Genomic DNA, 55,901 nt, shown 5'->3' on the forward strand with positions numbered 1-55,901 from the left:
CCGCATCTGGAATGATACGCGACCGGGCCCCGTCCGGCGCGGCTAGCGGCCCCGCAACGCCTGCCCGCGGGCCTGCACCATCAGGGCCTTCATGTCGCGCACGGCTTTTTCCCAGCCGTCGAACACGGCCTGGGCCACGATGGCATGGCCGATGTTGAGTTCGGCGATGCCGTCGAGCGCCGCGATGGGCGCCACGTTGCCGTAATGCAGGCCGTGGCCGGCATTGACCCGCATGCCGTGGCGCAGGCCCTCGGCCAGCGCCGCGCGCAAGCGGTCGAGTTCGGGCCCGGCCTGGCCTTCGGGGGCCTCGGCGTAGGCGCCGGTGTGCAGTTCGATGACCGTGGCGCCCGCCTGGGCGGCGGCCTGGATCTGGGCCGGCTCGGGGTCGATGAACAGCGACACCCGGATGCCGGCGTCGTGCAGGCGCGCCACGGCGTCGCGCACGCTGTCCAGCGCGCCGGCGACTTCCAGCCCGCCCTCGGTGGTGAGCTCGGTGCGCTTTTCGGGCACCAGGCACACGTCGCTGGGGCGCACGGCGCAGGCGATATCGAGCATTTCCGGCGTGATGGCGCACTCGAGGTTCATGCGGGTGCGCAGCAGCGGCCGCATGGCGTGCACGTCGGCATCCTGGATATGGCGGCGGTCTTCGCGCAGATGCAGGGTGATCAGGTCGGCGCCCGCGTCTTCGGCGCGCAGCGCCGCCGCCACCGGATCGGGATAGGCCGTGTGGCGCTGCTGCCGCAGCGTCGCCACGTGATCGATGTTGACGCCCAGTTCTATCATGGTGCTTTCGCGGAAGATACCTGCGTGGCTTCGTTCCAGCCGCCGCCCAGCGCCTTGTACAGTTCGACGCGGTTGTTCAGGGCCTCCAGGCCGGCCTGCACCAGGCCCAGCTGCGCGCTGAAGAAATCGACCTGTGCGGTCTGCACCTGCAGGTAGTTGTCGATGCCGTTGGTATAGCGCAGGTTCGACAATTCCAGCGTGCGGGCGGTGGACGTCTGCAGCGAGCGCAGCGCGTCGAGCTGCGCGCTGTACGTGGCTTCGCCGGCCAGCGCGTCCGAGACTTCCTGGAACGCCTGCTGGATGGTCTGCTCGTACTGCGCCACCGCGATGTTGTCGCGCGCCTTGGCCACGTTCAGCCCTTCGCGGATGCTGCCGCCGGCGAAGATGGGCGTGGTGATGGACGGCGTGAAATTCCAGGCCCGTTGCCCGCCCTCGAACAGCGAGCCCATCGAGGTGCTGGCAAAGCCCAGCATGCCCGTCAGCGAAATGGTGGGAAAGAACGCCGCGCGGGCCGCGCCGATGTTGGCATTGGCGGCCTTGAGCTGGTTCTCGGCCGCCATGATGTCGGGACGGCGCTCGAGCAGGTCGGACGGCAGGCCGGCCGGCACGGTGGCCAGCAGCTGGTCGCGGCCGAACTCGGCGGGCGCCGGCAGGTCGGCCGGCAGCGGCGTGCCCACCAGCACGGTCAGCGCGTTGATGGACTGCGCCCGCACCCGCGCCAGCTGCGCCAGGTCGGCCGAGGCCGAATCGAGCAGGCCCCTGGACTGGTTCAGCTCGAGCTCGGACGCCACACCGCCGTCGAAGCGGCGCTTGACCAGGTTGTAGGACTCCTGGCGCGAGGCCAGCGTCTTGCGGGTCAGGTCGAGCTGGACCTCGGCGGCGCGCTGCGTGAAATACGCCTGCGCCACCGCGCCCACCAGGGTGATGTGCACGCTGCGCTGCGCCTGCTCGGTGGCCAGGTACTGCTGGTAGGCCGCTTCGGACAGGTTGCGCAACCGGCCGAACAGGTCGATTTCGAAAGTGGTAAGGCCGATGCCCGCCTGGAAGGTGTTGCCCACCGTGTCGGTGCCCGTCGGGCTCATGTTGGCCGGCACGCGCTGGCGCGTGCCGTCGGTGCCGGCGCCGATGCTGGGCCACTGGGCGCCGCGCTGCACGCCGTACTGGGCGCGCGCTTCTTCGACGCGCTGCACCGCCACGCGCAGGTCGCGGTTATTGACCAGCGACAGCTCGATCAGCGCCTGCAGGCGCGGGTCGCGGAAGAAGTCGCGCCAGCCGATGTCGGCCGCCGGCACGCTGCCCTGCGGCGCCACCGCCTGGGCGGGCTGTTCGGACAGCGACGTGGGCTGGTCGTAGCCGCCGTACTGCACCTTGGGCTGCGCCGGCCAGTCGCCCGGCACGGGCGATTCGGGGCGCTGGTAATCGGGGGCCAGCGAGCAGCCGGCCAGCACCGCTGCCAGGCATGCCGACAGCGCGGTTCGTTTGTACATCAGGGCTGTCATTCCTTGCCCTCCTGGCCGGGCGCCGCGGACGGCCCGCTGCCGGATTGGTCGGACTCGGCCTCGCGGGCGCGCTTGGCGGCCTGCTCGGCTTCGAATTCCTTCAGTTCATTACCCAGCAGGCGCGGCTTGGTCTTGAAGAAGCTGAGCACCACCACGAAGAACGTCGGCACGAAAATCACGGCGAACGGCGTGGCCGCCAGCATGCCGCCCAGCACGCCGATGCCCACCGCGCGCTGGCTGGCCGCGCCCGCGCCGGTGGCGATGGCCAGCGGGATCACGCCCAGGATGAAGGCCAGCGAGGTCATCAGGATGGGGCGGAAGCGCAGGCGCGCCGCCTCGACCGTGGCCTCGTACAGCCCCATGCCGCGAGCGTACTGGTCTTTGGCGAATTCGACGATTAGGATGGCGTTCTTGGCGGCCAGGCCGATAACAGTGACCATGCCCACCTGGAAGTACACGTCGTTGGACATGCCCAGAACGGACACCAGCGCCACCGCGCCCAGCATGCCCAGCGGCACCACCAGCATCACCGACAGCGGGATGGCCCAGCTTTCGTACAGGGCTGCCAGCACCAGGAACACCACCAGCAGCGACAGGCCCATCAGGATGGGAGCCTGGCTGCCCGCCTGGCGCTCTTGGTACGACAGGCCGTTCCACTCGTAGCCGAAGCCCGACGGCAGCTGGCCCACCAGGCGTTCCATTTCGGCCATGGCCTCGCCCGTGGTGTAGCCGGGCGCCGCGTCGCCGCCGATACGCATCGACTCGTAGCTGTTGTAGCGCACCACCTGCACCGGGCCCTGGGTCCACTTGGCCGACACGAAGCTCGACAGGGGCACCATGCCGCCCTGGGTATTGTTGACGTTCATCTTGAGGATGTCGTCGACCTGCATGCGATGGCGCGCCTCGGCCTGCACCCAGATGTTCTGCATGCGGCCCATGTTGGGGAACTTGTCGATGTAGGCCGAGCCCAGCGCCGTGGAAAGCAGCGTGGCGGCCGCGTCGAAGTCCACGCCCAGGGCGGCGGCCTTGTCGCGGTCGATGGTCAGGTTCAGCTGCGGCCCCTCGCCCAGGCCCGTGATGCGCACCTGCGACAGCACGGGGCTCTTCATGGCCATGCCCATCAGCTGGGCGGTGGCCTGGGCCAGCGCCGCGGTGCCCGCGTTGGCGCGGTCCTGCAGGCGGAAGTCGAAGCCGCTGGCGTTGCCCAGCGAAGAAATGGCGGGCGGCACCAGCGTGAACACCTGTGCGTCGTGGATACCCATCAATTGCTTCTGGAAGGCGGCGAACGCGATCGCGCCGGCCGAATCCTTGGGGTCCTTGCGCTCCGAGAAGTCTTTCAGGGTCGAGAACGCGATGGCCGCGTTCAGGCCGTTGCCGTTGAAGCTGTAGCCCTGCACCGTGATGATGTTCTCCACCGCGGGCAGCGACATGAAATAGCTTTCGACCTGCTCGAGCACCTCGACCGTGCGGTTGGCGCTGGCGCCGGTGGGCAGCTCGATGTTGCTGACCACGTAGCCCTGGTCTTCCTCGGGCAGGAACGACGACGGCAGGCGCAAGTACAGCCAGCCCAGCAGCACCACCAGCAACAGGAAGAACAGCATCATGCGCCCCCCCTTGTGCAGGATGCGCGCCACCCAGTTCTGGTAGTGGTGCGTGGTGGCGTCGAAGCGGCGGTTGAACCAGCCGAAAAAGCCCTTCTTGTCGACGTGGTGACCCTTCGGGATGGGCTTCAGGATGGTGGCGCACAGCGCCGGCGTGAAGGTCAGCGCCAGGAAGGCCGAGAAGAAGATCGAGACGGCCATGGCCACCGAGAACTGGCGGTAGATGACGCCCACCGAGCCGCTCATGAAGGCCAGCGGCAGGAACACCGTGACCAGCACCAGCGTGATGCCCACGATGGCGCCGCTGATCTGCGGCATGGCCTTCTTGGTGGCCTCTTTGGGCGGCAGCCCTTCGGCGGCCATGATGCGCTCGACGTTCTCGACCACCACGATGGCGTCGTCCACCAGGATGCCGATGGCCAGCACCATGGCGAACATGGTCAGCACGTTGATGGAAAAGCCCAGCGCCAGCATCACCGCGAAGGCGCCCAGCATGGCCACCGGCACCACCAGGGCCGGGATCAGCGTATAGCGCACGTTCTGCAGGAACAGGAACATCACCAGGAACACCAGCACCATGGCTTCGCCCAGCGTGTGCACCACCTGTTCGATGGAGATCTTGACGTAAGGCGCGGTGTCGTACGGGATGTCGTACTTGATGTTGCCCGGGAAATACTGGGACAGCGATTCCATCTGCGCCCGCACGCCCTCGGCCGTGGCCAGGGCGTTGGCATCGGGCGACAGCACGATGGCGAAGGCGGCGGTGGGCTTGCCGTTCAGGCGCGCGCCGAACTGGTAGTTGTCGGCACCGACCTCGATGCGCGCCACATCGCGCAGCCGCACCGACGAGCCGTCGGTATTGGCGCGCAGCACGATGTTGCCGAAGGCCTCTACCGACGACAGCTGCCCGTTGACGATGACCGTGGCGGTGGAGCGCTGGCTGTCGGGGTTGGGCGGCGCGCCCATGCTGCCGGCCGAGATCAGCACGTTCTGCCGGCTGATGGCGGCGTTGACCTCGGCCGCGCTCAGATTGAAGCCCACCAGCTTGTCGGGGTCGATCCAGACGCGCATGGCGCGCGGCGCGGCGAACAGCTGGAACTGCCCCACGCCGGGCACGCGCGAGACCGGGTTCTGGACGTTGCGGGTGATGTAGTCCGCCAGCGCGGTCTGGTCCAGCGTGCCGTCGGTGGACGACAGCGTGACGATCATCAGGAAGCCGGCGCTGGTCTGTTCGTACTGGATGCCCTGCTGGTTCACGGCCACCGGCAGCTGCGCGGACACGTTGGACACGCGGTTCTGCACGTCGACCTGCGCCAGATCGGGGTCGGTGCCCGGCGCGAAGGTGGCGGTAATTTGCGACTGGCCGTACGAGTCACTGACCGACTCGTAGTACAGCAGGCCCTTGGCGCCGTTGAGCTGGTCTTCGATGATGCTGGTGACCGACTCGGCCACTTCTTTGGCCGAGGCGCCGGGATAGGTGGCCGTGATGGTGATGGCCGGCGGCGCCACGTCGGGATACTGCGCGACCGGCATATTGGGGATCGCCAACAGCCCGGCCAGCAGGATGAACAGGGCGACTACCCAGGCGAAGATTGGTCGATCGATAAAAAATTGCGGCATGTGGGCTGACTCTGGAAGTGCTCACGAAAACAGGAACGCGGCGCCAGGCGCCGCGTGCCGTTCAGGACTGCTGCCCCGAGGCCGGTTGTTCGGGCTTGGCGCCGCCGGCCGGTTTGTCGGCGGGCTGGCCGGCTGGCTTGTCTTCCGGCTTGCCGGCCTGGGGAGCCGCCTTGCCGGCGCCCCCCGGCTGCCATGGCGAGGCCTGCACCGGAACGCCCGGGCGGATCTTCTGGAAGCCTTCGACCACCACCACGTCGCCCGCCTTCAGGCCGCTGGTAATGAGCCACTGGTTGTCGATCACGGAACCGGTGGTGACCGGCACCTGCTCGATCTTTTTGTCTTTCACCAGCATCAGGCTCTGCATGCCGTCGGCAGTGCGCTGCAGGGACTGCTGGGGCACCATCAGCGCCTGCTGGTCGGTGCCTTCGTCGACACGCACGCGCACATACATGCCCGGCAGCAGGATGTTGTCGGGATTGGGCACTTCGGCCCGCAGGTTCACCTGGCCGGTGGTCGGGTCGACCGTGATGCCGGTGAACAGCAGCTTGCCGGGATGCGGGTAGATCGAACCGTCTTCCAGCACGACATCGACCTTGGCGGCATCCTTGCCCACGCGCTCCATCTGGCCGCTGGCAAAGGCCTTGCGCAGCTTGGCCAGGTCGACGGTGCTTTGCGTGAAATCGATGTAGATCGGGTCGAGCTGCTGCACCAGCGCCATCTGCGTGGCCGAGGTCCCCTCGACCAGCGCGCCTTCGGTGACCAGCGGCTTGCCGATGCGGCCCGTGATGGGCGACGTGACATCGGTGTAGCCCAGGTTGATCAGGGCGTTGTCCAGGTTGGCCTTGGCCGCGGCTACCGAGGCCTCGGCCTGGCGGTAGCTGGCGACGGCGTTGTCGTATTCCTGCTTGCTGACCGCATTGGCCTTCACCAGCGGCGCGTAGCGGTTGGCCAACGCCTTGGCGCTGTACAGGTCGGCCTGGGCCTGCTTGAGCTGGGCGGCGGCCTGGTTGCGCGCGGCGACGTACGGCGCCGGATCGATCTTGAACAGCAACTGCCCGTCTTTGACGTCGCCGCCCTGTTCGAACTCGATTTTCTGCACAATGCCGGTCACGCGCGCGCGGATCTGGGCATCGCGCACGGCATCCACGCGGCCCGGCAGGTCGGACACGATGGAAGCGGGCTTGGGCTGAACCGTAATGACGCTGACCTGCGGCATGCCCGGATTCATTTGCGGATGTTCTTTGCAGCCCGCCAGAGCCAGGGCGACAAGCGCGGCGGCACCGAATCCCGAGACACGATGAGGCGAAAAACGCATGGATTCCTCACGGAGTAGAACCGTTGCGCGCAAGCCCGCGCACACGGGACCGAACGCATGGGGATGCGTTCGGGAAGCCCGTTAATGTACCGTATTTTTGTCTTAAAACTACAGCTTTTCGCGCATTCTTACTGTATTGCGCACTGTATGCTGGCTATGACGGCGCGTCCTCGCCGGCCAAATGGCCCAGGAACACGTAGCCCATGCCGTGCACGGTATGCAGTGGCAGGGTTGCGCCGGTGGCCTGCACTTTTTTGCGCAGCCGGCTGATCGACACATTGATGGTGCGCAGGCTGGTCTGCGGCAGCAGATGCGCCAAGGCCTCACGCGTGAGCTCGCGCCGCGGGCTGGACAGCAGGCACAGGAAGCAGGCCCGCTCGGTGGCGGTCAGGTTCAGGCGCTGGCCCTGCGGCGTGGCCAGCACCCAGCCCTGGTACAGCAGGCCCCACCAGCCATCGCGGCCGCTATGGTGGGCACGGAGAACAGGCCCGGCGGACTCGGGCGCGACAGGGGCAGACAGGGAAATGGCCATGACAAATGCAGGAAACGTGACGCGTTGCAAGGTAGAGATATAGGAACAACCAGACCGGCACACTGGATTGCCGGTCCGTGCCAAAGGCTACTCGGCATGGAACGTTTGCTGCGCGTCGTGGCACGGTGTCGGGCCAGAAATCAGACGAGTCTTACCCCACAACCCGGATCCAGGCGCCATGCCTGGCCAGGCCGGCCCTGGATCAGGAGGCCGTGCGATGGATGTCGTGCGCCACGAAGCTCTGGTCGGCGGGCGGCCGCTCGAGCACGGCCGGATCGGCCAGCGTGCGCCGGATGTCGGTCAGCCCGCTGTCCCAGTGGTCGCGCATGGCTTCCGAGCCGAACTCGTAGTCTTTCGAGTTGCGCTCGTAGTGCTTGGCTTCGTAGATCAGGTTGATGACATTGACCGCCGGCGTGCAGGCCTGGGCGCGGATGTCGGCGAATTCGGGGCTGTTGCGCTCGTGCTCGGGCAGCCGCTCGAGCAGGCGCTGCAGGCCGCGGCGCAGCTTCAGCACCCGCTGGTAGGTATTCGTGACGGTGCGGGTGCGGCTGGAATACTGGATGTCTTTCTGCCGTTCGGCCACTTCTTCCAGGTTGGTGGGCAGCGGCCCGCGCGCCGGCCACAGGTCGACCTGGAACGCCAGCGTGTCGCGCATGGGGTGCGCCGACAGCACCTGCGCCAGCGGCGTGTTCGAGACCACGCCGCCGTCCCAGTAGTATTCGCCGTCGATTTCCACGGCCGGGAAACCGGGCGGCAGCGCCCCCGAGGCCATGATGTGCTCGGCCCGCAACTGGGTGCGGGTGCTGTCGAAATAGGCGAAATTGCCGGTGCGGACGTTGACCGCGCCGAAGCTGGCCCGTACCTCGCCCCGGTTGAGCAGGTCGAAATCCACGTACTGGCGCAGCGTGGCGGCCAGCGGGGTGGTGTCGTAGAAGCTGGTGGCTGCCGGCCCGCCGCCGTGCAGCCAGTATGGCGGCGGAAAGCGCGGCTTGAAGAACCCGGGCTGTCCGGACATCAGGGCCTGGAAGGCGGCCAACTGCCCGTTCATGGCCGGCGAGCCGAAACCGAACGGCACGCCCTGGAACATGCGGGCCAGGGCGTCGCCCCACGGCAGCGCCGTGAAGCCGGTGGGGCGGCAGATGCTTTCCCAGAAGCCGCGCAGGCGTTCGACGCGTTCATCGGGCGGCGAGCCGGCGATGATGGCGGCGTTGATGGCTCCGATCGAGATCCCGGCGATCCAGTTCGGGCGGATGCCGGCCTCGTGCAGGCCCTGGTAGACCCCGGCCTGGTATGAGCCCAGCGCCCCGCCCCCCTGCAGGACCAGCGCCACGGTGTCGTAGGCCGGCGGCCGGCGCCGGCCGCGTCGGGGCGCCGCGGCGGTCATTTGGCCGGAGCGGGCACTTGCGGCGTGCCGTTGCCCGCGCGGAACGGATAGCGGCTGAAGATCTGCGCCACGCTGGCGTCGACATTCTGCGGCGACGCAACCTTGGCCACGTCGTCGACAATGCCCTGGCTGACGCCTTCCCAGACCAGCTGCTTGCGGCGGGCGTCGATGAGGTCGATGTTCAGCGTGCCCTGGTTGTACTGGTAGACATCGTCACCCCAGCCGTAGCCGGGCCAGCCGCCGTAAAAACCCATGCGATAGCCGTAGTACGGGCCGGGCGCCGGCGTAACCTGGGTTTTCTGTTGCAGCCTGGCATTGAAATTGACCAGCAGATCGGGCGACTGCGCATCGTAGGTATAGCCGCGCATTTCCATCTGGCCGCGCGTGGCGGTCTTCAGGCGTTCGGTAAGCAGCGAGCTGTAGCCCGCCTTGTCGGTGCCCAGGGGCGACATGAATCCGAAGCTGCGGTAGCGGGCAAAATCGGCGTCATGGTCGTAATCGCTGCGGATATCGGGCCCCGAAGCGCAGGCCGACAACAGGGTGGCCACGGCCAGGGCGGGCAAAAGCGCGATGCGTTTCATCAGAGTCTCCGCGAGAGGGTGCGCACGCATCATGCCGTGAAGCCCGCAAACTTGCAATACAGTCTCATTCGCATTGTGGCCCGGCGAGCCCCGCCGCTACACTATGCACTGCCTTTTTTCTCCATTGCCATGGCCCCTGCTCCGCTTGAACTCGACGGCTCGATCTGGCTGCGCGCCGGCGCCCAGACCTGGGGCGGCAAAAGCCGCATCGACCTGCTGACGCAGATCGACGCCACCGGCTCGATCAGCGCCGCGGCGCGCGCGGTGGGCATGAGCTACAAAGGCGCGTGGGACGCCATCGACGCCATGAACAACCTGGCCGGCGAACCTCTGGTGCTGCGCGCCACCGGCGGCAGGGGCGGCGGCGGCGCCCGGCTGACCGAGCGCGCGCACAAGCTGGTGGCCACCTTCCAGGCCCTGGAAGCCGAGCACCGGCGCGTCATGACGCACCTGGCGCAAGCCGGCCTGGACGCCGCCGGCGACCTGAACCTGATGAGGCGCATCATGCTGAAAACCAGCGCCCGCAACAAGCTGCTGGGCACCGTCAGCGCCATTCGCGCCGGCGCGGTGAACGACGAAATCTGCCTGCGCATCGCCGGCGGCCACCAGGTGGTGGCCACCATCACGCGCGAAAGCACCGCCGAACTGGCCCTGGAAGTGGGCGCGGAAGCCATCGCCCTGATAAAGGCGCCGTCGGTGCTGATCGCCCTGCCCGGCGACGGCCTGCGCCTGTCGGCCAGCAACCAGTTGCCCGGCACGGTGGCCCAGGTGCGCGCCGGGGCGGTCAACAGCGAAGTGATCCTGGACCTGGACGGCGGCGGCGCCATCGCCGCCATCGTCACCCAGGACAGCGTCCGCGCGCTGGGACTGGCGCCCGGCGTGCCGGCGCTGGCGGTGTTCAGCGCCTCGAGCGTGATCCTGGGCGTGGTGGCTTAGCGTCTAGCCAGGTGTCAGGCTCCGCAAGGTGCCTGACACCTGGTACAGAATCTGCGCCGCTACCCCAGCAGCAGCGCGTCGTCCGACAGTTTTTCGCCGCGCACGCGCTCGAACATGGCCAGCAGGTCGGGCACGTCCATGCCCTTGCGCTGGTCGCCCGAGACGTCCAGCACCACCTGCCCCTGGTGCAGCATGACGGTGCGTTCGCCGACGTCCAGCGCCTGGCGCATGCTGTGGGTGACCATCATGGTGGTCAGCCCGGCTTCGGCCACGATGCGCGCGGTGAGCTGCAGCACGAAGTCGGCCGTGCGGGGGTCGAGCGCCGCCGTGTGCTCGTCGAGCAGCAGGATGCGCGAAGGCTGCAGGGCCGCCATCAGCAGGCTGACCGCCTGCCGCTGCCCGCCGGACAGCAGGCCGATGCGGTCGGTCAGGCGGTTTTCCAGCCCCAGGCCCAGCGTGGCCAGGCGTTCGCGGAACCCTTCGCGCATGGACGCCTTGACCGCGCGGCTGAAACCGCGCCGCGCGCCGCGCAACTGGGCCAGCGCCATGTTTTCTTCGATGGTGAGATCTTCGCAGGTGCCCGCCATCGGGTCCTGGAACACCCGCGCCACGCGGCCGGCGCGCTGCCAGACCGGTTCGCGGGTAACGTCGGCGCCTTCGATCTCGATGCGCCCCGCATCGACCGGCAGGTCGCCCGACACCGCGTTCAGGAAGGTGGACTTGCCGGCGCCGTTGGAGCCGATCACGGTGACGAACTGCCCGCTGGGGATGTCCAGCGACAGGCCGCGCAGGGCCCGGGTTTCGATGGGCGTGCCGGCGTTGAAGGTGATTTTCAGGTCTTGTGCGCGCAGCATGGTCAGGCTCCTTTCTTGCCGAGCAGGCGGCGCTTCATCATGGGAATGACCAGGGCGATGGTGACCAGCACCGCGGTTACCAGGTTCAGGTCCTGGGCCTGCAGGCCGATGAAGTCGCTGTTGAGCGCCAGCGCAATGAAGAAGCGGTACACGATCGCGCCCAGGATGACGGCCAGCGTGGCCAGTACCATTTTGCGCGACGGCAGGATGCTTTCGCCCACGATGACGGCGGCCAGGCCGATGACGATGGTGCCGATGCCCATCGAGATGTCGGCCCCGCCCTGGGTCTGCGCGAACAGCGCTCCGGCCAGGCCCACCAGCGCGTTCGACAGGGCCATGCCGGCCAGGATCATGCCGCCGGTATTGACGCCCTGGGCGCGCGCCATGCGGCCGTTGGACCCGGTGGCGCGCATGGCCAGGCCGGCCTGGGTGGCCAGGAACCAGTCGAGCAGCAGCTTCACCAGTACCACCACGCCCAGCAGGATCAGGGGCCGCGCCACGTAGTCGCTGAGCCACTCGGGCTGCAGGATGGTGAATACCGTGGGCTCGGTGATCAGGGGCACGTTGGGCTTGCCCATGATGCGCAGGTTGACGGAATACAGCGCGATCATCATCAGAATGCTGGCCAGCAGGTCCATGATGCGCAGCTTGACGTTCAGCCAGCCGGTGATCAGGCCCGCCACGGCGCCCGCGGCGGTGGCGGCCACGGTGGCCGAAAATGGGTCCATGCCGCCCGAGATGAGCGTGGCGGCCACGGCGCCGCCCAGGGGAAAGCTGCCGTCGACGGTCAGGTCGGGAAAACGCAGCAAGCGAAAGGAAATCAGCACGCCCAGCGCAACCAGGCTGAAAATCAGGCCGATTTCCAGGGCGCCGAGCAAAGAGAACAGGGACATGAATCGAGTCGGGCCGGCCGCGTCTTGTGAACCCGGCCGGCGCTGCCTTGGATGTATTCAGAGAATGAAAGCACGCGCCGCCGGCCCGGGCCGGCGGCCGCGGACTACTTGACGACTTCGGCGGCCGACTTCAACAGCGCGTCGGACAGGGTGACGCCCTGCTTGGCGGCGGCGCCCGGATTGACGAACAGCCGCAGGTTGGAGCTGGTTTCCGACGCAATGGCGCCGGGCTTCTCGCCCTTCAGGATGCGCACCACGATCTTGCCGGTCTGCACGCCCAGATCGTGGTAGTCGATGCCCAGCGCCGCGATGGCGCCGCGCTTGACGCTGTCGGTGTCGGACGCGACCAGCGGAATCTTGGCGTCGTTGCCGACCTTGACCAGCGATTCGTAGGCCGACACGACGTTGTTGTCGGTATTGGTGTAGATGACGTCGACCTTGCCGATCAGGCTGCGGGCGGCCGAGGCCACGTCCACCGTGCGCGGCGCGGCCGCTTCAACCAGGGTCATGCCGGCCTTGGGCAGCAGCTCTTGCAGCTGCTTGACCACCACCACCGAGTTGGCCTCGCCGGGGTTGTACACCATGCCCACGCGCTTGGCGCCGGGCACGACCTTCTTGATCAGCTCGATCTGCTTGTCGAGCGCCAGCAGGTCGGACACCCCGGTAACGTTGGTGCCCGAAGCCGCCATGCTGGGCACCAGCTGCGCCGCCACCGGGTCGGTAACGGCCGAATACACCACCGGGACATCTTTGGTGGCCGCCACCACCGACTGCGCCGAGGGCGTGGCGATGGCCACGATGGCGTCGGGGCGGTCGCCCACGAACTTGCGGGCGATCTGCGCGGCCGTGCCGGTATTGCCCTGGGCGCTCTGGTATTGCCACTTGAGGTTCTTGCCGGACTCGTAGCCGGCCTGCTTCAGGGCGTCTTGCACGCCGTCGCGCACGGCATCGAGGGCGGGGTGTTCGACGATGGCCGTGACGGCCACCGATTTTTGCTGCGCCGCGGCAGGATCAGCGTGGATAGCCAGCGCCGCCGCCAGTGCGCCCACCGTCAGAAAATGTTTTTTTCCGATCAGCATAGGGGTAACTCCTTGCACCGTTTGGGTATTGTTTATTGTCACACGGCCGGCGCCGGCGGCTTCCCGCCGGCCGGCCGGCCCGTGAAACCGCTAAGTCTAACGTGTCGGGCCAGGCTTTGCGGCGCGGGAAATCCCTAGAATGGTGCACGAATCTCCGCACTAGGTCGCCGGACCCATGATGAGGTCGGGCAGCCAGGTAACGATCTGGGGAAACAGGCACAGCAGCACAATGCCCCCCAGCATGACCAGCACATAGGGCAATGACCCCCATAACACCTCTTTGGTGGGCACCTGTGGCGCGATGGAATTCAGCACGAACAGGTTCAGGCCGATGGGCGGGGTGATCAGGCCGATTTCCATGTTGATGGTCAGCACCACGGCGAACCAGTACGGGTCGAAACCGGCCTGGACCACGATGGGATACAGCAGCGGCGCGGCCATGACGATGACGGCCACCGGCGGCAGGAACATGCCCGCCACCAGCAGGAAGACGTTGATCATGCCCATCAGCACCCAGCGGTTGACCTCCAGCGCGGCAATGCCCTGCGCCACGGTCTGGGTGATGAACATCGACGACAGGGCGAAGGCGAACAGTTCCGCCGAGGCCATGATCATCATGATCATGACGCTTTCGCGCATGGCCGAGCCGAAAATGCCGGTGTAGGTCTTCATCTTCACCAGCCGGTAGACCACCGCGACGACCAGCAGGGTCAGCATGGCGCCGGCGCCGGCCGCCTCGGACGGCGTGGCCACGCCGCCATACAGCACGAACAGCAGGCCCACCACGATCATCAGCAGCGGCAGCACGCGCGGCAGCGTCAACAGCTTGTCGCGCAGCGAGTACGAAACCTTGCCCACGTCGAAGCTGAAGCCTTTGCGGCGCGCGTCCAGCAGCGCCCAGGCCATGAACATGGCGGTCAGCATCAGGCCGGGCAGCACGCCCGCCAGGAACAGCCGGCCGATCGAGGTCTGTGTGGAGATCCCGTAGACGATCATGGTGACCGAAGGCGGAATCAGGATGCCCAGCGTGCCGCCGGCCGCGATGGAGCCGGTGGCGACCGAGGCCGGATAGCCGCGGTTCATCATCTCGGGGATGCCCATCTTGCCGATGGCGGCGCAGGTGGCCGGGCTGGAGCCCGTCATGCCGGCGAAAATGGCGCAGGCGCCGATGTTGGACAGCACGAGCCCGCCCGGCACTTTGTACAGCCAGCGGTCCAGCGCCTTGTACAGGTCGCCCCCCGCCGGCGTGCCGGCCACGATGGCGCCCATGAGCACGAACATGGGAATCGAGACATAGGCCAGGTTGGCGATGCCGGCGAACATGGTCTCGGCCAGCACCTCGACCACGGACGGCCCCATGTCGAGGAACAGCCCGCCCACGGCGGCCAAGCCCAGCGCGAACGCAATGGGCATGCCGGTGCCCAGGAAGACGAACAGCGCGGCAATGATAGTAATAGCGGCCCAGGTCGGACTCATGCGTATTCTCCCGGCGAGCATATCTTGAGAATCTCAACCAGGTATTGCAGGCTGAGCAGGATGAATCCCAGCACCATCGGGGCCAGGGGTATCCATAATGAAATGGCGTCGATGGTGGGCGTGGTCCAGCCGCCGTCCCAGGCGGCGTACCAGTACATGGCGCTGGCCACGGCCATGATCACGCAGAATGCCAGGCCCAGAACAGAGGCCATCAGGTTCAGGCGCCGCAGGGCTTTGCCGCGCAGCAGCAGCTCGATCACCTCGACCCCGACGTGCCCGCGCGTCAGCAGTACGTAGGGCGCGCCGATGAAAATCGCGGCGGTCGCCGAAAACACCACTACCTCTGTCTGCCAGCTGGTGGGCGCGCGGAACACGTAGCGCATGAAGATCATCTGGCAGACCACCACCATGGCCACTATCAGCAAAAGCGCGGCCAGCACGCCGGCAGCGCGCGACAGGCGCTCGATCGCCGCAACAAAACCTCGAAGCATGGCTTCCCCTTCTTGTGAAATGGGCGGCGGGTTTTCCCCGCCGCCCTGTCCCTGCGCGGTTATTGCACCGCCAGCGCTTTCTGCAGCAGCTCTTCGCCGCCCTTGACCTTGTCGGCGAAATGTTTATAGGAAGACTTCTTGGCCACCTCCATCCAGGCATCGAAGTCGGCCTTGCTCATGGTGACGACTTCCACGCCGGCCTTGGTAAAGGCGTCGATCATCTTCTTCTCGCCCTTGCGCGCTTCTTCGGTGAAGTAGTCCTGGGCCTTCTGCGCGGCGGCCATGATGGCCTTCTGCTGTTCGGGCTTGAGCTTGTCATAGGTGCGCTTGGACATCACCACCGGCTCGTACATGAACCACAGCGCGTTCTCGCCCGGCGCGGTCAGGCACTTGGCCTGCTCGTACAGCCGGTACGACACGAAGCTGTCGTTGGACGTATTGGCCGCGTCCAGCACGCCGGTCTGCATGCCGGTGTAGACCTCGGACGAAGGCATCGAGGCGATCGAGGCGCCCGCCGCCGCCAGCATCTGCTCGAAGGCGGGGCCCGCGGCGCGAATGACCTGGCCCTTGATGGTATCGGGCGAGGTGATGCAGTGCTTCTTGGACGCGAAGCCGCCGGCCAGCCAGGCATCGGCGATCACGATCACGCCGTTTTTCTCCGTCAGGGCATGGATTTCTTTCATGAAATCCGACTTGTTCAGGCGCAGCGCATGGTCGAAGTTGCGCACCAGGCCAGGCATCAGCGTGGCCGAGAACTGCGGGACGCGGCCCGAGGCGTAATCCAGCGGGAATGCCGACATATCGAGCTGGCCGCGCGTCAGCGCTCCCCACTGCTCGGTGGCCTTGTACAGCGACGAGCCGGGAAAGACCTGGATTTTCAGGCCGACATTGGCGGCCGCCACTTCGCGGGCAATGATCTGCACCATTTCGTCGCGCGGATCGCCCTGCCCTCCCGGGAACTGGTGCGAGGCGCGCAGCGTGACTTCCTGCGCCATGGCCACCCCCGCGGCGGCCAGCGCCGCCCCGAGGACGGCGATGCGAATTGCGTTCTTCATGATCGTCTCCGTGTTCAGATAATTCTTTCGTGAAGGAACTGCAGCTGCGAATGGGCGCCAGTGCTTGGCCGGCGCCTTGCGTATGGGATGTGTGCGGGTGCGGATCTCCTGATTCGGCGAAAAGGGAATCGGCGCGCGGTCAGCGGCCGGCGTATTCGGTGCGCAACACGTTTTTCTGCACCTTGCCCATGGTGTTGCGCGGCAGCTGCTCGATCAGGTGGATCTGCTTGGGCACCTTGAAATTGGCGATGCGCGCCTTCAGCTCGGCCTGCATGGCGGCGGTATCCACCGCTGCGCCCGCGCGCGGCACCACCACCGCCACCACGGCCTCGCCGAAATCCGGATGCGGCACGCCGATCACGGCCGATTCCGACACGCCCGGCATCTCGTCGATGAGCAGCTCGATTTCCTTGGGGTAGACGTTGTAGCCGCCCGAAATGATCAGGTCTTTGCTGCGGCCGACGATGGACAGGTAGTCGCCGGGCACCTCGCGCCCGCCCGAGTCGCCGCCCCAGCGGCCCACGTCGCCGGTGCGGAACCAGCCGTCGGCCGTGAATTCTTCGCGGGTCTTCTCGGGCATGCGCCAGTAGCCGGCGAACACATTGGGCCCGCGCACCTGCACGTTGCCGATTTCGCCCGCGCCGAGCGTGGCGCCGGCGTCGTCGACCACCCGCACCTGCACGCCGGGTAGCGCCTTGCCCACGGTGCCGCCCAGGCGTTCGCCCGCGGCGGGATCGTACGGGTTCGACGTCAGCATGACGGTTTCGCTCATGCCGTAGCGTTCGAGAATGGTGTGGCCGGTGCGCTGCTGGAATTCGCTGAAGGTTTCCATCAGCAGCGGCGCCGAGCCGGAAATGAACAGGCGCATGCGCGCGCAGGCCGCGCGGTTGAAGCGCGCGTCGGCCAGCAGGCGCACGTAATAAGTGGGCACGCCCATCATCACCGTGCAGCGCGGCAGGTAGCGCAAGGCCTGCTCGACGTCCAGCCTGGGCAGCCAGATCATGCGCGCGCCGGCCAGCAACGCGCCGTGCGAGGCCACGAACAGGCCGTGCACGTGAAAAATCGGCAGCATGTGCAGCAGCACGTCGTCGCCGCGCCAGCCCCAGTAGCGGTGCAGCACCTGGGCGTTCGAGGCCAGGTTGCCGTGCGTCAGCATCGCGCCCTTGCTGCGCCCGGTCGTGCCCGAGGTGTACAGGATCGCCGCCAGGTCGTCGGCCCGGCGCGGCACGGCGTCGAACGACTGGCTCATGCCGCCGGCGGCGTCCAGCAGCGTGCCGCTGCGGTCTTCGTCGAGCGTATATACATGGCGGGTGCCGGCCTGGTCGGCCACGCGGCGCACCCAGTCCAGGTTCTTGCTGGCGCACACCACCACCGCGGGCTCGGCGTCGCCCAGGAAGTACGCTACTTCGTTCTCGCGATAGGCCGTGTTCAAGGGCAGGTAGACAAAGCCCGCGCGCAGCGTGGCCAGGTACAGCAACAGCGCCTCGGGCGACTTCTCGACCTGCACCGCCACGCGCGCGCCCTCGGGCAGGCCCAGCGAAGCGAGCAGGTTGGCCAGGCAGGCGCTGGCGCGGTCGATGTCGTCCCAGGTGTACAGCAGATCGGGCGTCTCCAGCGCGATCTTGCCGCGGTCGGCGGGAAAACCGCCTGCCAGGATGGTGTACAGATTGGCGTTGCTCACCTTGTCTAGTCTCCAGTGAATACGGGCGCCCGGCCCGCCAGGAAAGCGCCCACGCCTTCACGGTGGTCGCGGCTCTCGGCATAAGAAAAGAAGTCTTGATAATCGGCTTCGTCCAGCGGCGCGCCCTGCAGCAGCCGGCGCGCCTGGCGCTTGTTGATGCGGGCCGCCAGCGGCGCGCCCCGCATGATGCGGTCGGCGCTGGCGCGGGCCTGCGCGGCCACCTCGGCGTCCGGCACGACGCGGGTCAACAGGCCCAGCGCCTGCGCCTCGGCGCTGTCGAACACGCGGCCTTCGAGCAGGATGGCCAGCGTGGCGGCCCGGCCGGCCAGCGCCAGCAGGCCGCGCATTTCGTCGGGCGCCATGGGAAATCCCAGCCGGTTGATGGGCACGCCGAAGCGCGACGACGCGCCGGCGATGCGCAGGTCGCACTGGCAGGCGATTTCCAGGCCGCCGCCCACGCACACGCCGTCGATCTGCGCCACCACCGGATGCGGGCATTCGGCCACGGCGGCTAGCGCCGGCGCCAGCACCTGCTGGTGATAGCGGCGCACCCGCTGCAGGTCGCCGCGCACCATGGGAAACTCACGGATGTCGGCCCCGGCCGCGAACTGGCCGCCGGCGCCGCGCACGATCACGCAGCGCACGGCCCGGTCGGCGGCCAGCGCCTCGAAGACGCCGCGCAGCTGTTCCCACATGGCGACGGTAATGGCGTTCAGGCGCCCGGGATGCGACAGCGTGACCACGGCCAGCGCGTCTTCCCGTTCCAGCAGCACCTGCCCCGTTGACGGCGTTTCGTACATGGCCCGCCCCTACCCGATGCGCGCAATGCCGCGGCTGACGCGCGGCTTGCCCTCACCCAGCTGCGCCAGATTGGCGTCCAGGTCGTCCAGGTCGTACAGGTAATTGACCATCATCCCGCACGACTGGGCCAGGCCCTTGGGCGAGGTGTCGGCCGCCCAGTTCAGGCGCTCGATGCGCGCGCCGTTGCCCAGGTGAAAGCGCGCCACGGGATCCAGCGGCTGGCCGTTCTTCATCGACAGCAGGTAGTGCGCCGCCAGCTTCATGCCGGCGCGCTGCACCACTTCGGACGGCTTGCCGGCCGCGGCCTTGGCCAGCCGGGCCACCCAGCGCGCGCCATCGGGCGCGCCCGCGCGGGCGCGGGCCTTGTCGCGCACGATGCCTTCGACTTCCTGCGCGCTCAGGCGCGACAGCCAGTCGGCCAGGCCGGGAATGGGCGACAGCGTGGCGAACGAGCGCAGCTTGGGCACTTCTTCGAGCAGGCGCTCGATGACGCGCTTGAGCAGGAAGTTGCCGAAGCTGATACCGCGCAGGCCTGGCTGCGTATTCGAGATGGAATAGAAAATGGCCCAGCGCGCCTTGTCCAGGTCTTGCGGCGGCGCGCCCATGTCGAGCAGCGCCTGCACGTTGTCGGCCATCTGCGTGGAAAAGGCGACTTCGACGAAGATCAGCGGCACGTCGGGCATCTGCGGATGGAAATACGCGTAGCAGCGGCGGTCGGACGCCACCCGGTGGCGCAGGTCGTCCCATGAACGGATTTCGTGCACGGCCTCGTAGATGATCAGTTTTTCCAGCAGCGAGGCCGGCGAATCCCAGGTCAGCGGCCGCAGTTCCAGCAGGCCCACGTCGAACCAGGCCGACAGCAGGCTTTCCAGGTCTTTGTCCAGGGCCTGCAGGCCGGCCACCTGCTTGCGCCAGCGCAGCATGTCGGCCCGCAGGGCCACCAGGAAGCGCAGGCCGTCGGGCAGGCCGTTGAAGCGCTTGAACAGCCGCTGGCCCTGGTCGCCGCGCGGCTCCAGGCCGGCGCCGACCTGCGCCAGGCCGGCCAGCAGTTCGCGGCGGCGCTTGCTGTCGGCCGCGGCGTAGGCGCCGCACCAGCTGCGCGCCAGCTTGTTGGCGGCCACGTCGGTCAGGCGGGCCTGGAACAGCGGCAGGATCTCGGCGTCGCCGGGCAGCCGGCCGCGGTCCCACAGGCGGCTGAGCCGGGCCATCAGGCCGGCGTGTTCGGCGGCCTCGCCTTCCGGCGCGGCATCGCCCTCAGGCGGCCGTGCGCCGCGCGCGAGCGGACTGGAGTCTAGGGCGGTCATGGGCAGGCTCCTGGGTAAGGGACGGGGAAGAATCGGGTGGCGCGTCGGCCTCGCCGGCCAGCAGGCGCAGGGCGTCGAGCTGGCGCAGCAGGTGTTTGCGCGCCAGGGCCTCGGCGGCATCCGGATCGCGCGCCCTGAGCGCGGCGTAGATCGCCAGGTGCTCGGCGCAGGATTCGCCGATGCGGCCCGGCACGGTCAGGCTTTTATGGCGGAACAGGCTGAGCACCTTGCGCAGGTTGCCCACCATGTCCGACAGCCAGCGGTTGTCGGCCAGGGCCTGCACGGCTTCATGGATGAGGAAATTCGTGTCGTAGTAGGCGTCGATGCGGCCGGCGGCGGCATGGTCCGCCAGCGCCTGGTGCAGCGGCTCGAGCGCCGCCAGGTCGGCGTCGGACGCCTTCAGGGCGGCCTCGTGGGCGCAGCGCCCTTCCAGCATGGCCATCAGCGGGAAGATGTCTTCCAGGTCGCGCAGCGACAGCTCGTTGACGAAGCAGCCGCGGCGCGGTTCGAGCCGGACCAGGCCTTCGGTGGCCAGCACTTTCAGCGCTTCGCGCAGCGGCGTGCGCGAAATGCCCAGCAGGCCGGTCAGGCGGGTTTCGTCGATCCATTCGCCGCCGGCCAGCGCGTGCGAGCGGATCATGGCGCGCAGGCGGTCGGCCACTTCGAGATACAGCGCTTGCCGGACGATGGGAGCGGTCATGGACGGTCCGCGAGCGGTTCCTGTAATTCATAATTATAGGAAAACCCATCATACCTGCCGCTCCCTGGCGAGGGAAGCCCCGGCAGGGTTGGGGGAATCCCGCAGGCGCGGGCGCCCGGCGCTTCAGAGGTGCAGCACGCCCGCCACGGCGTGGCGCGTCAGGGCACGCGCCCAACGCCTGGCGGGCAGCCCGTAGCGGCTTTCGACCTGCTCGGCGCGGGCCAGCAACTGCGCCAGCGTGACGGCCAGGGGCGGGCCGCTGAAGGCCAGCACGATCTGGTTGCCCGCGTCGATCTCGGGCAACAGCAGGATGCGGTCGTCGAAGGCGCGCCGCAGGTTCTCGATGTTGCGCTCGAAGCTTTCATGCTGGCCGAACAGGTTGACCGACAGCACCCCCACTTCGCCCAGCACCCGCCGGCAGCCGCGGTAGAAGTCTTCCGAGTCGCGCACCGGGCCGCGCGCCGTAGCGTCGTACAGGTCGACCATCAGCACCGGGCAGCGGCCCGCATGGCCCGGATCGGCCACCCATGCGGCGGCGTCGTCGTGGTCGATGGACAGGCGCGGCACGGCCGGCAGGCGAAAGAACATCTGGCATGCCGCCGTGACCCGCGGGTTCCATTCCACCACCGCCACCGGACTGCGGGTGTGCTTCAGGCAGAACCGGGCCAGCGAACCCGCCCCCAGCCCGAGCAGGCCGATGGGCTCGTCTTTGGGCGGGTCGAGGAACAGCAGCCAGGCCATCATCTGGGCGGTGTATTCCAGCACCAGTTCGGCCGGCGCCTTGATGCGCATGGCGCCCTGGATCCATTCGGTGCCGAAATGCAGGTAGCGGATGCCGTCGGCTTCGGAAAGCGTGGGCTGGTCGGAAGTGGAGGCGGTGGTTCGGGCAGGCATCGCGCGATTGTAGCCGGCGCGGTACCCTGTGGCCTGCGCCTGCCACGAAGGAACGCCGATGCCTGACCAGTTCTCTACCACGCAAGTCGTACGCAAGACTGTCATCCGCACCGCCGGCGGGCTGGTGGCGTCCCAGCACCGCAGGGCGGCCGAAGCCGGCGCCGAGGTGCTGGCCGCCGGCGGCGACGCCGTGGACGCCGCGGTGGCCGTATCGTTTGCCGCGGGCGTGGTCGAGCCGTGGATGAGCGGCCCCATGGGCGGCGGCGCCATGACCCTGTACCGGGCGGCCGAAGACCAGGCCAGGGTGGTGTATTTCGGCATGCGCTCGCCCGCGAAGCTGGATCCGGCGCACTATCCCCTGGCCGGCGGCGGCGCCGTGTCGCCCGACCTGTTCCCCTGGCCGGCCGTGCAAGACGACCGCAATGCGCGCGGCGCCACGGCGGTGGCCGTGCCGGGCACGGTGGCGGGCATGGAGCTGGCTCATGCCACCTATGGCCGCCTGCCCTGGCGCGACCTGCTGCAGCCCGCCGTGTCGCTGGCCCGCGAGGGTCTGCTGGTCGACTGGTACACCACCCTGATGATCGCCGGCTCGGCGCGCTGGCTGGCGCGCGATCCCGACGCCGCGCAGATGTTCCTGGACGACGGCGCCTGGCCCAAGGCCGGCGGCTGGGCGGCGGCGGCCGGGCTGCGCATTGCGCTGCCGCGCGCCGCCGACATGCTGGCCTGCCTGGCCGAACAGGGCCCGCGCGCGTTCTACGACGGCGACATCGGCGCCGAACTGGCGCGCGACGTGCAGGCCAAGGGCGGCTGTCTCAGCCACCAGGACCTGCGCGACTATCGCGCTCTGCTGCAAGAGCCGCTGTCGATTCCCTATCGGGGCGGACGCATCCATGCCACGCCGGAAATGACGGCGGGCCCCAGCCTGGCGCGCTGCCTGCAGCGCCTGCAGGCCAGGCTGGAACCCGGCTCCGCGCCCGGCGCGGATGCCTTCACGGCCTACGCCGACGTGCTGCGCGAGGAATACCGCTGGCGCCTGTCGAACATGGGCGACAACGAAGACCCGCGCACCCCCGCCTGCACCACGCACTTCAGCGTGGTCGACCGCCATGGCAACCAGTGCGCGGTCACGCAGACCCTGCTGTCGGCCTTCGGCTCGCACGTGGTGTCGCCATCGACCGGCATGCTGCTCAACAACGGGATCATGTGGTTCGACCCCGAACCCGGCAAGGCGAATTCGCTGGCGCCGGCGCGCCGCTGCCTGATGAACATCTGCCCGGTGGTGGGCGAGGCCCATGGACGCCGCTTTGCGCTGGGCGCCTCGGGCGGGCGCAAGATCCTGCCCGCGGTCATGCAGCTGATCTCATTCCTGGCCGATTACGGCATGAGCCTGGAAGACGCGTTCCATCACGCCCGGCTCGATGCCAGCACCGACGTGCTGACGCTCGATCCGAAGCTGCCGCCCGAGGCCTACCAGGCCGTCGCGGCGGCGCACCCGCATGCGGCCGCGCCGCGCACCCTGTACGCATATGCCTATGCATGCCCATCGGGCGTGCTGCGCGAAGGCGGGCGCAACGAAGGCTGCACCGAAATCATGTCGCCGTGGGCGGACGTGGCGCTGGAGCAGCCCAGATCGCAGCCCGCAGGTGTCCGGCTCCCGCCAGGGTGCCGGACACCGTACTGTTGAGACAGCCCGTGCACACTTCGGTGTCTGGCACCTTGTATCTTGGCACTTGTGGTGATTAGCTATCACCACAGCGGTTCCGGTGAGCTTGTTCTGGCACCGAAAGCGTGGACTTTGCTCCGCAGATGAAGCCCCGGAACCGCCCCCTGTAAGCCAGCTGAACACTGAACGGTAGCCTAGGGCCAGGACCCTGCATGTACAAGGTAAGTGGGCACAGTGNGCGCCGACACCGCTGGCCCGCACGCCGCGGGACGGGGCTAGAACGCAAACCCCCAAACGCAATATCCAAAGGTGCATAAGGCCAATACCCAGGAAATCACCGGACCGGCCCCAAGGTAGCGCCATGGGTGTCAAATACCACGCGGTTGAAGCAGTCAGACATCTGCTGCAAGGCGCCCGCCGATGCCCGGCCACGGACGTGGCTACACTATTCTTCCCATCCCATAACGAGAACCGCATGAGACATCCCCTGACCGCCCTGGGCCTGGCGCTGGCCCTGTCGTTTTCCGCCGCGGGCGCGCTTGCCCAGGCGGCGCAGTCCGCGGCGGCCGCCCAGGCGCCCCGCGATCCGTTCTTCTGGCTGGGCGAGATCAACAAGGCCACCGCCGTCATCAATACCGACGAAGGGCTGCTCGACAAGGCCATGGCGCCGCGCCTGGCGGCGGGCGTGGCCAAGGTGATCGAAGACGGCAACCAGCCCGGCGCCAAGCGGCCGGCCACGGTCATTACCTTCGAGCCGCTGCTGATCAAGGCGGCGGGCCAGGACATCACGCTGCTGCACGCCGGCCGCTCCAGCCAGGACATGCACGCCACCTACCGCAGCGCGATCCTGCGCGACAAGCTGCTGGAGCTGGCCGACCAGCTCAACGCCACTTCCGCCACCCTGGTGAACCTGGCCGCCAGGCACGCGGACACCATCGTGCCCAATTACACCAATGGCGTGGCGGCGCAGCCCAACAGCTACGGCCACTACCTGCTGGGCCACGCCGCCGGCCTGGACCGCGATGCGCAGCGCATTCGCGAAGCCTACGCGCGCATCGACCGCTCGCCCATGGGCACCACCGTGCTCAACGGCACCAGCTGGCCGCTGGACCGCAAGCGCATGGCGCAGTACCTGGGCTTTGCCGCCCTGGTCGACAACGCCTACGACGCCTCGCAGATTTCTTCCATGGACCAGCCCGTGGAAGTCGCGTCCATCGTGACCAGCATCGCGCTGCACACCGGCAACTTCGTCGAAGACGTGATGACGCAGTACGCGCAATCGCGCCCGTGGATTCTGCTGGAAGAGGGCGGCGGCAATACTTATGTATCGAGCGCCATGCCGCAGAAGCGCAACCCGGGCCTGCTGAACGACACGCGCAGCGGCGCATCCACGGCCGTGACGCTGGCCATGGGCCCGGTGCTGCAGACCCACAACATCACGCCGGGCATGAGCGACCCCAAGAGCGTGAAGCAGAATTCCGCCATGGTCGACAGCGCCATCGGCGTGCTCAAGCGCTGGGACCGCGTGCTGAACGCCATGGTCATCAGCCCCGACCGCGCGCTGGAAGAACTGAACAGCGACTGGACCGCATCGCAGGAGCTGGCCGACGTGCTGATGCGCAAGTACAAGCTGCCGTTCCGCGTGGGGCACCATTTTGCGTCCGAGGTGGTCAGTTACGCCAAGGCCAACAACATCAAGCCGCTGGATTTCCCGTACGGCCAGGCGCGGCGCATTTATGAAGAAGCGGTGAAGGGCTCGACGTACCCGGCCGAACTGCCGATGAGCGAAACGGAATTCCGCGCCACGCTGGATCCGGTGGCCATCGTGAAGCACCGCGCCACCCTGGGCGGCCCGCAGCCGGCGGAAATGCAGCGCATGCTGCAGGAAGCGCGCGACCGGCTGGCCGCCCAGGACGCCTGGATCAAGGCCCGGCGCAAGCACATCAGCGATTCGCTGGCCGAGCTGGACAAACAGTTCGACCAACTGGTCGCCAGCGGGCAGGGGCGCTAGCCGCAAGCGGGAGCCTGGGCGGCGCTATCATCTGGCCCGGCCGGGTGCGCGGACATCCGGTAATTGTTCATATGATGGCGCGGGCCAAGTGATATGATGGCCTGCAACGCGCCGTGCCGCAGGAGAACCCATGAAAACCCCTGTCCCCGCCCAGGCCAGAAAGAAAACCCTTTCGTCACAAGTGGCCGACGAGCTCCGGTCCCGCATCGAGGGCGGCATGTACGCCGCGGGCGACAAGCTGCCCACCGAACAGGTGCTGGTGGAAAAATTCGGCTTCAGCCGCACGGTCATCCGCGAAGCGGTGGCCACCCTGCGCGCCGACGGCCTGCTGGAATCCCGCCAGGGGGCGGGCGTGTTCGTGCTGGGGCCGCAGCAGTCGGACGAGACCCTGACGCTGTTTTCGCACGCCACCGACAAGATCTCGGACATCATCGAAGAGCTCGAGCTGCGCATCGGCATCGAGGTCGAGGCGGCCGGGCTGGCGGCGGCGCGCAGCTCGCCCGCCCAGGAAGCCGCCATCCAGGCCGAACTCGACCATTTCGCCCAGCTCATGGCCGAAGGGCGGTCCACCGACGAATCCGATTTCGGTTTTCACATGGCGATTGCCGCGGCCACCAACAACAGCCGCTTCAAGACCTTTCTCGAACACATCGGCCGGCGCATGATCCCGCGCGTGAAGTTCCGTACGGTAATGGGCGGGGTCGATCCGCTGCCCAACCGCGACCACACCATCCTGGCCGAACATGCCGAGATCGCCGAGGCCATTTTCGCCAGCGACGTGGACCGCGCCCGCGACGCCATGCGCCGCCACCTGCTGATCGGCATCCAGCGCTACCGCTCGCTGACCCGCCGCACGCCGGTGGCCGCGCAAAGTGATTGACGTGCCTTCAAAAGTCATAATATGATTTCTCGGAAATACATACTATGACACTGAGAGGCACGCATGTCCCCCCAAGAACTCAAGGCTCGTATCGCATCCGGGTTGTTGTCGTTCCCCGTTACGCACTTCAACCCTGACTTCAGCCTGAACCTGCCCAGCTACCAGAAGCATGTCTCCTGGCTGTCGGGCTTCGATGCCGCGGCCCTGTTCGCCGCGGGCGGCACGGGCGAGCTTTTTTCCCTGACCCCGCAGGAAATCGGCGACGTCACCCGCGCCGCGAAAGAAGCGGCGGGCAGCATGCCCATTATTTCGGGCTGCGGCTACGGCACCGAGCTGGCCAAGGACATCGCCCGCCGCGCCGAGCAGGCCGGCGCCGATGGCCTGCTGCTGCTGCCCCACTACCTGATGGAAGTGCCGCAGGAAGGCATCTTCCAGCACGTCAAGGCGGTGTGCGATGCCACCGGCCTGGGCGTCATCGTGTACAACCGCTCGAATTCGGTGGCCAGCGCCGACACCGTGGCGCGCCTGGCCGATGCCTGCCCCAACCTGGTCGGCTTCAAAGACGGCACCGGCCAGACCGGCCTGGTGCGCCACATTACCGCCAAGCTGGGCGACCGCCTGAGCTACATCGGCGGCATGCCCACCCACGAACTGTTCGCCCAGGGCTTCAAGGGCCTGGGCATGAGCACCTATTCGTCGGCGGTCTTCAACTTCGTGCCCGAGCTGGCGCTGCGCTTTTACAAGGCGCTGAACGCCAACGACGAGGCCGCCATGGCGCAGATCCTGGACAGCTTCTTCTTCCCGTTCGCCGACATCCGCGACCGCGAAAAAGGCTATGCCGTGTCCATCATCAAGGCGGGCGTCGAGCTCATCGGCCATACGCCCGGTCCGGTGCGCGCGCCGCTGACCAACCTGAAACCGCAAGAAAAAGACATGCTGAAGGCGCTCATCGCGCGCGCCGGCAGCTGATCTGCGCAGCAGCAGCCCAGGCGAGGCCGCGCCGCGGCGCGGCCCGCCACCGGCAATCGCCGAGAAGAACAACGCAAGACTGTTGCACAACCCCCAACGGAGGAAGACATGAATCCAGCAGGCATTGTTTCACTTGTCTCGGCGGCCATCCTGGCCGGCGCGGCAGGCCCCGCCCTGGCGCAGGGCGGCAATCATGAAGTCCGCATCGTGCTGCCGGAACAGCCGGCCAACCTCGAGCCCTGCGGCAGCATCATGACCAACGTCGGCCAGGTGCTGAACCAGAACATCACCGAATCGCTGACCGTTATCGACGCCAAGACCGGCAAGGCCATGCCGAAGCTGGCCACCAGCTGGGAGCAGGTCGATCCGAACACCTGGCATTTCAAGGTGCGCCAGGGCGTCAAGTTCCATGACGGCGCCGCGCTCGACGCCAAGGCGGTGGCCTTCTCGATCGACCGCATGACCGGCGGCAAGCTGACCTGCAACAACATGGCCAAGTTCGGCAACGCCAAACTGACGGTCAAGCCGCTGGACGAATACACGGTCGAGATCAAGTCCGACCGGCCCCAGCCCATCCTGCCCACGCTGCTGAGCGTGGTGATGGTGGTGTCGCCCAATACCCCGGTCGACAAGGCCGTGAACGATCCCATCGGCACCGGCCCGTTCAAGCTCACGACTTTCTCTCCGCAGACGGTGGTGCTGGATCCGTTCCCGGGTTACTGGGGCAAGAAGCCGGCGGTAACCAAGGCTACCTATGTCTGGCGCCAGGAATCATCCATCCGCGCCGCCATGGTGGAAACCGGCGAAGCCGACCTGACGCCGTCCATCGCCATCCAGGACGCCTCGAATCCCAAGACCGATTTCGCCTACCTGAACTCGGAAACCACCGCCATCCGCATCGACCTCGAACAGCCGCCGCTGAACGATGTGCGCATCCGCAAGGCGCTGAACCTGGCCATCGACTGGGACGGCCTGAGCCAGCTGTTCGGCGACGACATCCAGCGCGCCTCGCAGATGGTGGTGCCGGGCATTATCGGCCATGACGACAAGCTCGAGCCCTGGAAGTACGACGCCGCGCAGGCCAAGAAACTGGTGGCGGCCGCCAAGGCCGACGGCGTGAAGGTGGACACCGAGATCAAGCTGATCGGCCGCAACGGCATCTACCCGAACGGCGCCGAAGCCATGGAAGCCATGATGACCATGTGGCAGGGCGTGGGCCTGAACGTCAAGCTGGTGATGCTGGACGTGGCCGACTGGACGCGCTACCTGCAGAAGCCGTTCCCGGCCGAGCGCGGCGCCAACCTGGTGCAGATGATGCACGACAACAACAAGGGCGACGCGGCGTTCACCATTCCCATCTTCTACCGCTCCAGCGGGCAGTATTCGACGGTGAGCGACCCCGCCGTGGACAAGGAAATCGACACGGCCATGGCCGCCACCGGCCAGGCCCGCGAAGACGATTTCAAGAAGATCTTCCGCCAGATGCGCACGGAAATCGTGCCGGATATTCCCATGTTCCACATGATCGGCTACACCCGCGTGGGCAAGCGCCTGGACTGGAAACCGGACATCACCACGAACAGCGAAATCCCCCTCGCGAATATTCAGTTCAAGAACTGATGCTTCCTTCCAGGAACGCCGCCGCGCCGCTGCGGCGGCGTTCCCGGTTGCTGCCTTTCTAGCAAGTCAAGGACCCGATCATGCTGCATTATCTTGGACGACGGGCGTCCTATAGCGTTATTTCCATACTGGGTCTGCTGACCCTGGTCTTCTTCCTGACCCGCCTGACCGGCGACCCCTCCGCGCTGTACCTGCCGCTGGATTCCACACCCGAAGCGCGCGCGGCCTTTGCCCACCTGAACGGGCTCGACCAGCCCATCTATATCCAGTTCTGGAATTACCTGGCCGATTTGCTGCGGCTGGATTTCGGCGAATCGATGCGGCAGCACCGCTCGGCCATGGAAGTGGCGCTGGAAGCTTTTCCGCAGACGCTGAAGCTGGCCTTCGTGGCCATGCTGCTGTCGCTGTCGCTGGCCATCGTGGTGGGCGCCCTGGCGGCCGCCCGGCCGCGCGGGCTGTTCGACCGCATCGCCACCGTGGTGTCGCTGGCCGGCGCCAGCGCGCCCGATTTCTGGGTGGCCATCGTGGCCATCCTGGTGTTTGCCGTGGGCATGGGCGTGCTGCCGACCTCGGGCACCGGCGGCTGGGAATTCTGGGTGATGCCGATCTTCGTGCTGATGCTGCGGCCGTTCGGCCTGCTGGTGCAGGTGGTGCGCGGCACCATGCTGTCGTCGCTGGCCTCGCCCTACATCAAGACCGCGCGCGCCAAGGGCCTGCCGCGCCGCGCGGTGGTGTTCGGCCACGCCCTGCGCAATTCGCTGCTGCCCGTCATTACCGTGGCCGGCGACCTGGCCACCGGCCTGGTCAACGGCGCGGTGATCGTCGAGTCGGTATTCGGCTGGCCGGGCATCGGCAAGCTGATGATCGATTCGATCATCCAGCGCGACTTCGCGGTCGTGCAATCGACGATCCTGGTCACCGCGACCGCGATCTTCATCCTGAACATTTTGATCGACCTGCTGTACGCGGTGCTCGATCCTCGCGTGCGGTACTGACCATGTCTGCGATCTCCTCTTCTGTGCAAGCAGCGCCCGCGGCCCGGCCCGGGCGGGCCCGGGTGCTGCTCAACTACCTGAAGCGCGACCGGCTGGCGCTGGCCGCCGCCATTTTCCTGGCTCTGCTGGTGCTGGCCGCGCTGCTGGGCCCCTGGCTGATGGGCGATGCCGCCACCAAGCTGGGCCTGCGCCACCGCAACCTGGCGCCGTTCAACCTGGACGCCGGCTGGCTGTATGTGCTGGGCGCCGACACGCTGGGCCGGCCCATTCTGCCGCGCCTGGTGGTGGGCGCCAGCAATACCCTGGGCATCGCCGCGGCCGCGGTCTGCACCTCGATGCTGGTGGGCGGGCTGCTGGGGCTGGTGGCCGGCTATACCGAAAGCTGGTACAGCCATGTGATCCAGCGCGGCGCCGACATCATCATGAGCTTTCCGTCGCTGCTGCTGGCGCTGATCGTGCTGTACACGCTGGGGCCCAGCGTCACCAACCTGGTGATCGTGCTGGCCATCACCCGCATGCCGGTGTACCTGCGCACCGCGCGCGCCGAAGTGCTGGAACTGCGCGAGCGCATGTTCGTCAGCGCGGCGCGTTCGATGGGGGCGAGTTCGGCGCGCATCGTGCTGCGCCACATCGCGCCGCTGGTGGTGCCCACGCTGATCACCATTTCGGCCATCGACTTCGCCACCGTGATCCTGGCCGAATCGGCGCTGAGCTTCCTGGGCCTGGGCATCCAGCCGCCCGAGTTCACCTGGGGCGCGATGGTGGCCAACGGGCGCGGCTATCTTTCCACGGCCTGGTGGATCGCCTTCTGGCCCGGGCTGGCCATCATGCTGACCACGCTGTCGCTCAACATCCTGTCGAGCTGGGCCCGCACCGCGGCCGACCCGCAGCAGCGCTGGCGGCTGCAGAAACTGAAGAAGGCGGCGCGATGAATACCCAAGCAGACAAGCAGCCCATTCTGCGCATCGACGGGCTGACGGTGGACTTCCTGTCCGACGACGAGCCGGTGCGCGCGGTGGACAACGTGTCTTTCCATGTGCATCCCGGCGAGACGCTGGTCATTCTGGGCGAAAGCGGCTCGGGCAAGAGCGTCAGCACCAGCACGGTGATGGGGCTGGTGGATTGCCCGCCCGGCGACATCGTTCAGGGCAGCATTCTGTTCGAAGGCCAGGACCTGGCCCGCCTGGACGACGAGGCGCGGCGCCGCATCAACGGCTGCAAGATCGGCATGATCTTCCAGGACCCGCTGGCCTACCTGAACCCGGTGTACACGGTGGGGCGGCAGATCGCCGAGGTTTTCCAGTGCCATGGCGCCGCCGACGCCAGGCAGGCCCGCGCGCGCGCCATCGAACTGCTGGCGCGCGTGGGCATACGCGAGCCCGAACTGCGCGTCGATTTCTATCCGCACCAGTTCTCGGGCGGGCAGCGCCAGCGCGTGATGATCGCCATGGCCATCGCGCTGGAACCCGATGTGCTGATCGCCGACGAACCCACCACGGCCCTGGATGTCAGCGTGCAGGCGCAGATTCTCGACCTGCTGCGCGACCTGCAGCGCGAGCGCGGCATGGCGCTGATCATGATCACCCATGACCTGGAGGTGGCCGCGTCGATGGCCGACCGCGTGATTGTCATGAAGTCGGGAAAAATCGTCGAAGCGGGCGACGCGCGCGAGGTCTTCACGAACCCCCGGCACGACTACACCCGCACGCTGACGGCCGCGCTGCCGCACGGCGACCAGGCCGATGTATCGAACCGCCGCTCGGGCGTGGTGGCCCAGGAGCCCGTGCTGCGCGTGGAGCACCTGGTCAAGGAATACCGGCTGATGTCCGGTGCCTTCGCCGGCAAGCGGGTGCTGCGCGCGGTGGACGACGTCAGCTTCGAGGTGTGCCGCGGCGAAACAGTGGGCATCGTGGGCGAATCGGGCTCGGGCAAATCCAGCGTGGCCCGCATGCTGCTCAGGCTGTTCGACGCGACCTCGGGCGCCGCGTATTACAACGGCGTGGACATTTTCCGGATGAACGAGCGGCAGATGCGGAAGTTCCGCCGCAAGGTGCAGATGGTGTTCCAGGACCCGTTCGGATCGATGAACCCGCGCATGACCGTGCACGACATCATCTCGGAGCCCTGGGCGATACATGGCGACATCCTGGCCAGGCCGCGCTGGCGCGACCGCGTGGCCGAACTGCTGGAACTGGTGGGCATGAAGCCGGAGCACGCGCCGCGCTATCCGCACCAGTTTTCGGGCGGCCAGCGGCAGCGCATCGCCATTGCCCGCGCGCTGGCCAGCGAGCCCGAACTGGTGGTGTGCGACGAGGCGGTGTCGGCGCTGGACGTGTCGATTCAGGCGCAGGTGATCGACCTGCTGGCTGACCTGCGCACGCGCCTGGGTCTGTCGTATGTGTTCATCACGCACGACCTGCCCATTGTGCGGCACTTCGCCGACCGCATCGTCGTGATGCAGCAGGGCAAGATCGTCGAGCAGGGGCCCACCTCGGCCATTTTCAACCAGCCCGGCCACGCGTACACCCGCAGCCTGCTGGCCGCCACGCTGCAGCCCAAGTGGCTGCGCGCCGACCAGACGCAGGCGGCGCCGGCATGACGCCCGATACGGAACCCACCATGCCTGATGCCCGCTACGCCCACGAGGCGCTGATTGAATTTGCGCAGCACTGCCTGCTGGCCATGGACGTCGACCCCTCCATCGCCGCCGTGGTGGCGCGGCGGGTGGTGGATGCCGACCTGTACGGCCACGCCACGCACGGCCTGGCGCTGCTGCCGCGCTACCTGAAAGAGATCGACGAAGGCGCCACCCAGCGCCGCGGCGAGATCCGGCGCGTGTCGGAAAAGGGCGCCTGCCTGCTGTGGGATGCCGGCATGCTGCCGGGCCACTGGGTGCTGCACCAGGCCATCCAGGCGGCCTTGCAGCGCGTGCCCGGCCAGGGCATGGTCAGCATCGCCGTGCGCCACAGCCAGCACATCGGCGCCCTGCAGGTCTACCTGCCCGACCTGACCGAGGCCGGCTACTTGTGCCTGCTGTGGGCCACCGATACCAAGGTGCGCTCCGTGGCGCCGTTCGGCGGGCTGGACGCGGTGCTGACCAGCGAGCCCATCGCCGCCGGCATTCCCACGCGCGGCACGCCCATCCTGATCGACACCACCACGTCGCTGACCAGCAACAGCTTCGTCAAGCAGGTGCAGGCGCGCGGCGAGCGGCTGCCCTGGCCGGCGCTGCTGAGCGCGCAGGGGCAGGTGACCGATGATCCGGGCGCCCTGGCGACCGATCCGCCGGGCACCATCCTGCCGCTGGGCGGCATGGATCATGGCTACAAGGGCTATGCCATGGCGATGCTGGTGGGCGCGATGTCGCTGGGCCTGTCCGGGCTGGGGCGCCTGTCGGGCGAGAAGGCCCAGGGTTTCCTGCTGCAGGTGATCGACCCGGACGCATTCGCGGGCCGCGACATCTTCCTGGACGAGATGCAGGCCCTGGCCGACGCCACGCGCGCAGCGCGCCCCATCGACCCGGCCCGGCCGGTGCGCGTGCCGGGCGACGCGGCGCTGGCCCGCGCCGCGCGCCAGCGCCGCGACGGGGTGAGCCTGGGCGCCGACATCCCGGCCGCGCTCGAGCCCTGGACCCGGCGGCTGGGCGTGCCGTTTCCGCCGGCGCTGCGGGGCTGAGGGCCTTTGCCCGGACGAACCCGCCCTGGCGGGCGGCGCCCGCGCGCCGCGATCCCACTGAGAATGTCATGACCGATATTGTTTTCCACGGCCAGAATGCCGCGACGTACCTTGCGGATTTCCGCGCCGCGCTGGAATCGGAAGCCTGCATCCGGGTGCTGCCCGACAGGCTGGAGGCGCCCGGCGATATCCAGGCCTATCGGCAGGCCGATGTGATTGTCGGCAACCGCCTGGATGCTTCCATGCCCCGGCCGGAGCGCGCCAGGCTGTACCAGGTGTGCGCGGCCGGCTACGACCGCATCGACCTGGCGGCGCTGCCGGCGCGCACGGCGGTGTGCAACTGCTACGGCCACGGCCCGGCGATTGCCGAGTACGTCATGGCCGCGATCCTGAGCCGGCGCGTGCCGCTGGCGGACGCCCATGCCCGCCTGGCCCGCGGCGACTGGCATTACCGTTCGGGCATGCCCGGCGCTCTGCATGGCGAGATCGGCTCGGCCACGCTGGGGCTGCTGGGGCATGGCCACATCGGCCAGGCCATCGCGCGGCGCGCCAAAGCGTTCGGCATGCGGGTGCTGGCCGCCAACCGCAGCCCGGTGCCGGTATCGAACGAGGTGGATGCCTGGTTCGGACTGGACTCCCTGGGCGATTTCTACCGGCAGTCGGACTACATCGTGGTCTCGCTGCCGCTGCTGCCGGCCACCGAGGGCCTGGTGGATGCCGCGGCTTTCGCGCAGATGCGCGAGCACGCCATGCTGATCAACGTGGGGCGCGGGCCGGTGGTGGACGAGCAGGCCTTGTATGACGCCCTGCTGCGCAAGCGCATCGGCGCGGCGGCCATCGATACCTGGTATCAGTATCCCGCCCGGCCGGACGAGGCGGCCGCGCCTTCGCGGCTGCCGTTTGCGCGGCTGGACAACGTCATCATGACGCCGCACATGTCGGCCTGGACCGACGGCACCATCGCGCGGCGCGCAAGGGCGATGGCGGCCAATGTGGATGCCTGCGTGGCGGGGCGCAAGCTGGCGCACCAGGTGCGCGGGGCGGAGCCGCGCTAGCGCGCCGGCGACACCACCCGTGGATCCACCCGCCATTCCTGCAGCGACGCATCGAGCGGGTCTTGCAGCAGCAGGTTGGCCGCCAGCAGCGAGGCGCCGGGCGAGGTCTGGATACCGTAGCCGCCTTGTCCGGCCAGCCAGAAGAAACCTTCGGTGCGCGGATCGTGGCCGATGACGAATTCACCATCGGCCACGAATGAGCGCAGGCCGGCCCAGGTATGCGTGGGCCGGCGGATGGACAGGTGGGTGGCGGTTTCGATCCGGTCGATGCCCAGCGCCACGTCCAGCTCTTCGGCGACGACGTCATGCGGTTCGACCGGATCGGCATTGGCCGGCGAACCGAGCAGCTGGCCGGCGTCGGGCTTGAAATAAAAACTCTCGTCGATGCCCACGACGGCCGGCCAGTGCGCGACCTCGGCCGGGTCGGCCGTGTCGGGCGCCTTGAAGGTGAAGGCGCTGCGCCGCTTGGGTGTCAGGCCCACCGGCGCCGCGCCGAACAGTCCGGCGATGCGGTCGGCCCAGGCGCCCGCGGCGTTCACCACCGTGCGCGCCCGCGCGGTTTGCCCATTCGCCAGCTGCACATGCCACACACCCGCGCGGCGTTCGGCGCCCGTGACACCGGCATTGAACAGGAACTGCGCGCCGCCCGCCCGCGCGCCTTTCAGAAACCCTTGCAGGACGGCATTGGCGTCGACGTCCATTGCTTCGGGCTCGGCGATGGCGCCCAGCAGGCCGTCCGCCCGGATGCATGCCACCCGGGCCACGACATCGGCGGCGGACAGCTTGCGGATGCGCGCGCCCGCCGCCGTCAGTGCGTCGTGGGTCTGCGCCAGCAGATGCTGCTGGCCGTCGCGGGCGATATACAGCACGCCGCGCTCGGCCAGCAAGGGATGCGCGCAGAATCCTTCCGGCGGGTGCTCATAGAAATGCCGGCTGGCGCGCGTCAGGGCCTGGATCGTGGGCGTGCCGTAGGTTTCCATGAACATGGCCGCCGACCGGCCCGTGGCGTGGTAGCCCGCCTGGCTTTCCATGTCGGCCACCAGCACCGAGCCGCGGCCGCGCAGCCGGTACGCCAGCGAGGCGCCGGCAATGCCGGCGCCGATGATCAGGAAGTCGTGAACAGGTGTGTCGGTCATGGCAGGATTCTTCCCGTTTTCATGGTGTTTGGGGGCATGGTGCGCGGCTGATTGCCTGTATCATCGACGCGTCGAAACCGTTGGAACCGCCATGGCGCCATCCCGCAAAAAACAGACAACGCCCAGCGTCGATCCGACCAACCTGCTTGCATACCGTGTGCTTACCCTCAGCCAATTGCTGAATCGCGGCATCGAGGTCATTCTGGACACGCATCTGGGCCTGTCGGTGCGCCAATGGCGCGTGTTGCTGTGCGTGGCCAATGCGGGGCCGCAGTCGGTGCAGGATATCGCCGATTTCTGCCGGTACGACAAAAGCCAGGTCAGCCGCGCGGTTGCCGAGCTGCTGGACAAGAAGCTGGTGGCAACCACGCCCAGCCCCACCGATGGGCGCCGCATCCTGGTGGGCATGACCGCGGCCGGCCGCTCGAAATACCAGCGCGGCATGCCGCTGAGCCTGGCGCGGCAGCAGCGGCTGGCCAGCTGCCTCAGCCCCAAAGAACTCGAAACCTTCGAGAAGGCCATGCAAACCCTCATTCACCAGGCCGAAGCCCTGCTGCAAGAAGCCCACGAAGCGCGCGGCAAAGCGCGCTAGCCGCCGCGGGCGGGCTACCAGCCGCCCGCGTGGCCGTCTTTGCGGTGGTCGGACGCGCCCGCATAGCCGTCGGCCAGCCTGGCGATGGCCTGCGCCCCGCCGAATTCGTCGGAAAAGCGCGGCGCGACCTCGACCTGGTGGCCCTTCTGGCGCAGCCCGGCCACCGCCGCTTCGGGAAAATTCCATTCCACCAGCACGGTGACGTTATCTTCAAGAATGCGCCAGCGCGGCGCGTCGATGACGGCCTGCGGATTCTGCCCGTGCGCGATGCGCGCGGCCACCTGCATGTGCCCCTGGGCTTGCAGTGAACCGCCCATGACGCCGAAGCTCATCAGCGGCTTGCCGCCGCGCATCAGGAAACCCGGAATGATGGTGTGGAACGGGCGCTTGCCCGGGCCCACCTGGTTGGGATGGCCCGCGACCAGATTGAAGCCCCAGCCGCGGTTGTGCAGGGCGATGCCGGTGTCCGGCACCACCAGCCCGGAGCCGAAGCCCTTGAAGTTCGATTGAATGAACGACACCATCATGCCGCCGGCGTCGGCGGTGGTCAGGTAGGTGGTGCCGCCTTTCAGGGGCAGGCCCGGGCCGGGATAACAAGCGCGGGCCGGATCGATGCCGCCCGCGCGGCCGGCCAGGTAAGCCGGTTCCAGCAAGGCCTGGGCGTCGACTTCCTGCATGTGGCGGCTGTCGGCCACGTATCGCTGCATGTCGGCCAGCGCCAGTTTCATGGCCTCGATCTGGGCATGGAAATACTCGGTCGAGTCCAGCGGCAGGCGGTGCGCATCGATGGCGTCCAGCATGCCCAGCGCCATCAGGGCGCCGATGCCTTGCCCGTTGGGGCCGATTTCGTGCAGCGCGATGTCCTGGTATGGCATGGATATCGGCTCGACCCAGTCGGCTTCGTGCGCTTCGAGATCGGCGCGGGTCATGGCGCCGCCGGTAGCCTGGGCATACGCCGCGATGCGGTCGGCCAGCGCGCCGCGGTAGAACGACGCGCCTTCGGTGCGCGCGATGTCTTCCAGGGTGGCCGCCTGGCCCGGGCAGATGAAGCGCTGCCCCGGGGCGGGCGCGTGGCCGCCGGGCGCGAAGGCCTCGACGAATCCGGGAATGTGCTTGATGTCGGCGATCTGGGTTTCCCATTGCCGGCTGACGATGGGCGTGACGATATAGCCGTCGCGCGCATAGCGTATGGCCGCCTGGAACAGGTCGCCGAAAGGCAGCTTGCCGAAGCGCCGCGACAGCGCCACCCAGCCGGACACGGCGCCCGGCACGGTGACCGAATCCCAGCCGCGGGCCGGCATGGCCTGATACTTCGAGAAGTATTCGGGCGTCCAGGCTTGCGGCGCGCGGCCCGAGGCGTTCAGGCCGTGCAGCTGCCTGCCGTCCCAGACCATGGCGAACACATCGCCGCCGATGCCGTTCATGCACGGGGCCACGACGGTCAGCGTGATGCCGGCGGCGATCGCGGCGTCGACCGCGTTGCCGCCCGCGGCCAGGGCGCCCAGGGCGGCCTGGGTGGCCAGGGGCTGTTCGGTGCAGGCGATGTTCTCGGCCAGCACCGGCATGCGCTGCGAGGTATAGGGAAAGGTCCAGTCGGACCCGTTGAAAGAAGGCATCGGGAAATCCGGTATGGGGTCGGGTTCAGCGGGACGGCTGCAGCAGGTTCTTGGCCAGGCCCGGCCACAAGGCGAATTCCTGGCCGATGACGGCGCCGAACGCATTGGGCGCGGTGAACTTGGCAACGATGCCGGTGTTTTCCAGCGTGGCGATGACTTCCGGGTTTTCCACCGCTTTGCGCACGGCTTCGGTCAACACCTGCAGGGCATCGGGCGGCGTGCCGGCGGGCGCCAGCAGCACGAAGGCGTTGTCGGCCTTCAGGTCGTAGCCCAGCTCTGCCATGGTGGGCACCTGGGGCAGCTGCGGCACGCGGCTGCTGGCCGCGGTGGCCAGCGCCACGAGCCTGCCCGCGCGCACATGGGGCAGCACCGACGACACGCTGTCGAACATCATGCTGGTGGCGCCGCTGATCAGGCCCGGGATCGCTTCGGAACTGCCTTTGTAGGGCACGTGGGTGGCCGATGCGCCGGCCTCGGCCAGAAACACCGCCGATTCGATGTGCGACAGCGAGCCGGCGCCCTGCGAGGCATAGTTGTAATAATCGGGCCGGCTTTTCAGCAACGCCAGCAGGCCCTTGACGTCTTTGATGCCCAGCGATGCCGGCACCACCAGCACGTGCGGGGCGTCGGCAATACCGGCCACGATGGCGAAATCGCGGCCAATGTCGGGCAGGTCTTTATAGGTGACGGTGGCGATGGCCGTGCCCGCCACGGGCACCAGGCCGATGGTATAGCCGTCGGGCGCCGAGCTGGCCAGGCTTCTGAAGCCGATGGTGGCCGCGGCGCCCGGCTTGTTCTCGACCACGACCTGCTGGCCCAGGGTCTGGGCCATGTGGCGGGCAATGGCGCGGGCCGAGGTGTCTCCGGCGCCGCCCGGCGGCGCCGGCACCAGCAGGTGGACCGGCTTATCGGGAAACCCTGCCTGCGCATGCGCCGCCGCCATGCCGGCCGACAACCCCAGGCCCAGCAAGCATTGGAATATTCCCCGTACAACTCTGGCACTGCCGGTCAACCTGGTCATGGTTCGCTCCTGGGCGCGGGGCCATGCCGGCTGCGGGTGCCGAGCCGGTTCTTGTGGCCTCAGGAGCGCATCATATCGGCCATGTAGTTGCTACGTCAACTACATGGCCGGGCCGTCATCATCAGTTGTCGCGGCCGCCCCGGTTGCCGTGATCGCCGCCGCCAGAGCCGCGGTCCACGCGCTGGGCCTGCTGCTGGCGCCGCATGTCCTGCTGCTGGCGGGCCTGCTGCTGACGGGCCTGTTGCTGGCGTTGCTCCGCCTGCTGGCGCTGCCTGGCCTGCTGCTGTTGCTGCTGCCGTTGCGCTTCCTGCCGCTGGCGCTGTTGTTGCTGCTGGCGCTGCGCGTCCTGCCGCTGGCGTTGCTCTTGCTGCTGGCGCTGCGCGTCCTGCCGCTGGCGTTGCTCTTGCTGCTGCCGTTGCGCTTCCTGCCGCTGGCGCTGTTGTTGCTGCTGGCGCTGCGCGTCCTGCCGCTGGCGCTGCTCTTGCTGCTGGCGCTGCGCATCCTGCCGCTGGCGTTGATCTTGCTGCTGGCGCTGCGCGTCCTGCCGCTGGCGTTGGTCTTGCTGCTGGCGTTGCGCGTCCTGCCGCTGGCGTTGGTCTTGCTGCTGGCGCTGCGCGTCTTGCCGCTGGCGCTGCTCTTGCTGCTGCCGCTGCGCGTCATCGCGGCGCTGCGCCTGTTGGTGTTGCTGGCGGTCATGCATGGCGTCGCGCTTGCGGCGGTCGGCGTCGCGCGCGGCCTGGTAGCGCTCGTGTTCGCGCTGGACGGCGATCTCGTGCTTGTTGGGGCGGCGCTGGATACCGCCCTTGCCGCCGTGATAGCTGATGCGGCGGTGGTCGTCGTGCCTGACCTCTACCTTGCGGCTGTAGACGTTGGTGATGCGCGTGACGTTGATGTTGTTCACTTCGCGGTTGTAGTAGAAGCGGTCGCGTTTCCAGTAGCCGCCGTGGTAGCCGGTGCCGAAGTAGCCGAAGCCGTAGTTGATGCCGCCGTAATAGCCCACCTGGTGGCCCCAGTAGCCCGGGTGCCATTGGTAGACATTGCCGAAGAACGCCCAGTAGCCGGGTGTCCAGAGCGCGCCCGTAAAGGGCGGCAGCACCCAGGCGCCCGGCACCCAGTAGTAGCCGTGGTGGTTCACCGCCCAGTAGCCGGGCGTCCAGATGTAGCCGGGACCCGGGATCATGGGCTGGCTATACGCGGGGAAAGGCGGCGGCGGTTCGCCCCAGGCGTTCACGCCGATGCTGATGGAAACGTCGGCCAGCGCGGGGCGGGGCGCGGCGGCTGCGGCCAGCAGCATCCCCGTGGCCAGCAGCGTGGCGGACAGTCGTTGGAATGTGTTCATGTCGAGCTCCCGACAGGAATGTCAATATCGGTAATGGCGAGGGCCGGGGTAGTAGTACGCCGGCGGCCCGGGATAGACGTACGCGGGCCCCGAGCGGTAATAGCCCCGGTGGTGGTGGCTGGGCACCACAATGCATCCCGCAAGCGTGGTGGCCATGACCAGCATTGCAGCGATCGTTTTCATGGCGGTTGCTCCATCAAGGGTGCGCGGATGATTCTGCGCACTCGCGCCCATTTAGGCACAGAGCAGGGGGCCGCGGCCGATTCTGTAATGGCTTCGAAATCACTTAATCGTGACCAAAGCGCTTATTCGTGACCGACTGTGTAGGGGCGTTGCATCCGCCGCTTCGGCGGCGGCGCAAGCCATGAAAATTGCAAGACCCGGTAAGCGGTGTATCTGCCGAGTGTGGCGAAATCAATACGCCGCGGACGGGCCCCCGGGCTGGCCGGCAGCAGCCGGCGCCAGGAATTGGGCGGCCAGGCGGCGCGCCGCGCCGGCATACAGCAGCACGTCGACGCCGGTGGCCACGAAGGTGCAGCCCAGGTCCAGGTAGCGGCGCGCCAGCGCCGGGTCGGATGTCAGCGTGCCGGCGGCCTTGCCGCTGCCGATGATGATGCGCATGGCGCGCTCGATGGCCTGCTGCACTTCGGGCGCGCTGGGGCGGCCGCGGAATCCCATCGAGGCGGCCAGGTCGGCCGGGCCGATGAAGACGCCGTCCACGCCCGGCACGGCGCAGATGGCCTCCAGGTTGCGCAGGGCGGTGGCCGTTTCGGCCTGCAGCAGCAAACATATTTCGTCGTCGGCCACGTCCAGGTAATCGGCGCGCGCGCTCCATTGCGAAGCGCGTCCCACGGCGCTGCCCACGCCGCGCACGCCGTGCGGCGGATAGCGCGTGGCCGCCACGATGGCGCGCGCCTGCTCGGCGGTATCCACCATGGGCACGAGCAGGCTGCGCGCGCCGATATCCAGCAGCTGCTTGATGCGCGGCGTTTCGCCCGCCACCACGCGCACCACGGCCTGCGAGGGGTGCGGGGCAATGGCCTGCAGCGCCGCTAACGTGCTGCGCAGATCGTTGGGCGCATGCTCGCCGTCGATGAGCAGCCAGTCGAAACCGGCCGTGGCCGAGACTTCCGCCAGGTAGGGGTCGGCCATCGAGAGCCACAGGCCGATCTGGGGCTGGCCGGCGGCCAGCGCCGATTTGAAGAGGTTGTGTGCGGGCATGATGGCGGGTCGGGAAATAGGGGGTCAGCTGACGATGCCCAGGTGCCACGGCACGAATTCGTGGTTGCCCAGGCCCAGCAGCTCGCTCTTGGTGGGTTCGCCGGACGCCGCGCGCAGGATGTGCTGGAAGATGCGCTGGCCCATCTGGCCGATGTCGAGTTCGCCGTCGAGCACGGCGCCGCAATTGATGTCCATGTCTTCCTCAAGGCGGGCGTACATGGCCGAATTGCTGGCCAGCTTCAGCGTGGGCGCGGGCTTCGAGCCGAACATCGAGCCGCGCCCGGTGGTGAAGCAGATCAGGTTCGCGCCGCTGGCGATCTGCCCGGTGACGGCCACCGGGTCGTAGCCGGGCGAGTCCATGAACACCAGGCCGTGCCGGTCGATGGGCTCGGCGTACTGGTACACGGCCTGCAGGGGCGTGGTGCCTCCTTTCATGGCCGAGCCCAGCGATTTTTCGAAAATGTTGGCCAGCCCGCCCTGCTGGTTGCCATGGCCCACCACGCCGTTGAACTGCGCGTTCTGGCCGGCCGTATAGCGTTCCCACCAGGCCAGGCGGTCCAGCAGTTTCTGGCCGACTTCGGGCGTGGCCGCGCGGCGAGTCAGCATGTATTCCACGCCGTGGATTTCCGGCGTTTCGGACAGGATGGCCGTGCCGCCGTGGCGCACCAGGGTGTCCATGGCCGCGCCCAGCGCCGGGTTGGCCGTGATGGCCGAGAACCCGTCCGAGCCGCCGCATTCCAGCCCGATTTTCAGGTGGCTGGCAGATACGGGCTGGCGCCGCGCCGCGTTGGCCCGCGGCAGCATGTCTTCGATGGCGCGGATGCCGGCGGCGATGGTGGCGCGCGTGCCGCCGCTGTCCTGCATGACCAGCGTGCGCATGTGCGCGCCCGGCGCCAGGCCCTGCGAATCGACCAGCGCCGCGACCTGGTTGCGTTCGCAGCCCAGCCCGACCAGCAGCACGCCGGCCAGGTTCGGATGGCGCGCATAGCCCGCCAGCGTGCGCCGCAGCACGTCGAAATGCTCGCTGGGCGAAGACATGCCGCAGCCGCTGGTCTGCGCGAACGCCGCCACCCCATCGACGTGCGGAAAAGCCGCCAGGCGTTCCGCCGTGAAGTGCGCGGCGATATGGTTGACCACGGTGGCCGAGCAGTTCACCGATGCGATGATGCCGATGAAATTCCGGGTGCCCACCCGTCCGTCGGGCCGCACGTAGCCCTGGAATGTGGCGCGCTCGGCCTCGGGCAGCAATTGCACCGGCCGCGCGTCGCGGCAGAAGGCCGGGTCGCGGTCGAAATCCGCCAATGCCAGGTTGTGCGTATGCACGTGCTCGCCGGGCTCGATGTCGCGGGCGGCCACGCCGATGATGGTGTCGTACTTGCGCACCGGCGTGCCGGCCGGAATGCGGCAGGCGGCGATCTTGTGGCCGCCCGGCACCTGCGCGCGCAGGCGCAGGGCCAGCTCCGGCACGGCCATGCCCAGCGCCAGCGCCTGGCGCGCGATCAGGACGTTGTCGTGGGCATGCAGCCGGATCAATGGATGAGAGCTCACTGCGCGGTCAGCCTTTCTGCAGCAGGTCTTTCAGTTTCAGGCGATCGATCAGCGCGGTTTCCTGGCGGTACACCGAGGCGACATAATTCTTGTAGTCCGGGCCGTCCAGGTACATGACCGGCGCGTCGATGCGGTTGGCTACCTGCTTGAAGGTGTCGCTGAGCACGGCGGTGCGGAAAGCCTCGCGCAGCTTGTGCTCCACCTGCGGATCCAGTCCTTTGGGGGCGCCGATGCCGTTGGGCGCCTCGACCACCACGTCGTAGCCCAGTTCTTTCAGGGTGGGCGCGTTGTTGAAGCGCGTGGCGCGCTGTTCGCCCCAGGTGGCCAGCAGGCGCAGCTTGCCGGCCTCGACATGCGGCGCCCAGGAACTGGAATCGGCCAGCAGGTCTACCTGGCCGCCCAGCAGGTCTTGCAGGGCGGCCGCGCCGCCTTTGTATGCGATGGCGTTGAACTGCACGCCGGCCGCCATGGCGAACTGTTCCATACCCACGTGCGTGGCGCCGCCGACGCCGGCGTGCCCGTAGGTGATTTGCCCGGGGTGCGCTTTGGCGTAGGCCACCATGTCCTGCAGGCTCTGGAAGCGCGAGCTGGCCAGCACGGCGATGCCGAAAGTCTGGCCCGAGGTGCGCGCCAGGTAGGTGAGATCGCTGCGCGGGTCCAGATGCAGCATGCCCAGCTGCGAGAAGCGCGTGACCGAAATGGGGATCTGCCCGATGGTGTAGCCGTCGGGCTTGGCCTGCGACAGGGCGGTCGTGCCGATCATGCCCGAGGCGCCGGCGCGGTTCTCGACCACGATGGACTGGCCCAGCACCTGGGATGCCACCTGGCACAGGGCGCGCATGGATTGGTCTCCCGTGCCGCCGACGGGCCAGGGGCAGATGAATGTGATGGCGCGGGCAGGATAGTCGGCGGCGCGCGCCGACCAGGGCGCCAGCAGGCCGGCGGCGCCGGCACAGGCAGCGCCGGCCAGCAGCCGGCGCCGTTGCCGGTCCAGGGGCGGGTTGTGTTCCATGTGATCGTCTCCTTTGGTTTTTATGTCGGGCCGGCGCGGCGGGCGGCCGTGGCCCGGGCCCAATTCTGGGGCGCAACGACCATAACAATCAAATAAAATACAATCATTGCCAGATAACGTTTTCGTTATGTACAGGATATTCGCATGGCGCATCTGGACCGTGTCTTCCGTTCCAACCTGAAACTGCGCCACCTGCAGATGGTGGTGGCGCTGGACGAGTTCCGCCATCTTGGCCGCACGGCCGAATTCCTGGCCGTGAGCCAGCCGGCGGTGTCGCGCATGCTGGCCGAAGTCGAGGCTATGCTGGGCCTGGCTTTGTTCGAGCGTTCGTCGCGCGGCACCGAACCCACCCAGGCGGGCGCGTCGGTGGTCCGCTTCGCGCGCGGCGTGCTGGCGCAATACGAGCGCACCCGCGATGAGATCGATGCGGCCGCCAGCGGCGCGGCGGGCCGCGCGCGCGTCGGGTCGATGGCGGTGGCCGCGCCCGTGCTGCTGGCCGGGGCGGTCGAACGCCTGAAGGCGCGCTCGCCGCGCGCCACGGTGCTGGTTGAAGAAGGCGACCTGACACACTTGCTGCCCAAGCTGCGGCTGGGCGAGCTGGATTTTTTCGTGGGGCGGCTCGAGCCCGGCTACGCCGCGCCCGACCTGGCCACCGAAACCCTGTACGAAGAGCCCATGGTGGCGGTGGCCGCGCCATCCAGCGCCATTGCCGGCGCGCGCCAGCCTGCCTGGGCCGACATGGCGGGCCTGCCGTGCGTCATGCCGCCGCCGTGGGCGTCGCTGCGCGTCAAGCTCGAACAGCAGTTCCACCGCCATGGCGTCGAGCCGTCGGCCGACTTGATGGAAACTTCGTCGTATCTTGCCGCGCTGGCGTTCGTGGGGCAGCGCGGCGCGGTGGCTTTCCTGGCCCAGCTGGCCGCGCAGCACTTCGAGCGCCAGGGGCTGTGCCGCATACTGCGCATTCCGCTGGAGCTGGACGTGCCCCCGGTGGGCATCATCACGCTGCGCGACGCGCGGCTGTCGGCCAGCAGCAGGCAGCTGCTGCAGTGCCTGCGCGACACCGCGGCGCGGCTCAGGCGTTCCTGGCCACCATTGCCACGATCGTTTCGAAAAGCTCATGCTGCGCCTGCGCGGCGCTGATGGCGCCGGTGGCGGCCGCGTACGACAGGGCCTCTGCCGCGCCCAGCATGGCCCACAGGCCGGCCGGCGCGATCTTGCGCGCGGGGGCGAAGGGCGATAGCGCTTCGCGGCAGGTCTGCATGAATGCGGCCTCGTAATCGCGCTTGATTTTCTCGAGTTCCGGTGAGCCGGTCAGCGCGGCGATGACGCCGGGTATTTCGCGGCCCTGGCTGAGCACGCACTGTACGTATGACGAAGCAATGACGGCCGCGCGGCTGGCCAGCGTGGCCGCGCCGGTGCGCAGCGCCGCGGTCATCAGGGATGTCTGGTTGGCATCGTATTCGCGGTACAGGGCCGCCAGCAGCCCGGCGCGCGTGCCGAAATGGTCGTACACAACGGGCTTGGTAACGCCGGCCTCTTCGGCCAAGCGTCCCAGCGCCAGAGCTTCGGTGCCTTCTTCCCGCACCAGGCGCCAGGCGACATCCAGCAGTTGGCGATACCGCTGCGCCCTGGACAGGCGGCGGCGTGGCGCGGCGGGATCGGAAAGGGAAGCGGCAGAGCTTGACATGCTAATGTACTAAAGGTAACTTACTGACCGTAACTTACTAAGGGTAGGTTTGGCGACTATACAAGCCGCCGGCCGCGCCCGCAACCCGACACCGGAGATTTCCCATGCACGCACTGATCGCTGTCGCGCATCCCGAGCCCGAATCCCTGACCCACGCCGTCGCTGCCCGTATCGGGCAGGGGATGCTTCGGGCCTGTCCGGGCAGCTCGTTCGAAATCGCCGATCTGGCGGCAGAAGGGTTCGATCCGCGTTTCGGCGCGGCCGATCTGGCCGTGCACCGCCGCCAGGCCCCGCCGCCGGCCGACGTGGCTGCCGAGCAGGCCCGCATCGACCGCGCCGATGCCCTGGTGCTGGTGTATCCGGTGTATTGGTGGTCGATGCCCGGCCTGCTGAAAGGGTGGGTGGACCGCGTGTTCGCCAATGGCTGGGCATTCGATTTCAGCCTGAATGCCAAGCTGGAAAAGAAGCTGCAGCGCCTGCAGGTGCACCTGGTGGGCGTGGCAGGCGCCGATGCGGGCACCTACGCGCGGCACGGCTATGCCGGCGCCATGCGCGCGCAGATCGATCATGGGATTTTCGACTATTGCGGCGCCCAGGTGGCGTCGTCGGAGCTGTTGCTGAATTCGGAAACCGCGGATCCGGCCGCGGCCCTGCAGGCGGCGCTGCGGATCGGCGAGCGTGTGCCGGGCGCGCAATGCATGCCGGCTGCGGCTTGATGGCGCTTACGCCGGCCAGGCGGCGCGCGTCAGCCAGATCAGCCCCGCCGCCATCAGAACCAGGCCCGCCGCCTGCGCCCAGCGCCGGCCCGAAGGCGCCAGGCGCTCGATCGTGACCGCGGCGGCGGTGGCGGCCATGACGCGCAGGTCCATGATGCCCAGGGCCAGCAGCACCGCCGTGAAGCCCGCGCAGCTGCACAGGCACCGCCGGCCCAGGCGCCAGCCATGGCGCCAGGCGCCGGCTGCGCCGGCCGCCAGCGCTGCGGGTTCGCGCCGCCGGCAGCGCGCCAGGTGGCCGGCTTTCCAGGCCGAACACTGAACCGCGCCCGCCAGGACGAGCACCGCGCCGGTGGCATACGGGGCGGCGGCCGCCAGCATGGGCTGCCCTGCCTGCAGGGCGGCCCGCATCAGCTCGAACGGATAGACCGCCGCGCCCAGCAGGGCCCACGCGCTGAAATACCCGGCGCCCCCCAGCAGGGCCAGCAGGCTGGCCCGCAAGCCGCCGGCAGGGGCGGCCGACTGCCGGTAGCGATACAGCGCGGGCGCCAATGACGGCAGCATCATGGCCGCCATCATCACGGTCCACATACCTGTGAAAGCAGCGGCGGCGGCCAGCCGCGGCGCGGCCAGGGCCATGCCCGCGCCGCCGCACAGGGGCAGCATGTCCAGGGCCGGCGCGTAGGCGTGCGCGGCCGTCGCCGCCACCGCCGCCGCGAAGGCCAGCGCCAGCAGGCTCGCGAACGCCAGCCGGCCGGCGCTGTCGCGCCGCACAGGCGGGCGCGGCGCCATCCGCATGGCCGGGAGCATGGCATTCATGGCAAGCCTCAGCCTTGTCCATATTCATCATGCCGGCGCCACCACACGCCCGTCTCGTTGCGTCCCTTGGGTGCGCGGTCCAGCCATTGGTACATGCCCCAGAGTCCGTCCAGGCCGCGCGCGTAGGCGGAATAGGTGTGATACACCGCGTCGCCTTCCCGCACAAAGGCGCTGAGGCCGGGGCGGTCGCGCTGGAACGTGGCGGTGTCGGTGCCGCACATGGCGGCGATCTGGTCTTCGGCGGGATCCCCGCTGTCGTCCTGGCCCGGGCGCCAGTCCAGCTTCTGCTCGCGCCGGTAGTTGTATTCGATGCCGCCGTCGCGCTGCTGCGCCTCGCTGAACCAGATGTTGAAGTCGGCGTTGAAGTCGCTGCCGGCCGACGAGGCCCACGGAAAGGTCCAGCCCATGCGCCGCTTGTACGCGGCCAGCTTGGCCAGGGGCGCGCGCGATACGGCCATCAGCATGACGTCGTGGTTGGCCAGATGGGTGGCGATGCCATTGAACCCGTCGGCGATGGACGAGCATGAGGGGCAGCCGGCCTGGTAGTCGGTGCCGAACATGAAGTGGTAGATCAACAGCTGCGAACGGCCCTGGAACAGGTCCGCCAGGGTGGCCGGGCCTGCCTCGGTGTCGAAGCGGTACGGCTTGTCGATGCTTACCCAGGGCAGTTCCTGCCGCCGCCGCGCCAGTTCATCGCTGCGGCGGGTCAGCTCTTTCTCGGCCTGCAGCAGCGCGCGGCGCTCGGCCAGCCAGGTTTCGCGGGTTCCGATCGTATGTGCGGTCATGATGGCTTTCTCCAGTGAGTGATGTGGCGGCGGGGCAGCCGGGCGGCGCCTGGCTGAACCCTGAGTGATAGGTTAGGATCGCCGCATGACCCGGGGGGAGTGACAAATGTGGCGCGATTTCCATGGACCAGCTGATCTCGGACGCCGCCCGCGCGCTGGCAGCCGGTAGGCCCCTCGAAGCGCTGAAGCGCGTCGCCCTGCGCGACGACGCGCCCGCGCTGGCGCTGCGCGGCATCGCCATGGCGCAGCTGGGCGACCTGGAACGCGCGCGGGGCTGCATGCGCGGCGCGGCCCGCGCCTTCGGGCCGCACGCGGCGGTGGCCCGGGCCCGCTGCATGGTGGCCGAAGCCGAGATCGCGCTGGCCCTGCGCGACCTCGCGTGGCCGGCCAAACCGCTCGATGCGGCGCGCGCCGTGCTGGAACGCCACGGCGACGCGGTCAATGCCGCGCATGCGCAGTACATCGAAGCCCGCCGCCTGCTGCTGATGGGCCAGCTGGACCAGGCCGAACGCATGCTGGCGCGGCCCGGCGGCCGGCCCCTGCCGGCCGCCCTGCAGGCCGTGGCGGCGCTGGCCGAGGCCGGCATCGCCATGCGGCGCATGCAGGCGGGGGCCGCGCGCGCGGCGCTGGCCAGGGCGCGGCAGATTGCCGGGCGGGCGGGCAGCGCCCCCTTGCTGGCCGAGGTCGACCACGCGCTGCGCACTCTGGATGCCCCGGCGGCGCGCCTGAGCGCGCATGGCGGGCAGCGCCTGGTCGCGCTGGACGACATCGAAGCCCTGTCGGCCTCGCGCACGCTGGTGGTGGACGCCTGCCGCCACGCGGTGCGCGACGGCCGCACGGTGGCCGCGCTGGCGCGGCGCCCCGTGCTGTTCCTGCTGGCGCGCGCGCTGGGCGAGGCATGGCCCGGCGACGCGCCCCGCGATGCGCTGATCGCCCGGGTGTTCCGCACCCGCCATCCCGACGAGTCGCACCGGGCGCGGCTGCGGGTCGAGATGGGGCGGCTGCGCGGCGCGCTGCGCGCGCTGGCGGGCATCGAAGCCACGCCGCGCGGCTATGTGCTGGCGCCGCGCGCGCGCCAGGTGGCGGTGCTGGCCTGGCCCGACGAGACCCCGCATGCCGCGGTGCTGGCCTTGCTGGCCGATGGCGAATCGTGGTCCAGTTCGGCGCTGGCCCTGGCGCTGGGCGCCAGCCAGCGCACGGTGCAGCGCTCGCTTGATGCGCTGGCCGCGGCGGGCAGGGCGCGGCCGGTGGGCCGCGGGCGCGCCCGCCGCTGGCTGGCGGCTTCGGTGCCGGAATTCGCGACAAGCTTGTTACTTCCCGGCCCCTGGTTCAGCAACTAGGATGCAGGCGTGGCTGGCGTTTTCCCGGCCGCGACAACCGACAAGGATGCCGACATGAACAAACCCGCTGAAATCATTCGTGAGTATGGCCCGTTTCCGGGCATCGACCAGGTCAATGGCGTGACCTATGACGGCCGGCATGTGTGGCTGGCCACCGGCGGCACCTTGCAGGCCATGGACCCGGACAGCGGCCAGGCCGCGCGCAGCTTCGAGGCCGCGACGCCGGCGGGCACCGCCTTCGACGGCAAGGTCTTCTACCAGATTGCCGGCGACCGCATCCAGAAAATCGACCCCCAGACCGGCAAGGTGCTGTCGACCATTCCCACCCCCGACGGCGAGGGCCATTCCGGCCTGGCATGGGCCGACGGCATGCTGTGGGTGGCGCATTTCAACAACCGCAAGATCTACCAGGTCGATCCGGACACCGGCAAGGTGCTGAATACGCTGGAATCGAATCGCTACGTCACCGGGGTGACGTGGGTTGATGGCGAGCTATGGCACGGCACCTGGGAAAACGATGCCAGCGAGCTGCGGCAGATCGACGCGCGCACCGGGCAGGTGCTGGTAAGCCTGGACATGCCGGCCGGCACCGGCGTGTCGGGGCTGGAGTCGGATGGCGCAGACCGGTTTTTTTGCGGCGGCGGCGAAAGCGGCAAGCTCAGGATAGTGCGCCGGCCCCGCTCGCGCGCCGCCACGCCGGCGCCCTGAACACGGTAATCTGGCGGCTTTTGTGCAGCAGGAGTCGCGGCAATGAGGTTCCGTCGTTTTTGCGCCGCTGTGGCCGCCTGCGCGGCGGCGGGCGCCGCCATGGCCGCGCAGGCCGATGAGCGGCAGGCCCGGATCCGCCGCGTGGTGGATGCCGCCGTCGAACCGGTGATGCGGCAATACGGCATACCCGGCATGGCGGTGGGCATCGTGGCCGGGGACGCATCCCTGGTGCTGAACTACGGCGTGCAATCGCTGCAGACCGGCCGGCCGGTGGCGGCCGACACGCTGTTCGAAATCGGCTCGGTCAGCAAGACATTCACGGCCACGCTGGCTGCCTGGGCGCAGGCGCGCAACCGGCTGTCGCTGTCCGATTCCATCGGCCGGCGCCTGCCCGAACTGCGGGGCACCGAGTATGGCGGGGTCGGCCTGCTGCACCTGGCCACGCATACCGCGGGCGGCCTGCCGCTGCAGGTGCCCGACGGCATCCACGACCAGGCGCAGCTGATGGATTACTTCAGGGCCTGGCATGCCACGTATCCGGCGGGCACCTATCGCACCTATACCAATCCGGGCATCGGCACGCTGGGCTTGGCGGCCGCGCGCAGCCTGGGGCAGGATTTCACCGCGCTGGCCGAAGGCCAGCTGTTTCCGGCGCTGGGCATGGCCGACACCTGGCTGGATGTGCCCGCCGCCCGCATGGCGTCATATGCGCAGGGTTACACGAAAGACGGCCGGCCGATCCGGCTGGCGCCCGGCGTGCTGTGGCGCGAGGCGTACGGCGTGAAGTCCACGGCGGCCGACATGGTGCGCTTCATGCAGGCCAGCATGGGCATGCGGGCGCTGGATCCGGCACTGCGGCGCGCCATCATGGATACCCACGCCGGCTACTTCCAGGCCGGGCCCATGACGCAGGCCCTGGTCTGGGAACAGTATCCCTATCCGGTCAGCCTGCAGGCGCTGCTGGACGGCAATTCGGCCGCGCTGACCTTCGAGCCCACGCCGGTGGCCGGCATCACGCCGCCGCAGCCGGCCCGGGCCGACGCGTGGATCAACAAGACAGGCTCGACCAACGGTTTCGGCGCCTATATCGCTTTTGTGCCGCAGCGGCGCCTGGGCGTGGTGCTGCTGGCCAACAGGAACTTTCCGGTCGAGGCCCGCGTGCGCGCCGCCTACGGCATCGCCATGGCGCTCGACCGGCCCATGCCGTAAGGCCCGCGCGTCAGTGCTTGCGCCCGCTCTTTTTGGCGCGGGCGGCCGGCTTGGCGGCCAGGCCGCCGTTGTTGCTGAGCTGGTCCACCCACGACAGGGCGTCCAGATACGACAGGAACTGGTGCAGGTAGCCCGGCGACTGCTGGCGCATCAGCGACAGGGCCCGGTGCACCAGGTGGTTGGAATTGAGCGGGCCGGCATTCTCGTGCACCTGCTCTTGCGACTGCCGCAGCTGCCGGTCGGTGCTGAGCCGGGCCCAGGTGGCCTGGAAATAGTCCAGCAGGTCCAGTTCCGGGTACTGGCCGCGCCGGCGCGCGCGGGCATCGGCGCCGGCGCCGGCATGAGCCGGCGCGTCTGGCGCGGCGCCGGTTTCGATGTAGTCCAGCAGCGCGGCCAGTCCGGCCGGCGCGGCGGGTTGCGGCGCGGGCTCGCCGGCCGCGCCGGCGGCCCGTGCCTCATATTGCCGGACCAGTTCGGCCAGCCGCGCGTCCAGCACGCGGCGCGCCTCGCCGTCATGGCGGGCGGCGCGCCCGGCCAGCGCGGCGATCACATTGAAGCGCAGCGGGTCGGCGCGATCGGCGCCGCGCGCGCGCCACGCGTCGAGCGTGGCCTGGATGTCGAGGACGTGGCTGTCAGCCACGAGCGGGCACCGCTTCTTTGGCCGGACGCGCCACCGGCACGATTTCCACGCGCCGGTTGCTGGCCCGCCCTTCGGCGCTGTCGTTCGAGGCCACCGGCTGCTCGGCGCCGAACGCGGCCGCAAACACCGACGCGGGCGCGATGCCCTGCTCGATCAGGGCGCGGGTAACCGTCAGGGCGCGCTGGGCGGACAAGTCCCAGTTGTCGGCAAAGCGGCGGTTGTTGCCGTGCACCGGCTGGTTGTCGGTAAAGCCGCTGACCATCAGCACTTCGTCGCGCGTCTGCAGGTAGGCCGACAGCGGCCCCACCAGGCTCTTGAGCACGTCCAGGCCTTCGGGCTGCAGTTCGTCGGAATTCAGGGCGAACAGCACGCTGCCGCTGATGCCGATGCGGCCGTCCACCAGCGTGACCCGGCCGGCGGCCAAAGGCCCCGCCAGGGCCTGCTCCAGTTCGATGCGCCGCTGGGTTTCTTCCTGCCGCTGCTTCACTTCGGACTCCAGCCGGGCCGACAGTTCGAGCTGCACGCCGATCACGCTGACCAGTATCAGCACGAACGCGCCCAGCAGCACCGACATCAGGTCGCCAAAAACCGCCCAGGCCGGGGCGCTGGGCTCTACACCGGCGTCGATGTCGTCTCTCATGCCGTTTCGCTGTCCGTGGCGGCCTGCTGGCCCGCCAGCTGCTGCAGGTCTTCCAGGATCTGCTTCTGCGACATGATGCTCAGGTCGACCACTTCGCGTGCCTGCGCCACGTAGTAGGCCAGCTGCTCATCGCTGCGCGCCATGGACTTGTCCAGCGCGGCCTCGATGCGCTGCAGGTGGTCGACCAGCTTGTCGCTGGACTGCCCGAATACCTGCACGGCGGCGCCGAAGGCTTCGCCCAGGCTGGCGACTTCGGCGGCGCTGCCGGTAACCTGCGCGGCCACGCCGCCCAGCTTGCCGGTCTCGGTTTCGACCTGGGTGGTGAATTGCGCGCCGACGCGCTCGACCTGGTCCGTGAACTGCGTGCCGACGCGCTCGGCTTGTTCGGTGAACTGGGTGCCGACGCGGTCGACCTGCTCGGTGAACTGGGCGCCGACCCGTTCGAGCAGGCCGGCCGACGTGGCGATCAGTTCGTCGACGGCGGTGCGCTGTTGCGACGAAGCGTGGTTCACGGCATCGAGCAGGGTGCCCAGCGTTTCCATCAGGCGGCTGCGCTCGTCCAGCATGGCGTTGTCGCGCGCCATGCTGTCGGACAGCTTCTGGCGCAGTTCGGCGATGACTTCGGCGGCGGCCTTGGGCGCTTCGGCGGCCGTTTGCACCAGCTGCGCCACTTCGGCGATGGTGCCGCGGGCATGGGCCTGGGTCTGCGCCGAGATGTCCTGCGCGGTTTGCGCCAGGGTGTCGCAGATCTGCTGCTGCCCGGCGGCGGCCTGCACGGCGGCCTGTTCCCACTGCTGGCGCAGCGTGCCGGCAATGTCGCCCAGCGAGGCGTGCCAGGCCGCCAGGCGCTGTTCGTCGCGGGCCGCCAGTTCGGCCTGCAGGTCCGCGTGCGATTGGCCGACGGCGCGCAGCAGCGCGGCCGAATGCTGTTCCAGGCCGGCCGTGGCCGCCGCCAGCGCGCGCTGGTGCTCGCCGGCCAGCCGGGCGCCGGTTTGCTCTTGCTGCGCCAGCGCGGCGGTCCAGGCGGCCGCCATGCCGGCCGTCGTGGCGTCCAGGCGCGTGCCCACGCCTTCCAGCAGGCCGGCGGAGCGTTCTTCGAAGGTGTGCGTGAATTGCTGCAGCGACGCGCCCAGGTTTTGCGCCAGCGCATCGCTGGCGCGCTGGTGCTGGGCAAGCGCCGAGGTCCAGGTGTCGGCCACGGTGGTGGTGGTGGCCTCGAAGCGGCCCGACAGGCCGTCGAGCTGCTGGCGCACGGCCTGCGCCAGCGTGTCCTGCCAGGCAGAGGTCTCGCGCGCCAGGCCGGCCAGCGTGGCCTGCACGGCCGGCTGGATGGCCGCGCCGGCGGCCGCGGCGCTGTCGGCCACGCTCTGCTTCAGCGCCTGTTCCATGGCGGTGGCCAGGCGCGCGTAGGCGGCATCCGCCTTGCCATGGAAGGCGTCCTGGCTGGCCGCCAGCCGTTCGTTCAGGGCCTGGCTTTGCTGCTCGATGGCGGCCATCATGGCCTGCAGGCGGTCTGCCAGCACCGGCATGGCGTCGGCCTGCCGCTGCAGCAGCTGGAAAGCCTGCTCGCGCTGGTGCATGGGCGAGTAAACGCGCAGCGTGGTGGCGATTTGGGTATCGAGCTGCTGCACGGCCTCGACACGTTCGCGGCGGACCAGCGCCGCCAGCAGGCCCAGCGCGGCCGAGGTGGCCACACCCGCCACCGAGGTGCCGAAGGCGAAGCCCAGCCCCTTGACCGGCGCGGCCAGCGACGCCCGGATGGCGTGCAGGTCGATGGCGCTTTCCAGGGCGCTGCCGGTGCCGCGCAAAGTGGCGACCATGCCCAGAAAAGTGCCCAGCATGCCCAGCAGCACTAGCAGGCCCACCAGGTAAGGCGTCAGCGACGGCCCGGGAAAAGCGGCGCGCTCGCCCTCGACGCGCAGGCGCGCGGTGTTGCGCAGGCCGGCGGGCAGCCGGTCGAGCCAGGCGGCCAGGCTGGGCGGCGTTTCGGCCGGGCCGGCCAGGGCGCGCGCCAGGGCGGCGGTGCGCTGCTGGTACTGCAGCAATTCGATGGCGCCGGCCAGGTAGAAGGCGCCGATCAGCACGGTAACCGCCAGCGCCAGGGGGTTCGATCCCACATAGCCGGCGCCGATCCAGCCCGCGACGGACAGGCCTGCCAGGAAAACAACAAAAGCAACGAGATATCGGGTCATGGGTGTCAGGTCAGTGGGCGCGCAGGGCGGCGAGCAGGCCCTCGATCGGCTGTAAACGGATGTCCAGTTCGGCCCGCAGGACGCTGCGCATGTCGGCGCGGAAAGCGGCCAGCCAGGGCGCGGATGCGGCGGGGGCGGGCGGGGGCGTTTCGGCGTTTTGCGCGCCGGGCTCCTGCGCGTCTTGCGCCGCCTGGCGCAGGCGCTCGAAGTGCCCCTCGAGCATGCCCGGTATGGTGCCCAGCAGGCGCCGCTCGTGCAGGCTCAGGGAACGTTCCATAATGGCATCCACCATGGCCAGGCGGGCCTTGGCGGGCGCCTGGGCCGCCAGCAGGGCGCGCAGGCGCCCGCGTGTCTTGGCGATGCTGGTTTCCATGTTCTGCTGTATGGCCAGATAGCGCTGGCGGTAGGTGGCATAGGCGGGTTCGGCATCCGCGGGGGCGGCCTGGGCGGCGCCCGGCCCGCGCGGACGGGCCGCCGTGAACGGCCGGTCGTCGGCAATGGCCTGGGCCAGGGCGCCGCGCATGCGCTCGACCTCGCGCGCCTCGGCGCTGCCTTCGGCCCGGGCGCCCGGCGCCACCGCGGGCGGGCCGCCATCGAGCACGGCGGACAGCGCAATGGCGTCAGTCCAGCCCAGCCACAGGCTGAGCCGGTCGGCAAGCGATTGCCGGGATTCGGGAATATCGGCGTCCGTCAGGCGGGCCAGCAAGCGTATGAGCGTGGGGCCGCTGACACCGGTGCGCCGGGGGGCTTGGACCATACTGCCAGAGTCAAAAATCCGGCAGTTTACAGGGTGTGGACGGGCAGGACACGCGGTTTCCCCCATTTCGCGGATATCTAGTATCCTTAATTATGACGACTGGCATGCCAGTCTTTTAATGTAGCGGGTTACGAATGATTCTCAAAAGTCAGGTCGAGTGGGCGCTGCACAGCTGCGCCATCCTGGCGGGCCTGCCGCCGGGGCGGTACCTTTCCACCAAGGCCCTGGCCGAGCTGCACGGCGTGCCGAAAGAATATCTGTCGAAGGCGCTGCAGTCGCTGTCGCAGGCCGGGCTGGTCGAGACCACGCTGGGGCCCAGCGGCGGCTACCGGCTGGCCAGGCCGGGTTCGGAAATCAGTTTCCTGGACATCGTCGAGGCCGTGGAAGGGCGGGCCAGCACCTTCGCCTGCAACAACATCCGCGTCAACAATCCGTGCCGGCCGCAGGGGCAATGCGACAGCAAGCCCTGCGCCATCGCACGCGTCATGTGGCGCGCCGACGAGGCCTGGCGCAATGCGCTGCGCGAAGTCACGGTGGCCGACGTGATCGACACCCTGTCCGGCGAAGTGCCGCCCGCCT

Annotated in this window: 51 protein-coding genes (1 of these 51 only partly in view); 18 read left to right on the forward strand and 33 right to left on the reverse strand. The window is 68.6% G+C overall.

All coding sequences use genetic code 11. The features are described 5' to 3' along the window. Positions 1 to 42: 42 nt before the first annotated feature. The 7 genes from J2P76_RS16635 to J2P76_RS16665 form a co-directional block, all read right to left on the reverse strand. Positions 43 to 783, reverse strand: coding sequence for a pyridoxine 5'-phosphate synthase (locus tag J2P76_RS16635; protein ID WP_207408783.1), 741 nt, complete (start codon positions 781 to 783; stop codon positions 43 to 45). After that, a complete protein-coding gene (locus J2P76_RS16640; RefSeq protein WP_207408784.1) occupies positions 780 to 2,282 on the reverse strand; it encodes an efflux transporter outer membrane subunit in 1,503 nt (500 codons plus the stop codon). Before J2P76_RS16640 ends, J2P76_RS16635 begins: the two co-directional genes overlap by 4 nt. Next, positions 2,279 to 5,503, reverse strand: a complete 3,225-nt coding sequence (locus J2P76_RS16645; RefSeq protein ID WP_207408785.1) for an efflux RND transporter permease subunit — start codon at positions 5,501 to 5,503, stop codon at positions 2,279 to 2,281. The genes J2P76_RS16640 and J2P76_RS16645 overlap by 4 nt, the downstream gene beginning before the upstream one ends. Positions 5,504 to 5,564: 61 nt before the next feature. Beyond that, entirely contained in the window at positions 5,565 to 6,818 is a 1,254-nt protein-coding gene (locus tag J2P76_RS16650; RefSeq protein ID WP_207408786.1) for an efflux RND transporter periplasmic adaptor subunit, read from the reverse strand. A gap of 154 nt (positions 6,819 to 6,972) precedes the next feature. Then, positions 6,973 to 7,350 carry a helix-turn-helix domain-containing protein gene (locus tag J2P76_RS16655; protein ID WP_207408787.1) on the reverse strand — a complete coding sequence of 126 codons (378 nt, stop codon included), beginning with the start codon at positions 7,348 to 7,350 and terminating at the stop codon, positions 6,973 to 6,975. Between the two features lie 202 nt (positions 7,351 to 7,552). Continuing rightward, positions 7,553 to 8,734, reverse strand: a complete 1,182-nt coding sequence (locus tag J2P76_RS16660; protein WP_207408788.1) for a DUF3734 domain-containing protein — start codon at positions 8,732 to 8,734, stop codon at positions 7,553 to 7,555. Next, positions 8,731 to 9,315 (reverse strand): DUF4136 domain-containing protein, encoded by a 585-nt coding sequence (locus J2P76_RS16665; protein WP_207408789.1) that lies wholly within the window; start codon positions 9,313 to 9,315, stop codon positions 8,731 to 8,733. The genes J2P76_RS16660 and J2P76_RS16665 overlap by 4 nt, the downstream gene beginning before the upstream one ends. Positions 9,316 to 9,444: 129 nt before the next feature. Between J2P76_RS16665 and J2P76_RS16670 the strand changes: the two genes are divergently transcribed. Then, on the forward strand, positions 9,445 to 10,251 hold the full coding sequence (locus J2P76_RS16670; protein WP_207408790.1) for a TOBE domain-containing protein: 807 nt from the start codon (positions 9,445 to 9,447) through the stop codon (positions 10,249 to 10,251). A gap of 59 nt (positions 10,252 to 10,310) precedes the next feature. Here the strand turns inward: J2P76_RS16670 and J2P76_RS16675 are convergent, their stop codons facing one another. From J2P76_RS16675 to J2P76_RS16725, 11 genes are all read right to left on the reverse strand, one after another. Beyond that, positions 10,311 to 11,105: an ABC transporter ATP-binding protein gene (locus tag J2P76_RS16675; protein WP_207408791.1), complete on the reverse strand. Its 795-nt coding sequence runs from the start codon at positions 11,103 to 11,105 to the stop codon at positions 10,311 to 10,313. Between the two features lie 2 nt (positions 11,106 to 11,107). Further along, positions 11,108 to 11,998, reverse strand: a complete 891-nt coding sequence (locus J2P76_RS16680) for an ABC transporter permease (RefSeq protein WP_207408792.1) — start codon at positions 11,996 to 11,998, stop codon at positions 11,108 to 11,110. 104 nt (positions 11,999 to 12,102) lie between these two features. Continuing rightward, positions 12,103 to 13,077, reverse strand: a complete 975-nt coding sequence (locus tag J2P76_RS16685; RefSeq protein WP_207408793.1) for an ABC transporter substrate-binding protein — start codon at positions 13,075 to 13,077, stop codon at positions 12,103 to 12,105. Between the two features lie 159 nt (positions 13,078 to 13,236). Beyond that, positions 13,237 to 14,553: a TRAP transporter large permease gene (locus J2P76_RS16690; protein WP_207408794.1), complete on the reverse strand. Its 1,317-nt coding sequence runs from the start codon at positions 14,551 to 14,553 to the stop codon at positions 13,237 to 13,239. Further along, complete coding sequence (locus J2P76_RS16695) at positions 14,550 to 15,044, reverse strand: TRAP transporter small permease subunit (protein WP_207408795.1); 495 nt, start codon at positions 15,042 to 15,044, stop codon at positions 14,550 to 14,552. The genes J2P76_RS16690 and J2P76_RS16695 overlap by 4 nt, the downstream gene beginning before the upstream one ends. 59 nt (positions 15,045 to 15,103) lie before the next feature. Continuing rightward, positions 15,104 to 16,099 carry a TRAP transporter substrate-binding protein DctP gene (gene dctP, locus J2P76_RS16700; RefSeq protein WP_207408796.1) on the reverse strand — a complete coding sequence of 332 codons (996 nt, stop codon included), beginning with the start codon at positions 16,097 to 16,099 and terminating at the stop codon, positions 15,104 to 15,106. A gap of 139 nt (positions 16,100 to 16,238) precedes the next feature. Next, entirely contained in the window at positions 16,239 to 17,780 is a 1,542-nt protein-coding gene (locus tag J2P76_RS16705; protein WP_207408797.1) for an AMP-binding protein, read from the reverse strand. 5 nt (positions 17,781 to 17,785) lie between these two features. Further along, complete coding sequence (locus J2P76_RS16710; protein ID WP_207408798.1) at positions 17,786 to 18,580, reverse strand: enoyl-CoA hydratase/isomerase family protein; 795 nt, start codon at positions 18,578 to 18,580, stop codon at positions 17,786 to 17,788. Positions 18,581 to 18,589: 9 nt separating this feature from the next. Further along, positions 18,590 to 19,885 carry a malonyl-CoA decarboxylase domain-containing protein gene (locus tag J2P76_RS16715; protein WP_207408799.1) on the reverse strand — a complete coding sequence of 432 codons (1,296 nt, stop codon included), beginning with the start codon at positions 19,883 to 19,885 and terminating at the stop codon, positions 18,590 to 18,592. Beyond that, complete coding sequence (locus J2P76_RS16720) at positions 19,836 to 20,585, reverse strand: GntR family transcriptional regulator (protein WP_207408800.1); 750 nt, start codon at positions 20,583 to 20,585, stop codon at positions 19,836 to 19,838. Before J2P76_RS16720 ends, J2P76_RS16715 begins: the two co-directional genes overlap by 50 nt. 123 nt (positions 20,586 to 20,708) lie before the next feature. Further along, complete coding sequence (locus tag J2P76_RS16725; RefSeq protein ID WP_207408801.1) at positions 20,709 to 21,479, reverse strand: spermidine synthase; 771 nt, start codon at positions 21,477 to 21,479, stop codon at positions 20,709 to 20,711. Between the two features lie 58 nt (positions 21,480 to 21,537). Here J2P76_RS16725 and J2P76_RS16730 point away from each other — a divergent pair, with 58 nt between their 5' ends. The 10 genes from J2P76_RS16730 to J2P76_RS16775 all read left to right on the forward strand — a co-directional run bounded on the left by J2P76_RS16730 (position 21,538) and on the right by J2P76_RS16775 (position 34,347). Next, complete coding sequence (locus J2P76_RS16730) at positions 21,538 to 23,163, forward strand: gamma-glutamyltransferase (RefSeq protein ID WP_207408802.1); 1,626 nt, start codon at positions 21,538 to 21,540, stop codon at positions 23,161 to 23,163. Positions 23,164 to 23,617: 454 nt separating this feature from the next. Then, positions 23,618 to 25,153 carry an argininosuccinate lyase gene (locus tag J2P76_RS16735; protein ID WP_207408803.1) on the forward strand — a complete coding sequence of 512 codons (1,536 nt, stop codon included), beginning with the start codon at positions 23,618 to 23,620 and terminating at the stop codon, positions 25,151 to 25,153. Between the two features lie 130 nt (positions 25,154 to 25,283). Continuing rightward, the gene (locus J2P76_RS16740) at positions 25,284 to 26,033 is read left to right on the forward strand and encodes a FadR/GntR family transcriptional regulator (RefSeq protein ID WP_207408804.1); all 750 of its coding nucleotides are present in this window, start codon (positions 25,284 to 25,286) and stop codon (positions 26,031 to 26,033) included. Positions 26,034 to 26,096: 63 nt separating this feature from the next. After that, entirely contained in the window at positions 26,097 to 27,002 is a 906-nt protein-coding gene (gene kdgD / locus J2P76_RS16745) for a 5-dehydro-4-deoxyglucarate dehydratase (RefSeq protein ID WP_207408805.1), read from the forward strand. A gap of 108 nt (positions 27,003 to 27,110) precedes the next feature. Beyond that, positions 27,111 to 28,622: an ABC transporter substrate-binding protein gene (locus J2P76_RS16750; RefSeq protein ID WP_207408806.1), complete on the forward strand. Its 1,512-nt coding sequence runs from the start codon at positions 27,111 to 27,113 to the stop codon at positions 28,620 to 28,622. An 80-nt stretch (positions 28,623 to 28,702) separates the two neighbouring features. Further along, on the forward strand, positions 28,703 to 29,617 hold the full coding sequence (locus J2P76_RS16755; RefSeq protein WP_207408807.1) for an ABC transporter permease: 915 nt from the start codon (positions 28,703 to 28,705) through the stop codon (positions 29,615 to 29,617). A 2-nt stretch (positions 29,618 to 29,619) separates the two neighbouring features. Beyond that, positions 29,620 to 30,549, forward strand: coding sequence for an ABC transporter permease (locus tag J2P76_RS16760; protein ID WP_207408808.1), 930 nt, complete (start codon positions 29,620 to 29,622; stop codon positions 30,547 to 30,549). Then, positions 30,546 to 32,216, forward strand: a complete 1,671-nt coding sequence (locus J2P76_RS16765) for an ABC transporter ATP-binding protein (protein WP_207408809.1) — start codon at positions 30,546 to 30,548, stop codon at positions 32,214 to 32,216. Before J2P76_RS16760 ends, J2P76_RS16765 begins: the two co-directional genes overlap by 4 nt. Beyond that, positions 32,213 to 33,292 (forward strand): Ldh family oxidoreductase, encoded by a 1,080-nt coding sequence (locus tag J2P76_RS16770; RefSeq protein WP_207408810.1) that lies wholly within the window; start codon positions 32,213 to 32,215, stop codon positions 33,290 to 33,292. Before J2P76_RS16765 ends, J2P76_RS16770 begins: the two co-directional genes overlap by 4 nt. Positions 33,293 to 33,360: 68 nt before the next feature. Continuing rightward, positions 33,361 to 34,347, forward strand: coding sequence for a 2-hydroxyacid dehydrogenase (locus J2P76_RS16775; RefSeq protein ID WP_207408811.1), 987 nt, complete (start codon positions 33,361 to 33,363; stop codon positions 34,345 to 34,347). Here the strand turns inward: J2P76_RS16775 and J2P76_RS16780 are convergent. Continuing rightward, the gene (locus J2P76_RS16780; RefSeq protein WP_207408812.1) at positions 34,344 to 35,483 is read right to left on the reverse strand and encodes an NAD(P)/FAD-dependent oxidoreductase; all 1,140 of its coding nucleotides are present in this window, start codon (positions 35,481 to 35,483) and stop codon (positions 34,344 to 34,346) included. The two genes, J2P76_RS16775 and J2P76_RS16780, sit on opposite strands and share 4 nt — an antisense overlap. 91 nt (positions 35,484 to 35,574) lie before the next feature. Here J2P76_RS16780 and J2P76_RS16785 point away from each other — a divergent pair, with 91 nt between their 5' ends. Beyond that, positions 35,575 to 36,075 carry a MarR family winged helix-turn-helix transcriptional regulator gene (locus tag J2P76_RS16785; RefSeq protein WP_207408813.1) on the forward strand — a complete coding sequence of 167 codons (501 nt, stop codon included), beginning with the start codon at positions 35,575 to 35,577 and terminating at the stop codon, positions 36,073 to 36,075. Positions 36,076 to 36,089: 14 nt separating this feature from the next. Here the strand turns inward: J2P76_RS16785 and J2P76_RS16790 are convergent, their stop codons facing one another. The 7 genes from J2P76_RS16790 to J2P76_RS16820 form a co-directional block, all read right to left on the reverse strand. Continuing rightward, complete coding sequence (locus tag J2P76_RS16790; protein ID WP_207408814.1) at positions 36,090 to 37,691, reverse strand: gamma-glutamyltransferase family protein; 1,602 nt, start codon at positions 37,689 to 37,691, stop codon at positions 36,090 to 36,092. A 25-nt stretch (positions 37,692 to 37,716) separates the two neighbouring features. Beyond that, positions 37,717 to 38,712 carry a Bug family tripartite tricarboxylate transporter substrate binding protein gene (locus J2P76_RS16795; protein WP_207408815.1) on the reverse strand — a complete coding sequence of 332 codons (996 nt, stop codon included), beginning with the start codon at positions 38,710 to 38,712 and terminating at the stop codon, positions 37,717 to 37,719. A 121-nt stretch (positions 38,713 to 38,833) separates the two neighbouring features. After that, a complete protein-coding gene (locus tag J2P76_RS16800) occupies positions 38,834 to 40,051 on the reverse strand; it encodes a YXWGXW repeat-containing protein (protein ID WP_207408816.1) in 1,218 nt (405 codons plus the stop codon). A 21-nt stretch (positions 40,052 to 40,072) separates the two neighbouring features. Further along, the gene (locus J2P76_RS16805; RefSeq protein WP_207408817.1) at positions 40,073 to 40,234 is read right to left on the reverse strand and encodes a hypothetical protein; all 162 of its coding nucleotides are present in this window, start codon (positions 40,232 to 40,234) and stop codon (positions 40,073 to 40,075) included. Between the two features lie 231 nt (positions 40,235 to 40,465). Beyond that, a complete protein-coding gene (locus tag J2P76_RS16810; RefSeq protein ID WP_207408818.1) occupies positions 40,466 to 41,272 on the reverse strand; it encodes an aldolase/citrate lyase family protein in 807 nt (268 codons plus the stop codon). A 24-nt stretch (positions 41,273 to 41,296) separates the two neighbouring features. Continuing rightward, positions 41,297 to 42,820, reverse strand: a complete 1,524-nt coding sequence (locus J2P76_RS16815; RefSeq protein ID WP_207408819.1) for a UxaA family hydrolase — start codon at positions 42,818 to 42,820, stop codon at positions 41,297 to 41,299. A gap of 7 nt (positions 42,821 to 42,827) precedes the next feature. Continuing rightward, a complete protein-coding gene (locus tag J2P76_RS16820; RefSeq protein WP_207408820.1) occupies positions 42,828 to 43,832 on the reverse strand; it encodes a tripartite tricarboxylate transporter substrate binding protein in 1,005 nt (334 codons plus the stop codon). A gap of 144 nt (positions 43,833 to 43,976) precedes the next feature. Here J2P76_RS16820 and J2P76_RS16825 point away from each other — a divergent pair, with 144 nt between their 5' ends. Further along, complete coding sequence (locus J2P76_RS16825; RefSeq protein WP_207408821.1) at positions 43,977 to 44,972, forward strand: LysR substrate-binding domain-containing protein; 996 nt, start codon at positions 43,977 to 43,979, stop codon at positions 44,970 to 44,972. Here J2P76_RS16825 and J2P76_RS16830 read toward each other — a convergent pair. Beyond that, positions 44,905 to 45,519, reverse strand: coding sequence for a TetR/AcrR family transcriptional regulator (locus J2P76_RS16830; protein WP_207408822.1), 615 nt, complete (start codon positions 45,517 to 45,519; stop codon positions 44,905 to 44,907). The genes J2P76_RS16825 and J2P76_RS16830 overlap by 68 nt on opposite strands. 104 nt (positions 45,520 to 45,623) lie before the next feature. Between J2P76_RS16830 and J2P76_RS16835 the strand changes: the two genes are divergently transcribed. Beyond that, the gene (locus J2P76_RS16835; protein WP_207408823.1) at positions 45,624 to 46,235 is read left to right on the forward strand and encodes an NAD(P)H-dependent oxidoreductase; all 612 of its coding nucleotides are present in this window, start codon (positions 45,624 to 45,626) and stop codon (positions 46,233 to 46,235) included. A 6-nt stretch (positions 46,236 to 46,241) separates the two neighbouring features. On the opposite strand, the gene J2P76_RS16840 is transcribed toward J2P76_RS16835, so the two are convergent. Together J2P76_RS16840 and J2P76_RS16845 are read right to left on the reverse strand one after the other, a co-directional pair. Beyond that, on the reverse strand, positions 46,242 to 47,051 hold the full coding sequence (locus J2P76_RS16840; protein ID WP_207408824.1) for a DUF2182 domain-containing protein: 810 nt from the start codon (positions 47,049 to 47,051) through the stop codon (positions 46,242 to 46,244). An 8-nt stretch (positions 47,052 to 47,059) separates the two neighbouring features. Continuing rightward, entirely contained in the window at positions 47,060 to 47,836 is a 777-nt protein-coding gene (locus tag J2P76_RS16845; protein WP_207408825.1) for a DUF899 domain-containing protein, read from the reverse strand. A 122-nt stretch (positions 47,837 to 47,958) separates the two neighbouring features. On the opposite strand from J2P76_RS16845, the gene J2P76_RS16850 reads away from it, so the two are divergent. From J2P76_RS16850 to ampC, 3 genes are read left to right on the forward strand one after another with little or no spacing between them, the layout of a single operon-like run. Beyond that, the gene (locus J2P76_RS16850) at positions 47,959 to 49,176 is read left to right on the forward strand and encodes a helix-turn-helix domain-containing protein (RefSeq protein WP_207408826.1); all 1,218 of its coding nucleotides are present in this window, start codon (positions 47,959 to 47,961) and stop codon (positions 49,174 to 49,176) included. Positions 49,177 to 49,230: 54 nt separating this feature from the next. Next, complete coding sequence (locus J2P76_RS16855) at positions 49,231 to 49,884, forward strand: PQQ-binding-like beta-propeller repeat protein (RefSeq protein WP_207408827.1); 654 nt, start codon at positions 49,231 to 49,233, stop codon at positions 49,882 to 49,884. Between the two features lie 42 nt (positions 49,885 to 49,926). Beyond that, entirely contained in the window at positions 49,927 to 51,093 is a 1,167-nt protein-coding gene (ampC, locus tag J2P76_RS16860) for a class C beta-lactamase (RefSeq protein ID WP_207408828.1), read from the forward strand. Between the two features lie 10 nt (positions 51,094 to 51,103). On the opposite strand, the gene J2P76_RS16865 is transcribed toward ampC, so the two are convergent. From J2P76_RS16865 to J2P76_RS16880, 4 genes are read right to left on the reverse strand one after another with little or no spacing between them, the layout of a single operon-like run. After that, positions 51,104 to 51,733 (reverse strand): DUF2894 domain-containing protein, encoded by a 630-nt coding sequence (locus J2P76_RS16865; protein WP_207408829.1) that lies wholly within the window; start codon positions 51,731 to 51,733, stop codon positions 51,104 to 51,106. After that, positions 51,726 to 52,373 carry an OmpA family protein gene (locus tag J2P76_RS16870; protein ID WP_207408830.1) on the reverse strand — a complete coding sequence of 216 codons (648 nt, stop codon included), beginning with the start codon at positions 52,371 to 52,373 and terminating at the stop codon, positions 51,726 to 51,728. The genes J2P76_RS16865 and J2P76_RS16870 overlap by 8 nt, the downstream gene beginning before the upstream one ends. After that, a complete protein-coding gene (locus tag J2P76_RS16875; protein ID WP_207408831.1) occupies positions 52,370 to 54,565 on the reverse strand; it encodes a DUF802 domain-containing protein in 2,196 nt (731 codons plus the stop codon). The genes J2P76_RS16870 and J2P76_RS16875 overlap by 4 nt, the downstream gene beginning before the upstream one ends. Positions 54,566 to 54,575: 10 nt before the next feature. Further along, positions 54,576 to 55,322 (reverse strand): DUF3348 domain-containing protein, encoded by a 747-nt coding sequence (locus J2P76_RS16880; RefSeq protein WP_207408832.1) that lies wholly within the window; start codon positions 55,320 to 55,322, stop codon positions 54,576 to 54,578. Positions 55,323 to 55,456: 134 nt separating this feature from the next. Here J2P76_RS16880 and J2P76_RS16885 point away from each other — a divergent pair, with 134 nt between their 5' ends. Further along, a protein-coding gene (locus tag J2P76_RS16885) for an Rrf2 family transcriptional regulator (RefSeq protein ID WP_207408833.1) crosses the window boundary here: on the forward strand, positions 55,457 to 55,901 show its 5' portion. It continues 44 nt past the right edge of the window; 445 of the gene's 489 nt are visible here — the first part of the coding sequence; its start codon is at positions 55,457 to 55,459; the stop codon falls past the right edge of the window.

Source organism: Bordetella petrii, assembly GCF_017356245.1.
GTDB classification, from domain to species: domain Bacteria; phylum Pseudomonadota; class Gammaproteobacteria; order Burkholderiales; family Burkholderiaceae_B; genus Bordetella_A; species Bordetella_A petrii_D.

Excerpts from the sequence above, each read along its gene's own strand:
- J2P76_RS16635 (WP_207408783.1), bottom strand. The coding sequence starts at position 783 with ATGATAGAACTGGGCGTCAACATCGATCACGTGGCGACGCTGCGGCAG.
- J2P76_RS16640 (WP_207408784.1), bottom strand. The coding sequence starts at position 2,282 with ATGACAGCCCTGATGTACAAACGAACCGCGCTGTCGGCATGCCTGGCA.
- J2P76_RS16645 (WP_207408785.1), bottom strand. The coding sequence starts at position 5,503 with ATGCCGCAATTTTTTATCGATCGACCAATCTTCGCCTGGGTAGTCGCC.
- J2P76_RS16650 (WP_207408786.1), bottom strand. The coding sequence starts at position 6,818 with ATGCGTTTTTCGCCTCATCGTGTCTCGGGATTCGGTGCCGCCGCGCTT.
- J2P76_RS16655 (WP_207408787.1), bottom strand. The coding sequence starts at position 7,350 with ATGGCCATTTCCCTGTCTGCCCCTGTCGCGCCCGAGTCCGCCGGGCCT.
- J2P76_RS16660 (WP_207408788.1), bottom strand. The coding sequence starts at position 8,734 with ATGACCGCCGCGGCGCCCCGACGCGGCCGGCGCCGGCCGCCGGCCTAC.
- J2P76_RS16665 (WP_207408789.1), bottom strand. The coding sequence starts at position 9,315 with ATGAAACGCATCGCGCTTTTGCCCGCCCTGGCCGTGGCCACCCTGTTG.
- J2P76_RS16670 (WP_207408790.1), top strand. The coding sequence starts at position 9,445 with ATGGCCCCTGCTCCGCTTGAACTCGACGGCTCGATCTGGCTGCGCGCC.
- J2P76_RS16675 (WP_207408791.1), bottom strand. The coding sequence starts at position 11,105 with ATGCTGCGCGCACAAGACCTGAAAATCACCTTCAACGCCGGCACGCCC.
- J2P76_RS16680 (WP_207408792.1), bottom strand. The coding sequence starts at position 11,998 with ATGTCCCTGTTCTCTTTGCTCGGCGCCCTGGAAATCGGCCTGATTTTC.
- J2P76_RS16685 (WP_207408793.1), bottom strand. The coding sequence starts at position 13,077 with ATGCTGATCGGAAAAAAACATTTTCTGACGGTGGGCGCACTGGCGGCG.
- J2P76_RS16690 (WP_207408794.1), bottom strand. The coding sequence starts at position 14,553 with ATGAGTCCGACCTGGGCCGCTATTACTATCATTGCCGCGCTGTTCGTC.
- J2P76_RS16695 (WP_207408795.1), bottom strand. The coding sequence starts at position 15,044 with ATGCTTCGAGGTTTTGTTGCGGCGATCGAGCGCCTGTCGCGCGCTGCC.
- dctP (WP_207408796.1), bottom strand. The coding sequence starts at position 16,099 with ATGAAGAACGCAATTCGCATCGCCGTCCTCGGGGCGGCGCTGGCCGCC.
- J2P76_RS16710 (WP_207408798.1), bottom strand. The coding sequence starts at position 18,580 with ATGTACGAAACGCCGTCAACGGGGCAGGTGCTGCTGGAACGGGAAGAC.
- J2P76_RS16715 (WP_207408799.1), bottom strand. The coding sequence starts at position 19,885 with ATGACCGCCCTAGACTCCAGTCCGCTCGCGCGCGGCGCACGGCCGCCT.
- J2P76_RS16720 (WP_207408800.1), bottom strand. The coding sequence starts at position 20,585 with ATGACCGCTCCCATCGTCCGGCAAGCGCTGTATCTCGAAGTGGCCGAC.
- J2P76_RS16725 (WP_207408801.1), bottom strand. The coding sequence starts at position 21,479 with ATGCCTGCCCGAACCACCGCCTCCACTTCCGACCAGCCCACGCTTTCC.
- J2P76_RS16730 (WP_207408802.1), top strand. The coding sequence starts at position 21,538 with ATGCCTGACCAGTTCTCTACCACGCAAGTCGTACGCAAGACTGTCATC.
- J2P76_RS16735 (WP_207408803.1), top strand. The coding sequence starts at position 23,618 with ATGAGACATCCCCTGACCGCCCTGGGCCTGGCGCTGGCCCTGTCGTTT.
- J2P76_RS16740 (WP_207408804.1), top strand. The coding sequence starts at position 25,284 with ATGAAAACCCCTGTCCCCGCCCAGGCCAGAAAGAAAACCCTTTCGTCA.
- kdgD (WP_207408805.1), top strand. The coding sequence starts at position 26,097 with ATGTCCCCCCAAGAACTCAAGGCTCGTATCGCATCCGGGTTGTTGTCG.
- J2P76_RS16750 (WP_207408806.1), top strand. The coding sequence starts at position 27,111 with ATGAATCCAGCAGGCATTGTTTCACTTGTCTCGGCGGCCATCCTGGCC.
- J2P76_RS16755 (WP_207408807.1), top strand. The coding sequence starts at position 28,703 with ATGCTGCATTATCTTGGACGACGGGCGTCCTATAGCGTTATTTCCATA.
- J2P76_RS16760 (WP_207408808.1), top strand. The coding sequence starts at position 29,620 with ATGTCTGCGATCTCCTCTTCTGTGCAAGCAGCGCCCGCGGCCCGGCCC.
- J2P76_RS16765 (WP_207408809.1), top strand. The coding sequence starts at position 30,546 with ATGAATACCCAAGCAGACAAGCAGCCCATTCTGCGCATCGACGGGCTG.
- J2P76_RS16770 (WP_207408810.1), top strand. The coding sequence starts at position 32,213 with ATGACGCCCGATACGGAACCCACCATGCCTGATGCCCGCTACGCCCAC.
- J2P76_RS16775 (WP_207408811.1), top strand. The coding sequence starts at position 33,361 with ATGACCGATATTGTTTTCCACGGCCAGAATGCCGCGACGTACCTTGCG.
- J2P76_RS16780 (WP_207408812.1), bottom strand. The coding sequence starts at position 35,483 with ATGACCGACACACCTGTTCACGACTTCCTGATCATCGGCGCCGGCATT.
- J2P76_RS16785 (WP_207408813.1), top strand. The coding sequence starts at position 35,575 with ATGGCGCCATCCCGCAAAAAACAGACAACGCCCAGCGTCGATCCGACC.
- J2P76_RS16790 (WP_207408814.1), bottom strand. The coding sequence starts at position 37,691 with ATGCCTTCTTTCAACGGGTCCGACTGGACCTTTCCCTATACCTCGCAG.
- J2P76_RS16795 (WP_207408815.1), bottom strand. The coding sequence starts at position 38,712 with ATGACCAGGTTGACCGGCAGTGCCAGAGTTGTACGGGGAATATTCCAA.
- J2P76_RS16800 (WP_207408816.1), bottom strand. The coding sequence starts at position 40,051 with ATGAACACATTCCAACGACTGTCCGCCACGCTGCTGGCCACGGGGATG.
- J2P76_RS16805 (WP_207408817.1), bottom strand. The coding sequence starts at position 40,234 with ATGAAAACGATCGCTGCAATGCTGGTCATGGCCACCACGCTTGCGGGA.
- J2P76_RS16810 (WP_207408818.1), bottom strand. The coding sequence starts at position 41,272 with ATGCCCGCACACAACCTCTTCAAATCGGCGCTGGCCGCCGGCCAGCCC.
- J2P76_RS16820 (WP_207408820.1), bottom strand. The coding sequence starts at position 43,832 with ATGGAACACAACCCGCCCCTGGACCGGCAACGGCGCCGGCTGCTGGCC.
- J2P76_RS16825 (WP_207408821.1), top strand. The coding sequence starts at position 43,977 with ATGGCGCATCTGGACCGTGTCTTCCGTTCCAACCTGAAACTGCGCCAC.
- J2P76_RS16830 (WP_207408822.1), bottom strand. The coding sequence starts at position 45,519 with ATGTCAAGCTCTGCCGCTTCCCTTTCCGATCCCGCCGCGCCACGCCGC.
- J2P76_RS16835 (WP_207408823.1), top strand. The coding sequence starts at position 45,624 with ATGCACGCACTGATCGCTGTCGCGCATCCCGAGCCCGAATCCCTGACC.
- J2P76_RS16840 (WP_207408824.1), bottom strand. The coding sequence starts at position 47,051 with ATGAATGCCATGCTCCCGGCCATGCGGATGGCGCCGCGCCCGCCTGTG.
- J2P76_RS16845 (WP_207408825.1), bottom strand. The coding sequence starts at position 47,836 with ATGACCGCACATACGATCGGAACCCGCGAAACCTGGCTGGCCGAGCGC.
- J2P76_RS16850 (WP_207408826.1), top strand. The coding sequence starts at position 47,959 with ATGGACCAGCTGATCTCGGACGCCGCCCGCGCGCTGGCAGCCGGTAGG.
- J2P76_RS16855 (WP_207408827.1), top strand. The coding sequence starts at position 49,231 with ATGAACAAACCCGCTGAAATCATTCGTGAGTATGGCCCGTTTCCGGGC.
- ampC (WP_207408828.1), top strand. The coding sequence starts at position 49,927 with ATGAGGTTCCGTCGTTTTTGCGCCGCTGTGGCCGCCTGCGCGGCGGCG.
- J2P76_RS16870 (WP_207408830.1), bottom strand. The coding sequence starts at position 52,373 with ATGAGAGACGACATCGACGCCGGTGTAGAGCCCAGCGCCCCGGCCTGG.
- J2P76_RS16875 (WP_207408831.1), bottom strand. The coding sequence starts at position 54,565 with ATGACCCGATATCTCGTTGCTTTTGTTGTTTTCCTGGCAGGCCTGTCC.
- J2P76_RS16880 (WP_207408832.1), bottom strand. The coding sequence starts at position 55,322 with ATGGTCCAAGCCCCCCGGCGCACCGGTGTCAGCGGCCCCACGCTCATA.